At 66.7% G+C, this 57,671-nt stretch carries 49 protein-coding genes (2 of these 49 only partly in view); 11 read left to right on the forward strand and 38 right to left on the reverse strand.

What is annotated here, in order from left to right:
- The 7 genes from ELEN_RS11575 to ELEN_RS11600 form a co-directional block, all read right to left on the reverse strand.
- Window positions 1–357, reverse strand: partial view of an ABC transporter ATP-binding protein gene (locus ELEN_RS11575; protein WP_015761077.1) — the 5' portion only. 1,176 nt of this gene lie to the left of the window's left edge; the window shows 357 of its 1,533 coding nt (coding positions 1–357); it begins with the start codon at window positions 355–357; the stop codon falls past the left edge of the window.
- The gene (locus ELEN_RS11580) at window positions 351–1,124 is read right to left on the reverse strand and encodes an energy-coupling factor transporter transmembrane component T (RefSeq protein ID WP_015761078.1); all 774 of its coding nucleotides are present in this window, start codon (window positions 1,122–1,124) and stop codon (window positions 351–353) included. Before ELEN_RS11580 ends, ELEN_RS11575 begins: the two co-directional genes overlap by 7 nt.
- A complete protein-coding gene (locus tag ELEN_RS11585; protein ID WP_015761079.1) occupies window positions 1,124–1,762 on the reverse strand; it encodes an MptD family putative ECF transporter S component in 639 nt (212 codons plus the stop codon). The genes ELEN_RS11580 and ELEN_RS11585 overlap by 1 nt, the downstream gene beginning before the upstream one ends.
- 81 nt (window positions 1,763–1,843) lie before the next feature.
- Entirely contained in the window at window positions 1,844–3,583 is a 1,740-nt protein-coding gene (locus tag ELEN_RS11590) for an ABC transporter ATP-binding protein (protein ID WP_015761080.1), read from the reverse strand.
- On the reverse strand, window positions 3,580–5,409 hold the full coding sequence (locus tag ELEN_RS11595; RefSeq protein ID WP_015761081.1) for an ABC transporter ATP-binding protein: 1,830 nt from the start codon (window positions 5,407–5,409) through the stop codon (window positions 3,580–3,582). Before ELEN_RS11595 ends, ELEN_RS11590 begins: the two co-directional genes overlap by 4 nt.
- A gap of 132 nt (window positions 5,410–5,541) precedes the next feature.
- On the reverse strand, window positions 5,542–5,733 hold the full coding sequence (locus ELEN_RS15955) for a cysteine-rich KTR domain-containing protein (RefSeq protein ID WP_057385171.1): 192 nt from the start codon (window positions 5,731–5,733) through the stop codon (window positions 5,542–5,544).
- Window positions 5,730–6,437, reverse strand: coding sequence for a TetR/AcrR family transcriptional regulator (locus ELEN_RS11600; protein ID WP_015761082.1), 708 nt, complete (start codon window positions 6,435–6,437; stop codon window positions 5,730–5,732). Before ELEN_RS11600 ends, ELEN_RS15955 begins: the two co-directional genes overlap by 4 nt.
- 404 nt (window positions 6,438–6,841) lie before the next feature.
- On the opposite strand from ELEN_RS11600, the gene ELEN_RS11605 reads away from it, so the two are divergent.
- On the forward strand, window positions 6,842–7,948 hold the full coding sequence (locus ELEN_RS11605) for a 2-aminoethylphosphonate--pyruvate transaminase (protein ID WP_015761083.1): 1,107 nt from the start codon (window positions 6,842–6,844) through the stop codon (window positions 7,946–7,948).
- 1 nt (window position 7,949) lies between these two features.
- Window positions 7,950–8,723 carry a phosphonoacetaldehyde hydrolase gene (gene phnX / locus ELEN_RS11610; RefSeq protein WP_015761084.1) on the forward strand — a complete coding sequence of 258 codons (774 nt, stop codon included), beginning with the start codon at window positions 7,950–7,952 and terminating at the stop codon, window positions 8,721–8,723.
- Here phnX and ELEN_RS11615 read toward each other — a convergent pair.
- From ELEN_RS11615 to ELEN_RS11630, 4 genes are all read right to left on the reverse strand, one after another.
- Complete coding sequence (locus tag ELEN_RS11615; protein ID WP_015761085.1) at window positions 8,707–10,470, reverse strand: ABC transporter ATP-binding protein; 1,764 nt, start codon at window positions 10,468–10,470, stop codon at window positions 8,707–8,709. The genes phnX and ELEN_RS11615 overlap by 17 nt on opposite strands.
- Window positions 10,471–10,479: 9 nt before the next feature.
- On the reverse strand, window positions 10,480–12,306 hold the full coding sequence (locus ELEN_RS11620; RefSeq protein WP_015761086.1) for an ABC transporter ATP-binding protein: 1,827 nt from the start codon (window positions 12,304–12,306) through the stop codon (window positions 10,480–10,482).
- A gap of 281 nt (window positions 12,307–12,587) precedes the next feature.
- The gene (locus ELEN_RS11625; RefSeq protein WP_081434204.1) at window positions 12,588–13,286 is read right to left on the reverse strand and encodes a TetR/AcrR family transcriptional regulator; all 699 of its coding nucleotides are present in this window, start codon (window positions 13,284–13,286) and stop codon (window positions 12,588–12,590) included.
- Between the two features lie 67 nt (window positions 13,287–13,353).
- The gene (locus tag ELEN_RS11630) at window positions 13,354–13,575 is read right to left on the reverse strand and encodes a hypothetical protein (RefSeq protein ID WP_015761088.1); all 222 of its coding nucleotides are present in this window, start codon (window positions 13,573–13,575) and stop codon (window positions 13,354–13,356) included.
- Window positions 13,576–13,986: 411 nt separating this feature from the next.
- Here ELEN_RS11630 and ELEN_RS11635 point away from each other — a divergent pair, with 411 nt between their 5' ends.
- The 4 genes from ELEN_RS11635 to ELEN_RS11650 are packed head-to-tail and all read left to right on the forward strand — an operon-like array spanning window position 13,987 to window position 17,849.
- Window positions 13,987–14,616 carry an MptD family putative ECF transporter S component gene (locus ELEN_RS11635; RefSeq protein WP_015761089.1) on the forward strand — a complete coding sequence of 210 codons (630 nt, stop codon included), beginning with the start codon at window positions 13,987–13,989 and terminating at the stop codon, window positions 14,614–14,616.
- Between the two features lie 3 nt (window positions 14,617–14,619).
- Window positions 14,620–15,363 carry an energy-coupling factor transporter transmembrane component T gene (locus tag ELEN_RS11640; RefSeq protein WP_035586505.1) on the forward strand — a complete coding sequence of 248 codons (744 nt, stop codon included), beginning with the start codon at window positions 14,620–14,622 and terminating at the stop codon, window positions 15,361–15,363.
- Between the two features lies 1 nt (window position 15,364).
- Window positions 15,365–16,909 (forward strand): ABC transporter ATP-binding protein, encoded by a 1,545-nt coding sequence (locus ELEN_RS11645; protein ID WP_015761091.1) that lies wholly within the window; start codon window positions 15,365–15,367, stop codon window positions 16,907–16,909.
- The gene (locus ELEN_RS11650; protein ID WP_015761092.1) at window positions 16,896–17,849 is read left to right on the forward strand and encodes a helix-turn-helix domain-containing protein; all 954 of its coding nucleotides are present in this window, start codon (window positions 16,896–16,898) and stop codon (window positions 17,847–17,849) included. Before ELEN_RS11645 ends, ELEN_RS11650 begins: the two co-directional genes overlap by 14 nt.
- Window positions 17,850–17,892: 43 nt before the next feature.
- Here the strand turns inward: ELEN_RS11650 and ELEN_RS11655 are convergent, their stop codons facing one another.
- Complete coding sequence (locus tag ELEN_RS11655) at window positions 17,893–18,486, reverse strand: TetR/AcrR family transcriptional regulator (RefSeq protein ID WP_015761093.1); 594 nt, start codon at window positions 18,484–18,486, stop codon at window positions 17,893–17,895.
- Window positions 18,487–18,714: 228 nt separating this feature from the next.
- Here ELEN_RS11655 and ELEN_RS11660 point away from each other — a divergent pair, with 228 nt between their 5' ends.
- Both ELEN_RS11660 and ELEN_RS11665 read left to right on the forward strand, forming a co-directional pair.
- Window positions 18,715–20,748, forward strand: coding sequence for an ABC transporter ATP-binding protein (locus ELEN_RS11660; protein WP_015761094.1), 2,034 nt, complete (start codon window positions 18,715–18,717; stop codon window positions 20,746–20,748).
- A gap of 1 nt (window position 20,749) precedes the next feature.
- Window positions 20,750–22,531 (forward strand): ABC transporter ATP-binding protein, encoded by a 1,782-nt coding sequence (locus ELEN_RS11665; protein ID WP_015761095.1) that lies wholly within the window; start codon window positions 20,750–20,752, stop codon window positions 22,529–22,531.
- Between the two features lie 62 nt (window positions 22,532–22,593).
- On the opposite strand, the gene feoB is transcribed toward ELEN_RS11665, so the two are convergent.
- From feoB to ELEN_RS11780, 23 genes are all read right to left on the reverse strand, one after another.
- Window positions 22,594–25,140, reverse strand: coding sequence for a ferrous iron transport protein B (feoB, locus tag ELEN_RS11670; RefSeq protein ID WP_015761096.1), 2,547 nt, complete (start codon window positions 25,138–25,140; stop codon window positions 22,594–22,596).
- Between the two features lie 605 nt (window positions 25,141–25,745).
- Entirely contained in the window at window positions 25,746–26,120 is a 375-nt protein-coding gene (locus ELEN_RS11675; RefSeq protein ID WP_015761097.1) for a VOC family protein, read from the reverse strand.
- Between the two features lie 15 nt (window positions 26,121–26,135).
- Window positions 26,136–27,542 carry a uracil-xanthine permease family protein gene (locus ELEN_RS11680; RefSeq protein ID WP_015761098.1) on the reverse strand — a complete coding sequence of 469 codons (1,407 nt, stop codon included), beginning with the start codon at window positions 27,540–27,542 and terminating at the stop codon, window positions 26,136–26,138.
- Between the two features lie 103 nt (window positions 27,543–27,645).
- Window positions 27,646–29,646, reverse strand: a complete 2,001-nt coding sequence (locus ELEN_RS11685) for a YgiQ family radical SAM protein (protein WP_015761099.1) — start codon at window positions 29,644–29,646, stop codon at window positions 27,646–27,648.
- A 102-nt stretch (window positions 29,647–29,748) separates the two neighbouring features.
- Window positions 29,749–30,681: a DUF4013 domain-containing protein gene (locus tag ELEN_RS11690; protein ID WP_015761100.1), complete on the reverse strand. Its 933-nt coding sequence runs from the start codon at window positions 30,679–30,681 to the stop codon at window positions 29,749–29,751.
- 238 nt (window positions 30,682–30,919) lie between these two features.
- A complete protein-coding gene (gene rplL / locus ELEN_RS11695) occupies window positions 30,920–31,297 on the reverse strand; it encodes a 50S ribosomal protein L7/L12 (RefSeq protein ID WP_015761101.1) in 378 nt (125 codons plus the stop codon).
- A gap of 90 nt (window positions 31,298–31,387) precedes the next feature.
- On the reverse strand, window positions 31,388–31,909 hold the full coding sequence (gene rplJ / locus ELEN_RS11700) for a 50S ribosomal protein L10 (RefSeq protein WP_015761102.1): 522 nt from the start codon (window positions 31,907–31,909) through the stop codon (window positions 31,388–31,390).
- A gap of 280 nt (window positions 31,910–32,189) precedes the next feature.
- Window positions 32,190–34,115, reverse strand: a complete 1,926-nt coding sequence (locus ELEN_RS11705; protein WP_015761103.1) for a hypothetical protein — start codon at window positions 34,113–34,115, stop codon at window positions 32,190–32,192.
- Window positions 34,116–34,211: 96 nt separating this feature from the next.
- Complete coding sequence (gene acnA / locus ELEN_RS11710) at window positions 34,212–36,875, reverse strand: aconitate hydratase AcnA (RefSeq protein WP_015761104.1); 2,664 nt, start codon at window positions 36,873–36,875, stop codon at window positions 34,212–34,214.
- A 22-nt stretch (window positions 36,876–36,897) separates the two neighbouring features.
- Window positions 36,898–37,983 carry an isocitrate/isopropylmalate dehydrogenase family protein gene (locus ELEN_RS11715; RefSeq protein WP_015761105.1) on the reverse strand — a complete coding sequence of 362 codons (1,086 nt, stop codon included), beginning with the start codon at window positions 37,981–37,983 and terminating at the stop codon, window positions 36,898–36,900.
- 99 nt (window positions 37,984–38,082) lie between these two features.
- Entirely contained in the window at window positions 38,083–38,688 is a 606-nt protein-coding gene (locus ELEN_RS11720) for a hypothetical protein (protein WP_009305035.1), read from the reverse strand.
- A 225-nt stretch (window positions 38,689–38,913) separates the two neighbouring features.
- Window positions 38,914–39,420: a hypothetical protein gene (locus tag ELEN_RS11725; protein ID WP_015761106.1), complete on the reverse strand. Its 507-nt coding sequence runs from the start codon at window positions 39,418–39,420 to the stop codon at window positions 38,914–38,916.
- Window positions 39,421–39,531: 111 nt separating this feature from the next.
- Complete coding sequence (locus tag ELEN_RS11730; RefSeq protein WP_015761107.1) at window positions 39,532–41,784, reverse strand: transglycosylase domain-containing protein; 2,253 nt, start codon at window positions 41,782–41,784, stop codon at window positions 39,532–39,534.
- A 282-nt stretch (window positions 41,785–42,066) separates the two neighbouring features.
- Window positions 42,067–43,461 carry an argininosuccinate lyase gene (argH, locus tag ELEN_RS11735; RefSeq protein ID WP_015761108.1) on the reverse strand — a complete coding sequence of 465 codons (1,395 nt, stop codon included), beginning with the start codon at window positions 43,459–43,461 and terminating at the stop codon, window positions 42,067–42,069.
- A gap of 10 nt (window positions 43,462–43,471) precedes the next feature.
- On the reverse strand, window positions 43,472–44,866 hold the full coding sequence (locus ELEN_RS11740) for an argininosuccinate synthase (protein ID WP_009608767.1): 1,395 nt from the start codon (window positions 44,864–44,866) through the stop codon (window positions 43,472–43,474).
- Between the two features lie 265 nt (window positions 44,867–45,131).
- Window positions 45,132–45,560 (reverse strand): arginine repressor, encoded by a 429-nt coding sequence (locus tag ELEN_RS11745; protein WP_009305040.1) that lies wholly within the window; start codon window positions 45,558–45,560, stop codon window positions 45,132–45,134.
- Between the two features lie 360 nt (window positions 45,561–45,920).
- Complete coding sequence (locus ELEN_RS11750; RefSeq protein WP_015761109.1) at window positions 45,921–47,192, reverse strand: aminotransferase class III-fold pyridoxal phosphate-dependent enzyme; 1,272 nt, start codon at window positions 47,190–47,192, stop codon at window positions 45,921–45,923.
- 21 nt (window positions 47,193–47,213) lie between these two features.
- Window positions 47,214–48,200, reverse strand: coding sequence for an acetylglutamate kinase (gene argB / locus ELEN_RS11755; RefSeq protein ID WP_009305043.1), 987 nt, complete (start codon window positions 48,198–48,200; stop codon window positions 47,214–47,216).
- A complete protein-coding gene (gene argJ / locus ELEN_RS11760) occupies window positions 48,197–49,474 on the reverse strand; it encodes a bifunctional glutamate N-acetyltransferase/amino-acid acetyltransferase ArgJ (RefSeq protein ID WP_015761110.1) in 1,278 nt (425 codons plus the stop codon). Before argJ ends, argB begins: the two co-directional genes overlap by 4 nt.
- A gap of 54 nt (window positions 49,475–49,528) precedes the next feature.
- Window positions 49,529–50,593 (reverse strand): N-acetyl-gamma-glutamyl-phosphate reductase, encoded by a 1,065-nt coding sequence (gene argC / locus ELEN_RS11765; protein ID WP_015761111.1) that lies wholly within the window; start codon window positions 50,591–50,593, stop codon window positions 49,529–49,531.
- Window positions 50,594–50,864: 271 nt separating this feature from the next.
- Window positions 50,865–51,188 (reverse strand): type II toxin-antitoxin system RelE/ParE family toxin, encoded by a 324-nt coding sequence (locus ELEN_RS11770; RefSeq protein WP_009305046.1) that lies wholly within the window; start codon window positions 51,186–51,188, stop codon window positions 50,865–50,867.
- A complete protein-coding gene (locus tag ELEN_RS11775) occupies window positions 51,163–51,438 on the reverse strand; it encodes a type II toxin-antitoxin system prevent-host-death family antitoxin (protein WP_009305047.1) in 276 nt (91 codons plus the stop codon). The genes ELEN_RS11770 and ELEN_RS11775 overlap by 26 nt, the downstream gene beginning before the upstream one ends.
- 183 nt (window positions 51,439–51,621) lie before the next feature.
- Window positions 51,622–53,472: a polysaccharide biosynthesis protein gene (locus tag ELEN_RS11780; protein ID WP_009305048.1), complete on the reverse strand. Its 1,851-nt coding sequence runs from the start codon at window positions 53,470–53,472 to the stop codon at window positions 51,622–51,624.
- A 137-nt stretch (window positions 53,473–53,609) separates the two neighbouring features.
- On the opposite strand from ELEN_RS11780, the gene ELEN_RS11785 reads away from it, so the two are divergent.
- The 3 genes from ELEN_RS11785 (at window position 53,610) to ELEN_RS11795 (ending at window position 55,958) form a co-directional block, all read left to right on the forward strand.
- Window positions 53,610–54,893, forward strand: a complete 1,284-nt coding sequence (locus ELEN_RS11785; protein WP_009305049.1) for a glutamate-cysteine ligase family protein — start codon at window positions 53,610–53,612, stop codon at window positions 54,891–54,893.
- Window positions 54,890–55,324 carry an FKBP-type peptidyl-prolyl cis-trans isomerase gene (locus ELEN_RS11790; protein WP_009305050.1) on the forward strand — a complete coding sequence of 145 codons (435 nt, stop codon included), beginning with the start codon at window positions 54,890–54,892 and terminating at the stop codon, window positions 55,322–55,324. The genes ELEN_RS11785 and ELEN_RS11790 overlap by 4 nt, the downstream gene beginning before the upstream one ends.
- A gap of 205 nt (window positions 55,325–55,529) precedes the next feature.
- The gene (locus ELEN_RS11795) at window positions 55,530–55,958 is read left to right on the forward strand and encodes an FKBP-type peptidyl-prolyl cis-trans isomerase (RefSeq protein ID WP_009305051.1); all 429 of its coding nucleotides are present in this window, start codon (window positions 55,530–55,532) and stop codon (window positions 55,956–55,958) included.
- 109 nt (window positions 55,959–56,067) lie between these two features.
- Here the strand turns inward: ELEN_RS11795 and ELEN_RS11800 are convergent, their stop codons facing one another.
- From ELEN_RS11800 to ELEN_RS11810, 3 genes are all read right to left on the reverse strand, one after another.
- Window positions 56,068–56,877: a hypothetical protein gene (locus ELEN_RS11800; protein ID WP_009305052.1), complete on the reverse strand. Its 810-nt coding sequence runs from the start codon at window positions 56,875–56,877 to the stop codon at window positions 56,068–56,070.
- Window positions 56,864–57,109: a hypothetical protein gene (locus ELEN_RS11805; protein ID WP_015761113.1), complete on the reverse strand. Its 246-nt coding sequence runs from the start codon at window positions 57,107–57,109 to the stop codon at window positions 56,864–56,866. Before ELEN_RS11805 ends, ELEN_RS11800 begins: the two co-directional genes overlap by 14 nt.
- Before the next feature lie 192 nt (window positions 57,110–57,301).
- Window positions 57,302–57,671, reverse strand: the final stretch of a protein-coding gene (locus ELEN_RS11810; protein WP_009305054.1) for a helix-turn-helix transcriptional regulator. The gene runs 1,181 nt beyond the window's last position; 370 of the gene's 1,551 nt are visible here — the last part of the coding sequence; its start codon lies beyond the right edge, outside the window — the gene reads right to left on this strand; it ends in the stop codon at window positions 57,302–57,304.

The raw sequence follows: 57,671 nt of genomic DNA on the forward strand, positions 1-57,671 counted from the left end.
GTTCTCGCACCCGAAGGCCAGCTCGCTCGTGGTGTCCACGTTGAAGAACTGGCTGCGCGGGTTCTGGAACACGCTGCCCACGAGGGTTGCCAGGCGCGTGATGGGCTCGACGGACGGATCGACGCCCAGCACGTCCGCGCGCCCCCACAGATCGCCCTCGTAGAATTGCGGGATCAGCCCGTTCAGCAGGCGCGTGACCGTGGTCTTGCCGCAGCCCGAGCGCCCGCACAACACCACCACCTCGCCCGCCGGAACCTCGAGCTCCAGGTCGTCGAGCGCATAACCCGCAGACGCACCCTTGTGCCGAAACGACACGTGCGTCGCCGAAACGGCCGCGGCCGATCCGTTCGCTACCATCCCATCAGCCCCTTCGCCGCCGTCGCCGCCGCGCACGCCAAGAACACGGTCGCCAGCGCCGCATCCGCCGCCGCGAACCCGATGCGGCAGCGGCTCGTCCGCACGGCCTCGCCTCCCAGGCCGCGCGTGACCGAGGCCGCCGACAGCTCGTCCCCTATCTTCACCATGCCCGCCACCAGCGGCACGAGCCGATACTCCACGAGGGCCACCGGCCCGCTCCTCCAACCCACGCCGCGCAGGCGCATGGCATCGCGAATGGAGCGGTATTCCTCCAGCACCGTGGGAAAGAACCGGAACACCACCGCGAACGGGATGATCACGCGCTGCGGCAGGCGCACCCGTTCCATCGCCGCCACGAACTCGCTCACCTTCGTCGTGGCGAACAGGTAGTAGGCGAACATGGTGCCCGGCATGAGCTGCAGCACGAGCGCCGACAGGAACCGCAGCGTCACGGCGGCGGCGCTCGTGGACCCGAGGGCGTCCAGCAGGCCGCGTTCGTTCATCTGCTCCAGCAGGGCCGCAGCCGCGAAGACCGCCGCGAACCCGATACCCGCCGCGCGACGCCCCGCCGCGATCAGCAGGGCCACCACGATGCCCGCCACGAGGAACTTGAGCACGAAGCCGGCCGCATCGAACCCCGAACACAGGAGCGTCACGTTCGCGCACACGAGCATGAGCACCTTCGTGCGCGGGTCGAGCCGCAAGGCCCTGCGCGCCTCCGATGCGCGCGCAGAGCCCTCCGAAGCGACGAGCGCGACGGCCTTCATCACGCGATCCCCGCGCGCTCGAAGTGCTTCTTCAGCACCGCGCGGCCGACGAGCGCGCCCACGACGGCGCAGGCCACGATGCCGATCACCACCACAGCCAGCATGCCGCCCGAAAGCAGGCCCAGCATCTCGTTCACGTACGCGTCGCCCTGCGAGGAGCGGAACGGCTCGAAGTACGCCTGCCCCAAGATCCACATGGGCAGCATGGTGCCCACCACCCACAGGCTGAACGCAGCGTGCGCGGCCACGGCGCACCGGGTGCTCTTGTACGCCCCGGCGCGCAGGATCAAGTCGGCGATCAGCCCGAACACGATGCCGAAGCCCAGCCCGATGGGCCCGTAGCCCATCAGGAACGCCAGCAGGCCCAGCAGCGCCCCCATGATGGTGACCATGCCGAACGAACGCACCTTCGTGTAGAACAGCATCTGCGGGATGCCCGACACCAGCGCGAGCGGCAGCGGGAACAGAAACGCCATGACGGGCACGAACCCCAAGCACCCGCACGCGAAGAAGATGATGAAATAGATGACCGAGAACACCGCCACCGTCACGAGGTCGCGCACCCCGATGCCCGCTTTCTGCTCGATCTCGCGCTTCGCGCCCCGAGGTGCGCCCTTCGTCGTTTGAACCTGCGCCATACAAAACCTTCTTTCTCCGATGGTTCCAACAAGGGCAGGGCCCATCGCCCCGCCCGCCTTCCGGCCCGTCCCGCCAGCTGGCTAGGCCGCGCCCACCTTCCAGCCGAGGGCTTTCTCGCGCATGCGCACGAAGTCCTCGTAGATGCCGCCTTCGGCCATGAGCTCGTCGTGCGTGCCGCGCTGCACGATGCGCCCGCCGTCGAGCACGAGGATCTGGTCGGCATGCCGCACGGTCTTCAACCGGTGCGCGATCATCACCACGGTCTTGCGCCGGGTCAGCTCCTCGATGGCGGCCTGCAGCTCGTCCTCGTTCTCCGGGTCCACGTTCGCCGTAGCCTCGTCCAACAGCACGATGGGCGCGTCCTTCAGCAGCGCTCGCGCGATGGAGATGCGCTGCTTCTCGCCGCCCGACACCGTCGCCCCGCCCTCGCCCAGCATCGTGGCGTAGCCCTCCGGCAGCGCCTCGACGAAGTCGTGGCAGCGCGCGGCCCGCGCCGCGGCCACCACCTGCTCGTGCGTGGCATCGGGACGGCCGAACTTGATGTTGTTCTCAATGGTGTCGTTGAACAGGTAGACGTCCTGGAACACCATGGCGAAGTGCGCCATGAGCTCGTCGAGCTTCCAGTCGCGCACGTCCTCGCCGCCCAGCGACACCGTGCCCGCGTCCACGTCCCAGAAGCGGGCCATAAGGTTCACGAGCGTGGTCTTGCCCGACCCGGACGGCCCCACGATGGCGCAGCTGGTGCGCTCGGGGATGCTCAGCGACACGTCGTCGATCACCGTGCGCTCGCCGTAGGAGAAGCTGGCGTGCGCGAACTCTATCGCATGCCCCGGCGCGCTGCGCACCGTGCCGCGCTCGTCCATGTACGGCGCGGAATCGGCTTCCTCCACGCGATCGATGGACGCCTCCACCATGGGGAGCATGAACGACAGGGAGCCCGCCCCCTCCAGCTGCCCGTACACGAGGAAGCCGCCGATCACCATCAGCAGGCACACGAACAGCGACATCGTCCCGCCCAGGAAGAACACGATGGACGCCGCGATGGCCGCCACCGCGAACAGGCGCAGCACCACCTGCTGGGCGATGGTGTAGGGAATGCTCTTCTTCTCCAGCTTGAAGTTCTGACGCTCCGTCTCGTCGATGGTGTCCTCGATGGACGTGCCCGCGCGCCCCGACAAGCTGAACGCCTTGATTACGCTCATGCCCTGGATGTACTCGAGCACCGCGTCCACCAGCCTCATCTGGGCCGCCAGACGCTCGGGCGAGTACTTCCGCGACATGGCCAGCATGCGCGAGTTCACCAGCAGCATGGCAACCACGCCCGCCAGGAAGATGAGGCCGATCCTCCAATCGATGATCATGAAGCCGAGCGAGAACACGAGCGCATGCAGGACGCCCGCCAGGATGCGCACGACGATGGCGCCGGCCATGGACTCGAGATCCTCCATGGTGGACGTGCAGATGGCGGTCAGGTTGCCCAGGCTGCGGTCGTTGAAGTAGCCCATGGGCATGTACTTCATGCGCTCGCCGATGGAGATGCGCTTGTCGTCCAGCATGAGGTAGCACGCGCGCATCTCCAGCTTGTGGCTGAAGTAGTGCAGGACGGCCTGCAGCGCCACCGAAAGCGCCACCAACCCCAGCGCCGTCCACGCCACAGCGGGCGTCATCGTGCCGTCCACGAGGTGCAGCAGCACGAGGAACAGCGGAAAGAACTGGATGGCCTCGGCGATGCAGCGCAAGAACTCCAGCACGACGGACAGGTACCAGGCGCGCCGATGCTCGCCCGAGAATCGGAAGAACTTCTTGAATATCTTGATCATGCGACGTCCCTCACAGACTCGTGCGCGGCCCACATGCTCGCGTACAGCGGACAGGTTTCCAGCAAGTTCTCGTGCGTGTCGCAGGCCACCACGCGCCCGTCGTCCATCACGGCGATGGCGTCGGCATGCGTGACGGTGGAAAGCCGGTGCGCGATGACGACGAGCGTCTTGTTGCGCGCCAAGCGCGCCACGGCGTCCTGGACGACCGCCTCGTTCTCGGGGTCGGTGTACGCCGTGGCCTCATCGAGGATGACGATGGGCGCGTCCTTCATCATGGCGCGCGCGATGGCGATGCGCTGGCGCTCGCCGCCCGACAGATGCCCGCCGGCACCGCCCACCACGGTCTGGTAGCCGTGCTCCAAAGCCGTGATGAACTCGTGGCAGCCGCTCGCCTTCGCGCAGGCTGTCACCTCCTCGTCGGTGGCGTCGGGACGCCCCATGCGGATGTTCTCCATCACCGTGTCGTCGAACAGGTAGTTGTCCTGGGCCACGTAGGCTATCGCGTCGGCCACCTGCGAAAGCGGCATGTCGCGCACATCGGAGCCGCCGATGCGCACGGCCCCGCCCGCAGCCTCCCACTGCGAGGCGATGAGCTTCGCGACGGTGGACTTGCCCGAACCCGACGGCCCCACGAGCGCGACCATGGATCCGGGGGCGATCGAAAGCGTCACGCCCTTGAGCACGGGCACGTCGCCGTAGGAGAACGTCACGTCGTCAAGCTCGATGCGCGAGCCTCGCACCGGGCACGGGCGCGTCGGACGGTTCATCTCGGGCTGGTCGAGCACCGTGCCGATCTCGCCCACGATGGTGGATATCTTGGCGATGTCGTCGGTGAACATGATGGCCGAGAACAAAGGCCCGATGATGCCCAGCGACAGCACGATCACGGTGATGAACGTGGCAGCCGAGAGCGACCCGTCCATGAACAGGAAGCAGCCCACGGGCAGCACGCCCAGCAGCACGCTGGGCCACACGCTCATCATGATGGCCGTCCACGGCAGCGTGGTGCGCGACCAGTCCATCATGAGCCCGGAGTTCGCCTTCACCGCATCGGTGAACTTGGCGTAGGACGAGGCGCTGCGTCCGAACGCCTTGATTACCTCGATGCCGCCGATGTACTCCACGATGGTGGCGCCCATGTGGTTCTTCGCGGCCACCACGCGCCCGTACTTCTCGGCGTAGTCGCGCATCTCCACCGCATAGCACAGCATGCCGATGGGAATGGTGACGAGCGACGCCAGCCCCATGCGCCAATCCAGCGCGAAGATGACGGCGATGATGCCCAGCGGCACCAGCAGGTTCGCCGTCATCTCGGGCACCACGTGGGCCAGCGGCACCTCCAGCTGTTCGGCGCGCTCCACGAACGGCGCCTTCAGCTTGCCCGAGGGGGTTTCCAGCACGTAGCCCAGCGGCATGCGGTCGAGCTTGGCGGCCAGCGCGCGGCGCACTTCCGACAGCACGGCGAACGTGGCACGGTGCGAGGTGGTGGTGGAGGCGCCCGACAGGAACGCCTTCGCCACCTGCCCGGCCGCGGCGAGCGCGCACCAGCCCAGGTAGAATGCGAGGTCGGTGGTTCCGGCTATGAGCGCTGTGGCGATGTTGGCCACGGCGACGTAGGGCAGGAAGCCGCACGCCACGCCCGCCACGGCCAGCAGGATGGACTTGAAGTAGAGCCCCCGATGGGGCGCTGCCAGCGATCGCAAGCGCGCGAAGGGCTTCGTCGCGGCAGGTTCCGCGGACGCGGCGCGCGGGTTCGGGAGCGGGGCCTTCTCGGCGGGCACGGCAACCGCATCGGCTGCCGCGACCCCGCCTGCACTATCCGTCATGAGGACGTCTCCTTCTCTTCGAAGCAGGCCGGGCGCATGAAAAGAGCCGCACCGCAGGCTCCTTCCGGAAGTCCCTGCGGTGCGGCTCTGCGTCGAATGCGTCTGGCTCTGCGCGGGTCGTTCTATGTCGTTCTATGTCGTTGTACGCGCGTCCGATCGACGCGCCTCCCCCTCCGGCCGCCGATCCACCACCGTTTCGCGATGGCATTTCGGGCAGTACAGGGGGAACCGGACCAGGTGCGTGTCGGCACGCACCTTCGTCCTCGTCTTGGCGCCGCACACCGGGCAGCGAACCCAGCCTTCGGCGTCGACGAGGCACCTCATGGCGCACCCCCGCGCGCTTCGACGAGGCGAGCGGCCACGTCCTGCACGGGCGCATCGGGCATCTGCGCGGCCAGGTCGACCAACGCCGCGAACTGCGGGTCGAAGATGGCCTGCCAGCCCGCGCGGAAGAACAGGCACAGGCGCTCGACGTAGGCCTTCGCCTCGTCGCGCCCCATGTCGTGCGCAACGGCCTCGAAGATGCCCGAGAAGCAGGCGCTCGATATCATGTGCATGAGCTCGGGCGTCAGCCGCCCCGCCGTCACGGCGTCGCTGCCGACGGCTTCGATGTAGCGGTAGGTCGTCGCGCTGTTCAACTCCACCACGCGGTGCATGAACTCGTCGTAGCGCTCGCCGCCGTTGGTCACGAGGATCTTGAACTCGGCCAAGTGGTCGTAGATGTAGTCCATCATGAGCCCTATGCCCTGGTCGGCATAGTCGTTCATCGTAGACTGCTGCACGTCAGCGGGCAGCTTGCCGAAGCCGTCGAACTCCTCGGTGAAGAACAGGCACAGCTCTTCGATCACCGGGTCGACCACGGCCGCATACAGCGCCTCCTTGTCGGCGTAGCGCACGTAGATGGCCCCTTTGCTCGACCCGGCACGTTCGGCGATGGCGCGCAGCGACGCGGCTTCGTAGCCCTTCTCCAGGAACTCCTCGCGCGCAGCCGCCAGCAACCGCTCGGTCACGCCCTCGATCCGCTTCACGCCTTCGCACCTCCTCGAGCTTCCGCCTCGGGCACCTCCTCGCAGGGCGCACCCGCCGCCATCAAAACCAACGGTCTCAAACCGACGGTTCGAATTATAGTGAGCACCTCTTCTTATGTCAACTGTGGCTAACTTATTTTCCCGGAGGCTTCGCACGACGCGTCGGGAGGGGGCGGATCGCACCGCAGCGGCTTCGCGCCGAGCGGCGACGCATCACCCGCCTCGGCGCCCGGCGCGGCAACCGCCCTGCGCGACCTCGAGCCGGACGCGGAAGCGGCCTAGCGCCCCGTCCCGCCTCTCCTGCGAATTTGCGCGATCTTTACCCGCGGTTGACGAGGGCCAAACGTTCCAAACGCAGAATACGGTGCGAAGAAAACCCGCTTTCGCCATCGGAGGAGATCGCTTTGGAGCTTACCTACAAGCTGCTGACGCCCGGCCCGCTCACCACCACGCGCTCGGTGAAGGAGCAGATGCTGTTCGACCACTGCACCTGGGACGACGACTACAAACGCATCACGCAGGACATCCGCGCCCACCTGCTGCGCCTCGCCCACGTCGCGCCCGAGCGCTACACGGCCGTGCTCATGCAGGGCAGCGGCACGTTCGGCAACGAATCCGTGCTGACGAGCGTGGTCGGCGACGACGAGCGCGTGCTCGTCTGCGCGAACGGCGCCTACGGCGACCGCCTCGCCGAGATCTGCCGCCAGGCGGGCGTGCCCGTCACCGTGTACGCCGAGCCCTACGACACCCCCGTCGACGCGCAGCGCATCGCCGCGCACCTGGCCGCCGACCCCTCCATCACGCACGTGGCCATGGTGCACAACGAAACGACGTCGGGCCTGGTCAACGACATCGAGGCCGCAGGCGCCGTGGCCAAGCGCGCAGGGGCGGCGTTCATCGTCGACGCCATGTCCAGCTTCGGCGGCATCGACATCCCCGTGGAGGACTGGGGCATCGACTTCATCGTGAGCAGCGCGAACAAGTGCATCCAGGGGGTGCCCGGCTTCTCCTTCGCCATCTGCCGTCGCGACCTGCTGGAAGGCAGCCGCGGCAAGGCGCGCAGCCTGTCGCTCGACCTGTACGCCCAGTGGCAGACCATGGAGCGCGACGGCGGGAAGTGGCGCTTCACCTCGCCCACCAACGCGGTGCTCGCCTTCGCCCAGGCCCTGCGCGAGCTGGAGGAGGAGGGCGGCGTGAGCGCGCGGGCGGCGCGGTACGCCGAGAACAACCGGCTGCTCATCGAGCGCATGCGCGCGCTGGGCTTCGAGCCCTACCTCACCGAGAACCAGGGGCCCATCATCACCACCTTCGCGCACCCGGCCGACGCGGCGTTCACCTTCCGCGAGATGTACGACTACGTCAAGGCGCGCGGGTACGTCATCTACCCGGGGAAGCTCACGGACGGCGACACCTTCCGCATCGGCACCATCGGCGAGATCTACCCGGCGGACATCCTCAACGTGACGAGCATCCTCGGCGAGTTCGTCGCAACGAAGCGCAAGGAGGCGTAGCATGGTTGAAGCGGTCATCTTCGACTGGGCGGGCACGACGGTCGATTACGGGTGCTTCGCGCCCGTGCAGGCGTTCGCCGACGTGTTCGAGCACCACGGCGTGAAGCCCACGATGGAGGAAACGCGCGCGCCCATGGGCATGCTGAAAATCGACCACATCAGGGAGATGCTGCGCATGGAGCGCATCGCCTCCGCATGGGAGCGCGTGCACGGCAAGCGGCCCGACGAGGACGACGCGCAGGCCCTGTACGCCCTGTTCGAGGGCAAGCTGCTGTCCATCCTCCCCCGCTTCGCCGAGCCGAAGCCCCACGTGCTGGACACGGTGGCCGAGCTGCGCGCCGCGGGCGTGCGCATCGGCGCCACCACCGGCTACACCGACAAGATGATGGCCATCGTGGCGCCCGCCGCCCGCGAGCGCGGCTACGCGCCCGACTTCTCCATCACCCCCGACGCCACGCACGGCAAGGGCCGCCCGTGGCCCTACATGGTGTTCCGCAACCTGGAGGCCCTCGGCGTGAGCTCGGTGCAGGCGGCCGCCAAGGTGGGCGACACCGCCTCGGACATGCGCGAGGGCAAGGCGGCGGGCGTGTTCACCATCGGCGTGATCGAGGGCAGCTCCGAGCTGGGGCTTGCGCAGGAGGAGTACGAGGCCCTGAGCCCGGCCGAGCGCGACCGGGCGCGCGACCGGGTGGAGGCCCGCTTCCGCGCAGCCGGGGCCGACGCCGTGGTGCGCACCCTGGCCGAGCTCCCGCAGCTGCTCAGGCAGGAGCGTTAGCGCAGGTCGCAGCCCCGCCCAGCTTCCAGCCGATCGCACGCTCGCGCATGCCCACGAAATCGGCGTAGAGACCTCCTTCGGCCATGAGCGCATCGTGCGTGCCGCGCTGCACGATGCGCCCGCCGTCGAGCACGACGATCTGGTCGGCATCGCGCACGGTCTTCAGGCGATGCGCGATCATGATGACCGTCTTGCTGCGCGTCAGCTCGGCGATGGCGCGCTGCAGGTCGCGCTCGTTCTCCGGGTCGACGTTGGCGGTGGCCTCGTCGAGGATGACGATGGGCGCGTCCTTCAGGATGGCGCGCGCGATGGAGAGGCGCTGGCGCTCGCCGCCCGACAGCGTGGCGCCGCCCTCCCCCAGACGCGTGGCGTAGCCCTCGGGCAGCCCCTCCACGAACTCGTGGCAGCACGCGCGGCGCGCGGCCTCCACCACCTCTTCGTGCGTGGCGTCGGGCCGGCCGAACTTGATGTTGTTCTCGATGGTGTCCTCGAAGAGGTACACGCCCTGGAACACCATGGAGAAGTTGCCCAGCAGCTCGTCCACCTTCCAGTCGCGCACGTCGACGCCCCCCAGCGTGATGCGCCCGGCGTCGACGTCCCAGAACCGTGCGATGAGCTGCGTCAGCGTGGTCTTCCCCGAGCCGCTCGGCCCCACGATGGCGCACGTGGTGCGCGCGGGGATGGCCAGCGACACGCGGTCGATCACCGTGCGGTTCTCGTAGCCGAACGACACGTCGCGCAGCTCGATGTCGAGGCCGTCGGCCCGCTCGACCCCGGCCCCCTCGTCCATGGCCGGCGTGGCGATCATGGCGTTCACCTTGTCCATGCAGATGTCGATCTGGCGCAGCAGGCTGGCGAACGTGCCGGACATCTCCAGCTTCCCGTACACCATGAACGACGCCACGATGGCCACGAGGCACACGCCCGCGTCCATCGTGCCCGCGATCCAGCACCACACGCACACGAGGCACATGAGCACGCTCGACGTCTTGGTCAGCACGGTTTGCAGCACGGCGAAGCGGATGAACTTGAACTCGAACGACACGTTCATGCGCTCGCATTCGGCGATGGCGCCCGACAGCTTCCGCTCGGCGTCGCCCGTCATCGAGAACGCGCGCACCACGCCCATGCCCTGCACGTATTCCAGCACCGCGCCCACGATGGCGCTCTGCGCGGCCATGCGCTGGCCCGACAACGCGCGCGCGCTCCGCTGCATCGCGCTGTTGATCAGCAGGAACAGCGCGATGGTCGCGATCACCACGGCGCCGAGCCGCCAATCGAAGACCAGCAGCATGAGCGCCATGAGCCCCGAGAACACGAACCCCGAGATGACGTTCGAGTACACCTGGCCCCCGGCGTTCTGCACGTCGTCCAGCGTGTTGGTCATCGTGCCCGAGATGGCGCCCAGGCTGTTCTCGTTGAAGTAGCCCATGGGAAGGTAGCGCATCCGGTCGCCGATCTGCAGGCGCTTCTCGCCCGTCATGGAGAAGTTCCCCTTGCAGAAGTTCTCGCTCTTGAAGTGCGAGGTGACGAAGCAGCCCGCGATGCTGCCCAGCATGATGGCGAGTGCCGTCCACATCGTGGCCTCGGAAAGCGTCCCGTCCGCCAGCGCGAACAGCACGACGGCGAACGCCATCATCTGCCACGCCTCGAAGAACGAGTTCAGCACCGACCACGCCATGCCGCGCTTGAGGTGTCCGGCGAAGCTGCCTCCGAACGCGAAGTACTTCTTGATGGTATCGAGCATGCGAGCCTCCTATGCCGCGTCTTTGGCGTCGATGTGGGCGCGGTACATGCCCGCGTACAGCGGGCAACCGGCCATGAGCTCGTCGTGCGTGCCCTGGGCCTCGATGCGCCCGTCGCGCACGACGACGATCTTGTCGGCATCGACGATGGTGGACAGGCGGTGCGCGATGACGACGAGCGTCTTGCCCGCCACCAGCTTGCCCACGGCCTGCTCGATGATCGCCTCGTTCTCGGGGTCGGTGTACGCCGTGGCCTCGTCGAGCATGACCACGGGCGCGTCCTTGAGCATGGCGCGCGCGATGGCGATGCGCTGGCGCTCGCCGCCCGAGAGGTGGCCGCCCGCGCCGCCCACCACCGTCCGGTAGCCGTGCTCGAGCGCCTCGATGAACTCGTGGCAGCCGCTCGCCTTCGCCACGGCCACCACCTCCTCGTCGGAAGCGCCCGGCCTGCCCATGCGGATGTTCTCCATCACCGTGTCGTCGAACAGGTAGTTGTCCTGCTCGACGTACGAGATGCAGCCCGCAAGCTGCTCGGCCGAGAGCTCGCCCACCGGCACGCCGCCAAGGCGCACCGTGCCGGCGTCCGCGTCCCAGAACCCGGCGATCAGGCGCGCGAGCGTCGACTTGCCCGACCCGGACGGCCCGACGAGCGCCGTCACCTGCCCCGGCTCGATGGCCAGGTCCACGCCGTGGACGACCTCCTCGCGCCCGTAGGAGAAGCGCACGCCCTCGAGCTCGATGCGCGTGCCGCGCGGCTGCGCCAGGGCCTCGGCGCCGACCGACGCCGAGGCGCGGCGCTGCTCCGGCTCGTCGAGGATGGCGGTGATCTGCTCCACCACCGTGCCGATCTGCGCGAGCGAGTCGATGAAGCTCATGGCCGCGTACAGCGGCGGGAAGATGGACAGCGACAGCACGGCGACCATCACGAGCGTGGCCGGCTCGAGCGTGCCCTGCAGGATGAACAGGCATCCCACCGGCAGCACCGTCACCAGCGTGGCCGGCCAGATGGCCAGGCCCAGGTCCTGGAAGATCTGCACGTGGTGCATCCAGTCGATGAACGAGCGCGCGTAGCGGCCCACCGTCTCCGAGAACTTCTCGTAGGAGCTGGCCGACCGGCCGAACGCCTTGATCACCTCGATGCCGTTCACGTACTCGACCGCCGTGGTGCTCATGTCCTCGCCGGCCTGCACCGTTTTCGCGTACCACCGGTCGTAGTCCTTCATCATGCCCATGTAGGCCACGAACCCGATGGGCAGCGTGACGAGCGCCACGAGCGCCATGCGCCAGTCGAGCGCGAACATGAACGCCACCACGGCAACGGGCACCAGCAGGTTCGACGTCATCTCGGGCACCACGTGCGCCAGCGTCGTCTCGATGCTGTCCACCTTCTCCACCATGATGTTCTTGAGCTTGCCCGAAGGCGTGTCCAGCACGTAGCCCAGTGGCACGCGCGTGAGCTTGTCGGCGATGCGCCGGCGCACCTTGCTGATGGTGGAGAAGGTGGCCTTGTGCGACACGGCGGTCGAGGCGTGGTGGCACACGATGTAGCCGGCGTAGCCCGCCGCCGCCACGCCGCACCACATGAGGTAGAAGCCGAAGTCGCGCACCCCGCCCAGCACGCCCACGATCATCTGCCCCGCCGCCACGTACGGCACGATGCTGCCCGCCACGCCGATCACGGCCAGCAGCACCGACAGCGCGTAGCGGCCCCTGTTCTCCTCCGACCACGCCAGCAGCAGCGCCACCGGGTTCGGCTCCCGCTTCTCCGCGGACGCCGGGCCCCGCTCGGGCGCGCCGACGCAGGCATCGTCCGCAACAACCGCGTTTCCCGCATCCATACGCATTCCTTTCCGAAAGTTACCTCAGGCTTACATTCGGAAGTATAACACCGTTATATAACATTGTTACAACTTTTTCGCCCCGATATGGACCGTGCAGGGACGGACGGGCGCGCGATGTAGCGATTCGGCGAGGATCACAGCGGAAGGAAGGGCGAACGAGCGCGCGCGCCGTTGCGCGAGCACGTCCCGTTGCGCACGCGCGTCCCGTTGCGCGAGCGCGCATCCGCCGTCGTGAAGGGAACAGATGTTTCACGTGAAACATCGGGGCGACCCGAGGATCACGACGGCTGGGGGCTCATGATCGTCTCGTAGCCGGCGTGGAAGAAGCGCTCGAAATCGGCGACGAACGCGTGGGCCGCCTCGCGCGACAGGCCCAGCAGCAGCGGCTCGAAGTAGCCGCGGAAGAACATGCCGGCCAGGATGCGCGACATCTCGGGCGTGGGCTCGACGACCCCGATACCGTGCTCGCGCATCTCGCGCACGTAGCGGGCGGTGCTCCGCACTTCAAGCTCGATGAAGCGGTCGAGGTAGCGCTCCCACGCGGTGCCGGCCGATCTCGCGAACACGAGGACGAACGCGTCGCGGTTGTCGTAGACGAAGTCGAGCAGATCGTGCATCATGCGCTCTTCGTAGACCCTCATCCGCTCGAACGTCTGGGCCTCGAGAGGCTGCTCGTAGAACCGGTCCTGGGCGCCCTCGTAGCGGGCGTACAGCTCGTCGGCGGCCGGGGCCACGACGGCGTCGAACAGGGCCTCCTTGCCGGAGAAGTACCCGTAGATGGCGCCCGTGGTCATATCGGCAGCCGCGGCTATCGAGCGCAGCGAAGCTCCGGCGAACCCCTTCTCCATGAACTCCGCGACGGCGCACGACATGAGCCGGCCGCGCGCATCGCGCCGCTCGCTTCCCGCCGTTTCGCCTGCAGGCGTCTTGTGGTTGCGCATGGTCCCCCGCCCGGTCTCGTCCGTCGCTGCAGCCATGATACCCCAAAGCGGCTGCGCGGCGCGACGGCGATGCCGGAAGCGCGGCCTATCGGCACGAGCGCGCTCACGCCTCCCAGCGCAGATGGCTCTCGCGCGTGGCGCAGACGAGCGACGCGCGCCCCGCCTGCTGCACGCGGCGGAAGAGCACCGGCTTCAGCCGCCCGCGCTCCACGAGACGATCGAGCACTCGCTCCAGGTCCGGGCCTGCGAGGCCGAACCGGTCGCGCAGCTCGGCGTAGGAATACGTCCGACCCTCTTCAAGCGACTTGTGCACGCCGACAACCATAGGTACCGCCTTCCATCTTCGATGACGACGCCCATGATACCACATTGTTAGCCAATGCTAACTTTAAAGGAGTGAGCTCCTCAAGGTAACGCGAATCCTCCGCATCCCGCCTCCTCGCGACCCGACCTCGCCGCGCACTCCCTCCTCGACCCCCTCTCGCCCCCTCCTGCTCCGAACGGTCGGCTGCTCGGGCTTGCGACGGCTTTTCGGAGCTGCACAACCCCTATGCAATGCCGTATCATGCCAATGGTTCGCTTAGGTTAACTTTTACTCCGGAGATCGTGAGCCGGCGAACCGGACGCCGGGTCCGTGCAAGCGCACGTCCGCACGTCCCGTATCCCCATCTCCATCGACCCTCGACATCGGCCGGGCACGCACCTGCGCGCTTCGGCAAGAAAGGCTGGACCAACCATGAAGACGACCTCGTCCGGAGCCGCGCTGGGCTCCTCGCCCGCCTCCGCAGGCGGAAGGCTGAACGGCAAGGACTTCATCAACATCGGCATATTCACCGCCATCTACTTCGTCATCGTGTTCGCGGTGGCGTGCCTGGGCTTCATTCCCATCTTTATGGTGCTCATCTGCGGCATCATCCCACTCGTCGCGGGCATCCCCTACATGCTGTACCTCACCCGCGTGAAGAAGTTCGGCATGATCACCATCATGGGGCTGCTCGTGGGCATCATCATGTTCGTCACGGGCATGGGCTACTTCAGCATCGTCACCGGATTGGTATGCGGCCTGATCGCCGACCTCATCGTGCGCGCTGGGGGCTACGCCAACGCGAAGATGAGCGTGTTGTCGCACGGCGTGTTCAGCTGCTGGATGATCGGCAACTTCCTGCCCATGCTGCTCACGGCCGACAGCTACTACGCCACCATGCGCGGGCAATTCGGCGACGCCTACGTCAACGAGCTCATGGGCTACCTGCAGCCGTGGGCGTACCCGGCCATGTTGATCGCGTGCTTCGTCACCGGCATCGTCGGCGGGTTCATCGGCCTCAAGGTGCTGGGGAAGCACTTCAAGCGTGCGGGCATCGCGTAGGGCATGGCCGTGGAACTGCTGCAGACCGGGGCCGTGGAGCGCACCGTGCGCCTGGATCCTCGCACCAAGCTCGTGCTGCTCGTTTCAGTGTCGACCGCGCTGTTGGTAGGCGGGAGCGGTCCGGTCATGGACGCGGCGCGCGTGCTCATGCTGCTGGCTCCCTTCGCGCTGCTGGCCGTGTCGGGCCGCATCGGCGCGGCGGCGGGGCTGTTGGTCGCCTACGCGGCATCGTGGAGCCTCACCGCGCTCGCGGTGCCCCTGGTCGAAGGGCCCTTGAACTTCGCTATCGTGGCCTCGTGCATGATCGCCTCGCGCTTTCTGCCCACCATCGCCACGGCGTACTTCGTGTTCGCCACCACCACGGTGTCGGAGTTCATGGCCGCAGCCGAGCGCGTACATGCGCCGCAATGGCTGGTCATCCCGCTGTCGGTGCTGTTCCGCTTCTTCCCCACCCTCGGCGAGGAGGCGCGCGCCGTGGGCTCCGCCATGCGCATGCGCAACCTGAGGCTGGGCAAGGCTGGTCCGGTATCGCTCGTGGAGTACCGCCTGGTGCCGCTCATCTCGTGCGCCGTGCAGATAGGCGAGGACCTGTCGGCCGCGTCGCTGACGCGCGGGCTGGGCGCGCCCGTCAGGCGGACGAACATCTGCGACATCGGCTTCGGCGCGGCGGACGTCGTCGTGTGGGCGGCGTGCGCCGTGTCGGTAGGGCTGCTCGTGGCGAGCAGCCTCGGTTGGATAGGGGCTTGAGATGGACGTCGAGGGAAACCGAAGCGCGGGCTCGACCAGCGAGCCCACACTCGTCATGGAAGACGTTTCGTTCTCCTACGCGAACGGGCGGGAGGGTGCCGGCGTGCGCCGCGTCGACCTGCAAGCGGCGTCCGGCGAGGTGGTGCTGCTGTGCGGCCCGTCGGGCTGCGGCAAGACCACGCTCACCCGCCTGGCCAACGGCCTCGCGCCCCACTACTACGAGGGCCGCGTGGAAGGACGAGTGCGCGTGGGCGGGCTGGACGCGGCCGACGCACCGCTGCACGACACGGCACGCCTCGTAGGCTCGGTGTTCCAGAACCCGAAGTCCCAGTTCTTCAACGTCGACGTGCGCGGCGAGCTGGCCTTCGGCTGCGAGAACCAGGGCATGGAGCGCGCCGAGATCGAACGGCGCATCGACACCGCATCCACGGCGTTCGAGCTGGAGCCGCTCATGGGGCGGAGCCTTTTCGACCTGTCCGGCGGGCAGAAGCAGCGCATCGCCTGCGCCAGCGCCACCGCCGCCGGGCCACGGCTGGTGGTGCTGGACGAGCCGTCTTCGAACCTGGATTTCCCCTCGATGGCGCACCTGCGCGCCGCCGTCGAGCGCTGGAAGCGCGAGGGCTGCGCGGTGCTGGTGGCGGAGCACCGGCTGCACTACCTGACCGACCTCGTCGACCGGGCCTACTACCTGCGCGACGGGGCGGTCGAGCGCCAGTGGAGCGGAACCGAGCTGCGCTCGCTCGACGACCGGGAGCTGGAAGAGCTCGGGCTGCGAACGCTGCGGCTCTCCGCGGCGTTCGTGCAGCCCCCGGCAGCGGCCGAGCCCGCAGAGCCTGCCGGAACGTTCGCGCTCGACGGCTTCTCTTTCTCCTACCGCCGCGGCGCGCGCTCGCGCTGCGCGCTCGACATCCCGCACGCGCAGCTGCCGCGACGCGCCGTCGTGGCCGTGATCGGCGCGAACGGCGCCGGCAAGTCCACGTTCGCCAACGCGCTGTGCGGCCTCAACCGCTGCAAGGGAACCCTCACCGTCGACGGACGCGCCCGCTCGCGCCGTACGCGCGCAGGCAGCTGCTTCCAGGTGATGCAGGACGCAAACCATCAGCTATTCGCCGAGAGCGTGCTGGACGAGGTGCTGCTGAGCATGGCGAAGCCCGACGAGGAAGCAGCGCATCGCCTGTTGGCCGCGCTCGACCTCGACGAGCGCGCGGCCGACCACCCGCTCTCGCTGTCGGGAGGGCAGAAGCAGCGGACGTGCATCGCGTCCGCCCTGGCCAGCGAACGCGAGGTGATCGTATACGACGAGCCCACGAGCGGGCTCGACCTCCACCGCATGAGGCAGGTCGCCCGGCTGATCCACGACGTGCGGCGTCGCGGGGCGGCGCAGCTCGTGATCACCCACGATCCCGAGTTCATCATGGCCTGCTGTTCGTGGGTGGTGCGCCTCGAGGACGGGGGTATCATGGAATCCTATCCGCTCGACGCGGCGGGAACGCGTCGGCTGAGCGGGTTCTTCATGCACGAAGGAGCTTTGGATGAAAAGCCTTGAGTACCTGGCCACGCGCAACGCCGGCCGCTTCGATATCGTCGAGAAGGACGGCCCGCGCACCGTGTTCCGGCTCGCGCTGGACAACGGAGCGTCCGGCATCGTAGAGGACTGGGAGCTGTTCGAGGGCGTGAACCTCACGTTCAACGACATCCCGCATGGCTCGCTGACCTGGAAGAGCAGCGAGCCTCGTTCGCTTCATATCGAATGGTGCCAGCAGGGCCGCGGCGAGATAGCCAGCGCCAACGGCAAAAGCTACTTCATCCACGAAAGAGAATGCGCGGTGCACGACCAGCGCATCATCAAGCGGCAAATGCGCTACCCCATGCCCCGTTACGTGGGGCTGACGCTCAGCATCGAGTACGAGACCGGCAGCTCCACGCTCAGGGCGCACGACGCGACGGGCGGCGTCGACTTCAACGCGCTGCGCGAGCGCTATGCTGGCGGGGACGGATGCCGCATCTTCCTGCCCGACGACACTCTGGCATCCCTGCTGGCCTCGTTCTACCGCATCGACGATCGGGCGCGCATCGAGCGCATGCGCCTGAAGGCCCTCGAGCTGGTCGCGCTGCTCGACGCCACCGAGCGCCCCGTGTGGAAGACGTTTCCCTATTGCACCCACGATCATGCGCTCGCCCTCGAACGCGCGCTCGACCTGCTCGGCAGCAACCTGGACGAAGACCTCGCGCTCGAAGATGCGGCGCGCTGCGCGAACATGGGCCTCTCCACGTTCAAGCAGCGCTTCCTGCACGCCTATGGGCTGTCGCCCATGGCGTACCGCCGCCAATGCCGCGTCGAGGAAGGCGCGCGTCTGCTTGCGGGGAGCCGCGAGAGCGTCGCCAGCGTCGCGGCGCGCGTGGGCTACCGCAACCCCAGCAAGTTCGCCGCCGCCTTCGTCGAGCGCTTCGGCGCGACCCCCTCGGCCTGGCGCGCCCGCGGCTGACGTTCGGACGCCCGCCGCACCATGCAGGGCTGCGGCGGGCGGCTTAGCCCTTCCGGCCGAACAGCTCGTCGCAGATGGCTTCGATGACGGCGTCGACGGCGGCGTCGAGGGCCTCCGCGTGCATGAGGCTCCGGTCGAGCAGCATGAGCGCGATGCCCTTCTGGAGGTTCGCCACCACGCGCCAGTCCGCATCGGGACGCACGCCCTCGAGGCGCTCCATGATCCGGCCCATCGTGACGCGATCGACCTCGGGATCGAAGCTGTGCTCGTCGGGCCAACGCCGGGAGAGGTAGGCGAAGTCCTCGGCGGTGGCGTAGCGGTAGATGTTGCGATCGCTGTACCACAGCGATCGCAGCCACGTGCGCATGGCGTCGCGGCCCAGGCGGCCGCCCTCCTGCTCGCACAGCTCCTCGAACAGGTCCATGACCGCGCGGCGATTCGCCTTCACGATGGAGTACGCGAACTCCTCCTTCGAGGGGAAGAAGCTGTAGAACGTGCCTTTGGCGATGCCGACCCGGCTCGCCACGTCCTCCACGCGCAAGCTGCGGACGCCCTTCTCGACGATGAGGTCCCACCCGGCGTCGAACATGCGGCGGCGGAGCTCCTCGCGGTCGGCCTCGGTGAATATCGCGGGCATGGCCCCTCCTTTCGCGCAGGCGCGCCCTGCGACGCCCGGGCGCGCTTGGATCCTCCCCGTCATTCTACCGCGAACCGCATACGCGAACCGCACACAAAATGACCGCTGTTGATAATTTGGTCATTTTCTTCTTGCCGGAATAGTTATCCTACGCTAACATCTAAATGACCGAATTCTCAATTCCGGTCATTTTATCGGAGCGGACAAGCGGAAGCAGGAGGAAGGCCCATGGCGACGCCCGCGTGCAAACCAGCGCTCAGAACCGTGTTCTCAAGCGCCCAACGGGAGTTCTACGAATCGCTGGCGGCGGGAGGGGGCGCGCGGGCAAGCACGGGCGCCGCAGACGAGGGCGCACCGCCGCCCGCCGCAGCGCCCGAGGGGTCGCAGGCCCCTGCGGCCGTCCCCTCCCCTGCCGCCCCCGCCGCGGGCCCAGCCGCACCCGGTGCCCGGCCTGCCGCCGAGCCCCCGGCCAAGAACGCCCGCCCCAAGCAGGGCCTCGCACGGCTCATGGAGCTTGCGGGCAGCCGGGCGCGCCCGCTCGCAGGCGCCTGCGCGCTGGCCGTGCTCTCGGCGGCGGCGCGGCTCGCGCCGTACTTCACCATCTACCTCATGGTGCGCGCCATCATCCTGAACTGGAACGACCTGGGCGCGCTCGACCTGCCCTTCCTCTGGGGCCTCGCGTTTGCCACGGTGGGCGCGGCCGTCCTGCACGGCGCAACGGGCTACCTCTCCATGATGCTCGCCCACCGGGCCGCCTTCGACGTGCTGTACGAAGTGCGCCTGCAGCTCATGGACAAGCTCGCCCGCATCCCGTCAGGCTATTTCAACCAGGTGCGCCAAGGGGAGATCAAGAAGGTGCTCAACGACGACGTGGAGAAGATCGAGGGGTTCATCGCCCACAACCTCTCCGACACGGTGTGCGCCGTCGCCCTGCCGCTGCTGACCATCGCCGCCCTCGCGTTCGTCGATTGGCGGCTGGCGTTGCTGCTGGTGGTTCCCATCGTCGTTTCGTTCCTCCTGCTGGGCAGCGCGCTGGGAAGCCCCGAGGGCGCGGCATGCCAGCGGGCCATGGCGCAAAGCCGGGAGAAGCTCAACGGCACCACGGTCGAGTTCGTGCACGGCATGCCGGTGGTCAAGGTGTTCAACCGCAGCTTGGCCGCATTCGGGCGCTTCGAGGCGGACGCACGCGAGTTCGTGGGCAACATCAAGTGGGCCACCTGGTTCAACGCCCGCGGCATGGGCAAGCTGTACGCCGCCGCGGGGACGCAGATGCTCCTGCTGCTGCCCGCCGTGCTCATCATCCTGCCCACGGCGGCGTCCTACGCCGACTTCCTTTCGACGGCGTTGCTGTTCTTCCTGGTGGGAGGCGGCATGAAGGAGCCGGTCATGCAGATGATCACGCAGGCCCTCGGCGTGAACGGCATCAACGCCTCCGTCGCGCGCATCGACGAGGTGCTGGCCGAGCCCGAGCTCTCGCAACCCGAGCACCCGGTCGAGCCCACGGCGTTCGATCTGGCGTTCGAACACGTCACGTTCTCCTACGACGGGAAGAAGAACGCCGTGGAAGACGTCACCTTCCGCGTTCCCGCGGGCTCCGTCGTGGGCCTCGTGGGCCCGTCGGGCGGCGGGAAGTCCACCCTCGCGGCGCTCGGCCTGCGCTTCTTCGACCCGCAGGAGGGCCGCATCGCGCTCGGCGGCGTCGACCTGCGGGACATCGCGCCCGAGCGCCTGACCGAGCTGGCCTCCTCGGTGTTCCAGGATTCGTTCGTCCTCGACGACACCGTGGAGAACAACATCCTCATGGGCTCGTCCGCGCCGCACGAGCGCGTGGTCGCCGCCGCCGAAGCCGCCAGCATCGCCGACGTGATCGACGCGCTGCCCCAGGGATACCGAACCGTCGTCGGCGCAGACGGCACGCGGCTCTCAGGAGGCGAGGCCCAGCGCCTCGCCATCGCCCGCGCCATGCTGCGCGACACGCCCCTCATCATCCTCGACGAGGCCACGGCCTACGCCGACGCCGAGAACGAGGCGAAGATACAAGATGCGTTCGCCCAGTTGGCCGCCAGGAAAACCGTGCTAGTCATCGCCCACCGCATGAAAACCGTGCGCACCGCCGACCTCATCGTCGTCGTGGACGAGGGGCGCGTGGTCGGCACGGGCACGCACGACGACCTCATGGACGCCTGCCCGCTCTACCGCTCGATGGTGGACGCGGACGAGCGCAAGGACGCGTGGACGCTCACCGTCGGAAAGGAAGGATGACATGGGACGCCTGAAAGAAAGCATCGACCGGCTCACCTTCGGCAACCCGCGACGCTGCGTGCGCTTCGTGCTGTGGCGCTTCCTCGACTCGCTCGTGACGTCCGTGCCGTCCGTGGTCATGGTGGTGGCCACCTGGCTGCTCGTGCAGCCGATCGTCCATCCGGGCGCCGCGCTCGACTTCGTCGCGCTGTGGGCCTGCGTCGCGGTGCTGGCGGCGCAGGTGCTGGCCTCCTACGCCACGTCGCACAAGGTCTACGTGCTGTCGTGCGCCGGCACGGCCGACGCCGTGCTCGACGCGCGGCTGGCCATGGGCGAGAAGCTGCGCCGGCTGCCGCTCGGGTTCTACCAGCGCCACGACGCGGGGGACATCGACAGCGTGCTGCTGCGCGATTACGAGACGGTGGAGAACTACGGCGCCGAGGTGCTGTCGCAAGCGGGCATGATCGCGGCGAAGACCACGCTGTCGGCCGTGGTGCTGGCCTTCTTCGACTGGCGCCTGGCCCTGGCCACCTTCGCGGTGGTGCCCTGCGCGCTGCCCTTCCTCTGGAAGGGGTTCAACGCGATGGCGCAGAGCAGCGGGCGCTTGACGAAAGCCTCCCAGGAATGCTCGTCGCGCACCATCGAGTACGTGGCAGGCATCCGCACGCTCAAAGCGTTCAACCTCGCAGGCACCCGCTTCGACTCGCTGCGCGCCAGCTTCGAAGAGCTGAGGAAGGCATCGCTCGGCAAGGAGGAGGCCAGCCGACCGGTGGGCGTGTTCGGCCGCGCGCTGCTGCTCGCCGGCGCCGGCGTGGTCATGCTGGCCGGATGCGCGCTGCTCCAAGCGCAGGCGGTGCATCCGTTCGTGCTGCTCATGTTCCTGCTCTTGGCGCTCGGCATCTACGAGCCCATCGTGACCCTGTTCTACTTCCTGTCCGATTTCGGCAACGCGGACGCCGCGGGAAAGCGCATCGAGCGCCTGCTCGCCGAGCCCGAGCTTCCCGAGCCGCCCGCGGAGGCGCCGGCCGCGCCACACGGGCACGGCATCGCGTTCGACGACGTGAGCTTCTCCTACGGCGGCGACGAACGCGCGCTGGAACACGTGAGCCTGACCATCCCCGAGGGAGGCCTCACGGCGCTCGTGGGACCCTCGGGTTCGGGCAAGTCGACGGTGGCGAAGCTGGCCGCGCGCTTTTGGGACCCGCAGGCGGGGACGGTGACGCTCGGCGGGGCGGACCTCGCGCGCAGGGCCGCCGACGACGTGCTGGCCGGCACGAGCGTGGTGTTCCAGGACGTGTACCTGTTCCACGACACCGTGGCCGAGAACATCCGCATGGGCCGCGCCGACGCCACCGACGAGGACGTGCGCGAGGCGGCGCGCCTGGCCGCCTGCCTCGATTTCATCGAGGCGCTGCCCGACGGCTTCGACACCGTGGTGGGCGAAGGCGGCTGCACGCTGTCGGGCGGCGAGAAACAGCGCATCTCCATCGCCCGCGCGCTGCTGAAGGACGCGCCGGTCGTGCTCCTGGACGAGGCCACCAGCTCGCTCGATCCCGCCAACGAGGTGGCCGTCCAGCAGGCGATCGCCGAGCTGGTGAAGCGCAAGACCGTGATGGCCATCGCGCACCGCCTGCAATCCGTGCGCGATGCCGACAACATCGTGGTGCTCGACAGCGGCCGCGTGGAAAGCCAGGGAACCCACGACGAGCTGCTCGCACGCAGCCCCCTGTACGCCGCCCTCTGGGCGGAGCAGCAACGGGCCAACGGCTGGAAGATCAAGCCCGAGGCAAGCCCGCGACCCTAGGCCCCCGCCGCCGCGCCGCGCGCGAAAGGCTCCACCGGCGCCCCCGGTGGAGCCGACCCGGCCTACCGCGCCCGCGCGTCGGCCTCCTCCTCGACCTCGACCGCGCCCGCTTGCGTGCAGCCGTCGCAACCGTCGCATGACGCGCCGCAGCCCAGCACGGCGCCCGGCGCGCGCCGCTTGCGCGCCAGGCGCCGCGCCGCGAGCACCGCCAGCACGGCGACGGCCGCGCCCAACGCGAGCGTCAGCACCCCCGCCGGGCCCTCCTCCAGCGACAATCCCACGCCGCGCACCGCGAACGCCGCAACCCACGCCACGCCCAGCTGCCCGAACGCCATCCCGAGCGCCCATCGGCCGCCCAGCTCGCGCTTCACCGACGCGATGGCCGCGATGCAGGGCGTGTACAGCAGGCAGAACACCAGCAGGCCGAGCGCCGCGAGCGGCGTGATGGCCGCCACGAGCGTGGCCGTGCTGCCGAACAGCACCGACAGCGTGGACACGACGCTCTCCTTCGCCATGACGCCCGTGACGAGCGCCGTCGAGATGCGCCAGTCGTCGAAGCCGAGCGGCGCGAACACCGGCGCGATCCAGCCGGCCACCACGGCCAGCATGCTGTCCTGCGAGTCCGCCACCACGTTCAGCCCGAAGTCGAACGTCTGCAAGAACCAGATGACGATCGTGGCCAGGAAGATGATGGTGAACGCGCGCTCGAGGAAGTCCTTCGCCTTCTCCCACAGCATCTGCGCCACGTTGCGCGCGCTGGGCATGCGGTAGTTCGGCAGCTCCATGACGAACGGCACCGCCTCGCCCGAGAACATCGACGAGCGCATGAGCAGCGCCACGAGCACGCCCACCGCGATGCCGCCGAAGTACAGGCCCACCATCACCGCCGCCCCGTTCGCCGGGAAGAACGCCGCCGTGAAGAACGCGTAGATGGGCAGCTTGGCCGAGCAGCTCATGAACGGCGTCAGCAGGATGGTCATCTTGCGGTCGCGCTCGGACGGCAGCGTGCGGCTGGCCATGACCGCCGGCACCGTGCAGCCGAAGCCCACGAGCATGGGCACGATGCTGCGCCCCGACAGCCCGATGCGCCGCAGCAGCTTGTCCATGACGAACGCCACGCGCGCCATGTAGCCGGAATCCTCCAGCAGCGACAGGAAGAAGAACAGCGTGACGATGGTAGGCAGGAAGCTCAGCACGCTGCCCACACCGTTGAACACGCCGTCGATGATGAGCGATTGCAGCACCTCGTTCACGTGCGCCGCCGCAAGCCCCGACGCCACCACGTCGGTGAGCGCCGTGATCCCGCCGTCGAGCAGCTCGGACAGCCACGCCCCCACCACGTTGAACGTGAGCCAGAACACGAGCGCCATGATGGCGACGAACGCGGGGATGGCCGTGAAGGGGCCGGTCAGCAGCTTGTCGATGCGCGTGCTGCGCGCGTGCTCGCGACTCTCGGTCGGCTTCACCACCGTTTGCTCGCACACGCGGCCGATGAAGCTGAACCGCATGTCGGCGATGGCCGCCGCGCGGTCGAGGCCGCGTTCGGCCTCCATCTGGCAGATGATGTGCTCGAGCGCGTCCTTCTCGTTCTGGTCGAGGTCGAGCCGATCGAGCACCAGCTGGTCGCCTTCGGCCAGCTTGCTCGCGGCGAACCGCGGCGGGATGCCCGCGCGCTCGGCATGGTCCTCGATGAGCGCCATGATGCTGTGCAGGCAGCGATGGACGGCCCCGTCGTGCTCGTCGGGCGCGCAGAAGTCCTGGCGCACGGGCGGCTCCTGGAACCGCGCCACATGCAGGGCGTGGTCCACCAGCTCGGCCGTGCCCTCGTTCTTGGACGCCGAGATGGGGATGACGGGGATGCCCAGCAGCTTCTCCATCTCGTTCACGTGGATGGTGCCGCCGTTGCCCTCCACCTCGTCCATCATGTTGAGGGCCAGCACCATGGGCATGCCCAGCTCCATGAGCTGCATCGTCAGGTACAGGTTGCGCTCGACGTTCGTGGCGTCCACGATGTTGACGATGCCGCGCGGGCGCTCGTCCAGCAGGAAACGGCGCGTGACCACCTCCTCGCTCGAGTACGGCGACATGGAGTAGATGCCCGGCAGGTCGGTGACGAGCGCCTCGGGATGGCCCTTGATGCAGCCGTCCTTGCGATCCACCGTCACGCCGGGAAAGTTGCCCACGTGCTGGTTCGAGCCGGTCAGCTGGTTGAACAGCGTGGTCTTGCCGCAGTTCTGGTTGCCCACGAGCGCGAAGGTGAGCGGCGTGCCCTCCGGCAGCGGGTTCTCGCCCGCCCGGTCGTGGAACTTGCCGCCCTCGCCCAGGCCCGGATGCGGGACGGGCTTGCCCGACGCGCGGCTCTCCCGCACGTCGGCGCCGTCGCGCACGTCGTCGATCTCGATGTTGCGCGCGTCGTCGCGCCGCAACGTCAGCTCGTAGCTGTGGATGCGCACCTCGATCGGGTCGCCCATGGGCGCATGCTTCACCATGGTCACGTCGACCAGCGGGATGATGCCCATGTCCAGAAAATGCTGTCGAAGCGACCCCTCGCCGCCCACCGCGGCCACGGTTGCGGTTTTCCCGATAGGAAGATCGTTCAGAGTTGTCAACGCGTGTCTCCTCGCGTCGGCGGGACGACCCCCTCGTCCTGCCGGCTTGCTCGTCTTTTGTCCGCACCCATGGTACCGCGAAACCCCGCGCGAAGCACGGGAAAGTTGCCCATGGCGAACGCGGGCGCGCGCCGGCCGCGGCGCAACGCGAGACGCCCGCGTCGTGCGCAGGCGCAGCCGAATGTTTCACGTGAAACATTCGTTCGTATGAGGGGTGCGGGACAAAAGGAAAAGCGGAGGGAAAGGGGGGTTCCCTCCGCTTGCAAGCGCGACGGATAGCCAGACGAGAGGAGCTTCCGCCGCCGGGTCAGCAGACTGTTTCGAAGGCTTCGCGAGAATCGAACCGCTGTGGCATCGCCACCCGAGTTTCAGTTCCTTCGATCGCTTCGCTTTCGATGAAAGTTATATTAGGCTAACAACTCATCGTGCGCAATATAAGTTAACCTAGGCATACAATTTCTTCACAATCGCCGGGAAGGGGCCCTCCCCCTACGACAAGGGCCCGCGTCCTTGCGGACGCGGGCCCCCGGTCGCACCGGCGCCGTCGAACACGGCGGAGCCGGCGCGACGTGCGGCGTGCGGCGCAGCCGCGCGCGTGCGAGCGCCTACTCGGACCAGTCGTGGATGACGGCCTCGATGTTGTTGCCCTCGGGATCGTACACGAACGCGGCGTAGTAACCCGGATGGTAGTCGCGCGGGCCGGGTGCGCCGTTGTCCGTGCCGCCGGCGGCCAGCGCCGCCTCGTAGAACGCGGCCACCGCGGCGGCATCGGCCGCGCGCAGCGCGAGGTGCGTCGGGACGGCCTCGGCGCCCTCGGGCAGCGGGGCCACCCACACGTCGCCGGGCTCGCCCTCCACCAGCAGCTGCATGCCGCCGGGGTATTCGATGCCCTTCACGTACCCCAGCGGGGCAAGCGCGGCCTCGTAGAACGCCTTGGCCTGCTCGACGTCCTTCACCTTGATGCTCACATGGTCGATCATTGCGTGCTCCTTTCGTCAGCCGTTCTGCGTGCTCAACTCTTCGAGATTACCTTCCAACGGCAGCGGGCCGTCCATCTCCTCGTCTTCCGCGTCGCTCGCGCCGGCCACGTCCTCGTGCCCGGGGAGGATCATGTTCAACACGATGCCCACGATCGATCCCACGGCCAGGCCCGACAGCGAGATGGTGATCTCGCCCACCGGCACCACGATGGCGCCGGCCGTGCTGTACGCGATGCCCAGCGACAGCACGAGGATGAGCGCCGTGATCAGCACGTTGCGGCTCTTCATGAAGTCGACGTGGTTCTCCACGAGGTTGCGGATGCCCACCGCCGAGATCATGCCGTACAGCACGAGCGACACGCCGCCGATGACGCAGGCCGGCATGGCCGCGATGACGGCAGCGAACTTCGGGCAGAACGAGAACGCGATGGCGAACAGCGCCGCCAGGCGGATGACGCGCGGGTCGAACACCTTCGTCAGCGCCAGCACGCCCGTGTTCTCGCCGTACGTCGTGTTCGCCGGCGCGCCGAACAGCGACGCGAGGATGGTGGCCAGGCCATCGCCCAGCAGCGTGCGATGCAGGCCGGGCTCGGCGATGTAGTTGCGGTTGCAGGTGGAGCTGATGGCCGACACGTCGCCGATGTGCTCGATCATCGTGGCGAACGCCAGCGGCATGATGGTGATGATGGCCGTGATGGCCAGACCCGCGTCGAACTGCGCACCGAAGATGGAGAACACCGTATCGTTCCAGGTGAACGGCATGCCGATCCACGCCGCCTCAGCAACGCCCGTGAAGTCCACGACGCCCGCGGCGGACGCCACGACGTACGACCCCACCACGCCCAACAGGATGGGGATGATCTTGATCATGCCCTTGCCCCAGATGTTCGCGATGACGATGATGGCGATGGCCACGAGCGCGATGGGCCAGTTCGTCGACGCGTTCGTGATGGCCGAGCTGGCCAGGATGAGGCCGATGGAGATCACGATGGGGCCGGTGACCACGGGCGGGAAGAAGCGCATGACGCGCGTGGGCCCGAACACCTTGAACAGCGCCGACAGCACGAGGTACAGCAGACCCGCGCACGCCACGCCCAGGCAGGCGTACGGCAGCAGGTCGGCCTCGCCGTTCGGCGCGATGGCCGCGTAGCCCGCGATGAACGCGAACGACGAGCCGAGGAACGCGGGCACCTTGCCCTTCGAGATGAAGTGGAACAGCAGCGTGCCCACGCCCGCGAACAGCAGCGTCGCGGAAACGGACAGGCCGGTCAGCGTCGGCACCAGGATGGTGGCGCCGAACATGGCGAACATGTGCTGCAGCCCGAACACCGCCATCTTCGGCTTGCCGAGCTTCCGTGCGTCGTAGATTGCCTCGGGACTGTCTTGAGCCCCCATCGTCGGCGTCGCTTTGCCCTCGCTCACGTGGTACCCCTTGTCTGTCGAGCCTTCGCCTACCGGCCGCCCGACCCAGGAGCACCCGGGCTGACCAGTAGTATTTTGCCACAACATGGGGCGCCGTGCAGCATCAATGCCGACGGGGCGCCTTACTTTTTCCGCGACGGCCGTCGGAAGCGCCAGCGCCCGAGCGCCCGCCCTGGGGCTTCGTCGGGGACGAGGGCCGGGGCTTCGCACCAGCTTGGGGCTTCGCACCGGTTTTCGGCTTCGCACCGGCCCGGGGCTTCGCGCCAGCCTCGCCCTTGCCCTTGTCCCTGCCGCCGCCCTGCCCCTGGGGTCGCAGCAGGCACGTCGGCCCGAACCCCACCAGGTCCATGCGTCCGGCGCGGCGCAGCGCCTCCAGCACGAGCTCGCGGTTCTTCGGATCGCGGTACTGGATGAGCGCGCGCTGCAGCGCCTTCTCGTGCGGGCTCTTCGGCACGTACACCGGCTGCATGGTGCGCGGGTCCACGCCGGTGAAGTACATGGCCGTGGACATCGTGGAGGGCGTGGGATAGAAGTCCTGCACCTGCTCGGGCATGTAGCCGAGGTCGCGGCAGTACTCCGCCAGCTCGATGGCCTCGTCGAGCGTGGAGCCGGGATGCGACGACATGAGGTACGGCACGAGGTACTGCTTCTTGTCCAGCTGCTCGTTGACGCGCGTGAAGCGCTCGGAGAAGCGCTGGTACACGAGGTTGCGCGGCTTGCCCATCACCGACAGCACCGCGTCCGACACGTGCTCGGGCGCCACCCGCAGCTGGCCGCTCACGTGGTAGGCGCACAGCTCGCGGAGGAACGCGTCGCCGTGCTCCTCGTCGGCCAGCGCGAAGTCGAACCGGATGCCCGAGCGCACGAACACCTTCTTCACGCCCGGCAGCTTGCGCAGGCGGCGCAGCAGGCCCAGGTAGTCGCCGTGGTCGGCGTTCAGCTGCTTGCAGGGCTCGGGATACAGGCAGCGTTTGTTCGGACACGCGCCCGCTTTCAGCTGCTTGGCGCACGCCGGGGCGCGGAAGTTCGCCGTCGGGCCGCCCACATCGTGGATGTAGCCCTTGAAGTCCGGCTCCTCGATGATGGCCTGAGCCTCCTCCACGAGCGAGTCGTGGCTGCGCACCTGCACGATGCGCCCCTGGTGGAACGTGAGCGCGCAGAACGAGCACTCGCCGAAGCAGCCGCGGTTGCTGGTCAGGCTGAACTTCACCTCGCTGATGGCCGGCACGCCCCCGGCCTGCTCGTACATCGGGTGGTACGTGCGCGCGTACGGCAGCCGGTACACGGCGTCCATCTCGCTTTCCGTGAGCGGCGCGGCCGGCGGGTTCTGCACGACGAACTCGTGGTCGGAATAGGGTTCCACGAGGCGCTTGCCGGTGAACGGGTCGCTGTTTCGGTACTGCACGGCGAAGCTGCGCGCGTAGTCCAGCTTGTCGGCCTGCAGGGCGGGAAACGACGGCAGCGTCTCGGCGTCGTACACATGCTCGAGCGAGGAGGCGCGGAACACCGTGCCGTCGATGAACGTGAGGTCCTCGATGGCGAGGCCCGCGTTCAGCGCGTCGGCGATCTCGATGACGGAGTGCTCGCCCATGCCGTACGACACGAGGTCGGCGCCGGAGTCCAGCAGGATGGAGCGCTTGAGCTTGTCCGACCAGTAGTCGTAGTGCGCGAGCCGCCGCAAGCTGGCCTCGATGCCGCCGAGGATGAGAGGGGTCTTCTTGTACGTGCGCCTGATCAGGTTGCCGTACACCACGGCCGCGTGGTTCGGGCGCTTGCCCGCCTCGCCGCCCGGAGAGTACGCATCGCTGCGGCGGCGCTTCTTCGCCACCGTGTAATGGTTCACCATCGAGTCCATGTTGCCGCTCGACACGAAGAACCCCAGCCGCGGCTCGCCGAACACGGCGATGCTTTGGGGGTCGTTCCAATCGGGCTGGGCGATGACGCCCACCTTGTAGCCGTTCGCCTCCAGCAGCCGGGTGATGATGGCCATGCCGAACGAGGGATGGTCGACGTACGCGTCTCCCGACACGAACGCAAAATCGACCCGATCCCAGCCGCGCTCCAGCATCTCCTCGCGCGTCACCGGCAGAAACGCCGTTTCCATGGCCCATCCTCCCATCTTGTTTGCGCTTCGAGTCTACCCTATACGCAAAGAACCACCGAGGCACAATGCCCCGGTGGTTCAAAATCGCACAACAACGAAAGGCTAGCCCTGCGCGGGCGGCTGCCCGGTGGGCGGCACGTGCGGCGGCTGCTGCACGGGCGGATAGCCCGCCGCGCCGGCAAGCTCGAAGGGCATGGGGTCGTCCTGGCCGCGCCATGCGGGCACGTCGAACTGGCGCGTCCAATAGCCCAGCGCGCGCACGATCATCATCTCGACGAACACGTACATGCCCGTGCTCAGGATGCCGCACAGCACCGCGAACACGAGGATGATGCCGCCCGTGGCGAACACGATGGCCCAGACGGCGGCGCCGGGATGCGACGACTGGATGTTCAGGTTGCCGCCCGTCATCGCGAAGCCGATGAACAGCCCGATGAGCACGAGGACGAATATGAGGATGGACACGACGATGCCGATGACGACGGCCAGCACGATGGCCATGCCGAGGATGCGCAGCAGGCCGCTGAAATCGTGGCGGATCATGGCCCAGACCTTGCCGAACTGGAAGCCGGCGCCCAGACGGCCGTACACGCTCATGCGCATGGAGCCCACCCACGAGAACAGCGTCGCGAAGAACGAAGCTGCGATGATGAGCAGGGAGAATATCATCGTGGACAGACCGACGAACATGAACAGGCCGCCGTGCCCCCGTCCCGACCAGGCGGTGCCCATGCCGGTGATGGCACCCCACACCGCTTCGAGGATCCACGGCGCCAGCATGCACACGAAGCCGATGACCATCGCGAAGAAGCCGCGGCTGTACAGCTTGCCGTCCTCGTTGCCGAAGATGCGCTTCGGCAGGGGTCCGTGCACGTTCCAGGCGATGTCGCGCGCCCACCCGTACAGGTAGCCCAGCACGACGAGCCAGCCGAAGATGGGAATGAGGCTGAGCAGCGACAACAGCACGAGCTTGCCGAACCAGCCCGGGGAGTTCTTGATATCCTGCCAAGCGGCGTTGAAGTAACCGGTTTGCATAGTGACCTTCTTTTCCTTAGCGTTTGGCACCCACTATAAGCGCGCACCCCCGCCAGCGTCCGTTTCGTTGCCATTCCGTCAGTAAGGTGAAGCGCCTGCCGCAGCGGCGCGGAGCACCGTCCGGGGCCAGGGCGTTTCCGCGCCAAAGCTCGGGCACCCAGACAGCGAGCGACCCCCAGAATCTGGGGGTCGCTCAGCGTCAGGCACGTTCGACGGTCGTCAGACCAGCGAACGGAAGTTACTTGATGGTGACGGCAGCGCCGGCTTCCTCGAGCTTGGCCTTGATCTCCTCGGCCTTCTCCTTGTTCACGCCCTCCTGGATCGGCTTCGGGGCGCCCTCGACCAGCTCCTTGGCCTCCTTCAGGCCCAGGCTCGTGATCTCACGGACAACCTTGATGACGGCGATCTTGTTGTCGCCGAAGCCCTCGAGCACGACGTCGAACTCGGTCTTCTCCTCGGCGGCAGCGCCACCCTCGGCAGGAGCGGCGGCGGCCACGGCCACGGGGGCGGCGGCGGAAACGCCAAAGGTCTCCTCGATGTCCTTCACCAGTTCGGACGCCTCGAGCAGGGACATCTCCTTGAGGGCCTCAATGATCTCTTCGCGAGTAACAGCCATGTTAGTTCCTTTCAAAGTGGTCGGATCTCATCCGACCGGTACGTTTCAGCTTTCGGTTAGGCAGCGCTCATCACGCTGCCAGCGCTGCGTTTAAGCAGCTTCTTTCTGGTCGGCCACAGCCTTCGTGACCTGAGCAAGACCGCTCGGCACGCCGTTGAGGGCAACAGCGAGGCCGCGAGCGACACCGGAAATGGCGCCGGCGATCTGAGCCAGGAGCTCTTCGCGAGACGGGAGAGAAGCGATGGCCTCCACCTGTGCGGCGGACACCTGCGCGCCTTCCATCAAGCCACCCTTGATCTCCAGGTTCTTGTTGGTCTTGGCGAACGTCTTCACGGCCTTGGCAGCCGCAGCCACATCGTCGCCGGCGAACACGAACGCGCTCGGACCCGCAAGCATGTCGTCGAGCGTGGGCAGGTTCGACTCCTCCAGGGCGATGTGCATGAGCGTGTTCTTGTACACCTTCAAGCTCGCACCGGATTCGCGGATCGCCGTACGCAGCGCCTGGATGTCCTTCACCGTCAGACCGCAGTAGTCGACCACCCACACGGCGGAAACGCCGTCCAGGTCGCCTTTGATCTTCGTGAGCATCTCTTGATTCTTTGCGTTGGGCATGTAGTACACCTCCTTCTTCTCAAACTCGGGTTCCGCCCCTCGCGGGTGGGAATCGTCGCTTGAAAACAAGAAACGACCCCCCGCCGTCTCGTGACAGCAGGGGGTCGTCAAAGCGCGAAACTTATCAGAACCACCTCGGCGGGCCGCATTCCTGCGATTAAACCTCATCGGTACCAGCTGTCTTGGGCAGCGGAACAAACTAAACAACTCGCTTATTCTACCCTACCCAAAACGAATGTCAAGCGTTTTCCACGCGCCACGCCAACACCGTGACGCCGTCCTACGCCGCGTCTCCCTTGGCGTCGGCCGTCGCGTCGGCTTCCTTCGCGGTTTGCTCGGCAGCCTTCTCGCTCGTACCCGCCTTCGAGCTATCGAGGATCTCCTCGACGGGGTTCGTCGGCTCGGCTTCCACGTACGTGAACGAGATGGTGTCGCCTTCCTTGTACCCGACGATCTCGATGAGGCCGGGCAGCGCGAAGTCGTAGATGCCCTCGCCCTCGTCAAGCGTCACGTAGAAGTGCGAGTTGCCCTCCATCACCGCCTGGGCGATGGTGGAGATGGTGCCCTGCATCTCAAGCGATCCGGTGTCGACGCCCTCCTCGGTCAGCACGCCGTTCGTGGCGAGCAGCGCCTGGTAGGCCTTCTGGCACTCGGCCACCGTGTTGCCCACGGCCACGTTCTGGTAGCGCTGGATGTCGAGCATGGCGAACTGCTTCACGAGGCCCGCGTCGTCCTTGAGCGCCATGAAGTACGTCGGCTGCCCCGACACGTTGATCAGCAGCGGGAACGTTGCCTGGTAGCGCAGGTTCTGCACCTGGCCCTCGGCCGACTGCATGGCCGAATCCTCGGTCGCGCCCGACACCGAGTAGAAGTGCGACTCGGCCGTGCGCTGGTTGATCAGCACGAAGCCCACGATGGAGTTGTCCGCCGTGGCCGAGGTGACGCCCGTGTACACCCACACGTCGTCGTCCTTGGCGATGTAGTTGTACCCCAAGTTGCCGTCGGTTCCCGGCGTGGTCTGCACGACGTTGCGCTGGCCCAGCACCGAGTTCAGCCAACCGTCCTTGTACTTGCCCGACCAGTTGTACTGCTCCAGCAGCAGGTCGGTGGGATAGGCGTGATCCACCCACTGCGGCACGTCTTCGATGGCCAGGTCCTGCGTCTCGCCCGTGGTGGCGTCCACCATGACCACGCGGCTGATGGTGGTGCCTCCGAACAGGCCGATGGTACGCGACTGCACCGGGCAGATCCACCACGGGTGGCCGTCGTCGTCGATCTCGAACGACTTCTGGTCGAACATGTAGAACGGGTAGCTCAGCTGCACGTGGCGGTCGATGTTGCGCGCGAGCGGCTCAGACTCCGAGTAGTAGATGGGGCTGTCGTCGAGCCGCACGATCTCGGCGTCCTGCGTCGTCATGTTCACGAGCGCATACGCCGGGATGCCGCCGTCGCGGTTCGTGAACCACTTGAACAGGTCGGCGTACGCAAGCGGGCTCACGCGCACCGGGGCGTTCTGGTAGTTGATCTGGCTGTACAGCGGCGAGATCTCGAACTGGCTGACGAAGTCGGGGATGGAGCCCATCTCGCGGTTGCCCAGCAGGATGGCCGAGCTGCGGTCGATGACCGGGATCTCGGAGTAGTTGACTTCCTTGATGTCGTCGGCGAACGTCTCCGTCTCCGTCTGCAGCACGTTGGCGTACTTCGCCGCGTTGCCCGGGAAGATCGACAGCGACGCCACGGCGCCGATCACGCCGATCACGGCCACGAGCACCGGCAGGTACGATGCCCACTTGAACGCCTTGGCCTTGCCCGCGTTCGACTCCACCTTGCTCGTGCCGTTCTTGTAGCTGTACGACCGGCTCCAGAACAGCAGGAACAGCGGCAGCAGGATGAACACGGCCACGAACATCCACGTATCGGTCGAGTGGATGTTGATGGGCGGATGGAACCACCAGTAGGCCCCGAGGCCGACGAGGATGATGACGATGGCGGCCACGATGAGGGCGCGTTTGCCCCACGAGGCCATGCGGTCGGCGAACGGGATCTCCACGTTCACGTGCGGAGGCTGAGCGCCGCCGCCCCCGCCTCCGGCGCGTCCTGCCCCGCCCGACGGCGCTTCATGGTCGGCATCGAACCGACCGTCCACGTTTACCCCTGATTGTTTGAGCGCTTCGATCAGCGCATCGAATCCGGATGTCTGTTTCACGGCATCCCTTCCCAAGCGTACCGATAGTTAAAGTATCCAGTATACGACAAAGCGCCCGACCGCTCTTCGCAATCGGGCGCCGACGTTACCTCTTCTTTACAAAAGGCTGCGCAGCACGAACGGCAGGATGCCGCCGTGCTGGTAGTAGCGGCCCTCGGTGGGCGTGTCCACGCGGACGGTCGCCCGGAACGTCGTCGTCTGGCCGTCCGCGCGCTCGGCGGTCACGTCCACCACGCGCGGCTCGGGCAGCCCCTGCGAGAAGTCGATGGGCGCCACCGTGTACAGCTCCGAACCGTCCAGTCCCAGGCTCTCGGCGCTCTCTCCCTCTTGGAACTGCAGCGGCAGGATGCCCATGCCGATGAGGTTCGACCGATGGATACGCTCGAAGCTCTCGGCGAACGCGGCGCGGATGCCCAGAAGCGCCGGGCCCTTCGCCGCCCAGTCGCGCGACGAGCCGCTGCCGTACATCTTGCCGGCCACCACCACGAGCGGCGTTTCCGCAGCCTCATAGTCCATAGCCGCGTCGAACAGCGGGCGCACCTCGCCGGTGGCGAAGTCGCGCGTCCAGCCGCCCTTCTTCCCCTCGGCCAGCTTGTTCTGCAGCTTCACGTTGGCGAAGGTGCCGCGCATCATCACCTCGTGGTTGCCGCGGCGCGCGCCGTAGGTGTTGAAGTCGGCCGGAGCCACGCCGCGCTCCTCCAGGTAGCGGGCCGCGGGCGAGTCGGCGGCAATGGAACCCGCCGGCGAGATGTGGTCGGTGGTGATGAAGTCGCCCAGCAGCGCCAGCGCGCGAGCGGCCTCAACGGGCTTCGGCGCGGAGGGCTCGCGCTCCATGCCGTCGAAGTACGGGGCGCGGCGCACGTAGGTGGACGCGTCGTCCCAGCTGAACGTGTCGCTGGGTTCGCTGCCCAGCGCGGCCCAGGCCGCATCGCCGTCGTACAGGCCGCGCGTGCCCTCCTCGTACAGGGAGCAGTCCACATGCTGGGCCACCAGCGCGGCGATCTCCTCGTCGCTGGGCCAGATGTCGGCCAAGAGCACCGGGGTGCCGTCGGGGCGCGTTCCCAGCGCGTCGTGCTCGAGGTCCGCGTCCATGGTGCCCGCCAGCGCGTAGGCGATGACCGCGGCGGGAGCCGCCAGGTAGTTCTGAGACACATCGGGCGAGATGCGACCCTCGAAGTTGCGGTTGCCCGACAGCACGCTGGCCAGCTCGATGTCCTCGGCCACCTCGTGCAGCTCGTCCAGGATGGGACCCGAGTTGCCGATGCAGCTCATGCAGCCGAAGCCGCACGTGTAGAAGCCCAGCGCCCGCAGCCCGTCCAGCAGCCCGGCGCGCTCCAGCAGAAGCTCGGTGGCCTTGCTGCCCGGAGCCAGCACGCACTTCACCCAAGGCTGGGGCTTGAGGCCGGCGTCGGCGGCCTTCTTCGCGACGAGGCCCGCGGCCAGCATCATCGAGGGGTCGGTGGCCGTCGTGCAGCTGGTCACCGCCGCGATGGCCAGCGCGCCGTGGGTCAGCTCGCACGCTTCGCCGTCGAGATCGACCGCCACGCGCTTGGACAGGTCGAGGCCGCGCTCGTCGCACACGGCGCGGAAGCGCTCCTGCACCGCCGACAGCGGGATGCGGTCGTGCGGGCGCGACGGGCCGGCCAGCGAGCGCTCCACGGCGCCCAGGTCGAACTCGATCACCTCGGCGTACGTGCGCGCGGGCGCGTCCGCGTCGTTCCAGAAGCCCTGCGCCTTGGCGTAAGCTTCCACGAGCGCCACCTGCTGCTCGCTGCGGCCGGTCAGGCGCAGATACGTCAGCGTCTGCTCGTCCACCGGAAACAGCGTGCAGGTGCTGCCGTACTCGGGCGTCATGTTGGAGATGCACGTGCGCTGCGTGGCGCTGAGCGCGTCGAGGCCCGGGCCGAAGCACTCCACGAAGCAGCCCACCACGCCCTTCGCGCGCAGCATCTGCGCGAACGACAGCGCCACGTCCATGGCTGCCACGCCCTCGCCCAGCTCGCCGCTCAGGCGCACGCCCACCACCTTCGGCACGAGCGTGGTGATAGGCTGGCCCAGCGCGGCCGCTTCGGCCTCGATGCCGCCCACGCCCCAGCCCAGCACGCCGATGCCGTTGGCCGTGGGCGTGTGGCTGTCGGTGCCCACGAGCGTGTCGAAGTACGCCGTCGGCGGCTCGCCGGGCGCGCCGTCGGCGGTCATGGTCACGTGGGCGAACTGCTCGATGTTCAGCTGGTGGCAGATGCCCGCTCCGGGGGGCACGATGCGCACGTTCTCGAACGATTCCTGCGACCACTTCAAGAAGTCGTAGCGCTCCTTGTTGCGCGAGAACTCCAGCTCCATGTTCTGCGCGAGCGCGCCCGCGCAGCCGGCGACGTCGGCGATGACCGAATGGTCGATCACGAGGTCGCAGGGAATCTGCGGGTTGATCTTCGTCGGGTCACCGCCCAGCTGAGCGCAGGCCTCGCGCATCACGGCGAAGTCCACGAACACGGGCACGCCCGTGAAATCCTGGAACAGCACGCGCGCCGGTGAGAACTCGATCTCGCTGCCCACGACGCCCGCACGCCCCGCTTCCACGATGCGCGCGGCCAGCTCCTCGGCCGCCTCCGGCGTTTCGGCGTTGCGCAGCACGTTCTCCAGCAGCACCGTCAGCGAATACGGCAGCTGCTCCGAGCCGGCGACGGCCGAGACCGGATAGTAGGCGTACGTCGTGCCGTTCACGTTCAGCGTCGAAGCGAATCGGCTGTTCTCTTGGCTCATAGGTTCTCCTTACTCCAACGTTTTAGAATGCCGCGATCAGGGCATCGGTGAATTCCGTGCAGCTTGCCGCCGGCTTGGACGAGCCGGTGGCCTTGCGAATGTCGGCGGTCAGGTGCGCGCCCTCCGCGTACACGGCGCGCACCGCGCGGCGGATGCGCTCGGCCGCCTCCGCTTCGCCCAGATGGTCGAGCATCATGGCCGCCGACAGTATCTGGGCGGTGGGGTTGGCCTTGTCTTGCCCCGCGATGTCGGGCGCCGAGCCGTGCACCGCTTCGAACACAGCGTACTCGTCGCCGATGTTCGCGCCCGGCGCGATGCCGAGGCCTCCCACGAGACCTGCGGCCAGGTCGCTGGCGATATCTCCGTAGAGGTTCGGGAACACGACCACGTCGAACTGCGCAGGATCCATAACCATGTTCATGCAGAACGCGTCGACGATGCGCTCTTCGAACGCCGCATCTTCGGCGCGCTCTGCGGCAACCTCGCGCGCCGCGCGCAAAAACAAGCCGTCGGTATGCTTCATGATGTTCGCCTTGTGCACGGCGGTCACCTTGCGGCGTCCGTGCCTGCGCGCGTAGTCGAACGCGAAACGCACGATCCGTTCGGACGCCGCCTTCGAGATCGGCTTGACGGAGATGCCGGAATCGGGACGGATAGCGCCCGCGCCCTCTTCCTCGCACAGCGCGATCAGCTTGCGGGCGCCCTCGGAGCCCTCTTCGAACTCGACGCCCGCGTACAGGTCTTCGGAGTTCTCGCGCACGATGACGATATCCACGCCGTCGTAGCGGCCGCCCGCCCCCGGAATGGACAGGACGGGGCGCAGGCACGCGTACAGACCGAGTTCCCGGCGCAACGCCACGTTCACGCTGCGGAATCCCGTGCCCACCGGCGTGGCGACGGGTCCCTTGATGGCCACCTTGTTCCGCTTGACCGCTTCGATGGTAGAAGCAGGCAGCGGCGTGCCGTGCTCCTCCACGAGATGCGCCCCCGCCTCGGCCACATCCCAAACGATATCGGCGCCGCTGGCCTCCACCACCCGTTGCATGGCGGCCGACGTCTCCGGGCCGATGCCGTCACCGGGTACGAGGGCCACGGTATGCGATGCCATGTTCTCTCCTTCTGCAATTGTTCGAACGATGCCCCTTTGCGCCGCCTTCTGGGCCGACGCGACGAAACGAGCCCGGAAGGCTCGTCGGAATGCCGTGCGCTAGTTCTGCACGTTGTCGATGATTTGCTGCGCACGGCGCTTGAGCGGCCCTTTGCCGTTGGAGGCGTCGAAGGCCATGCGCGCGCCCAGCTCTTTCTTCACGGAAGGTGCCAGCTTGCCCGCCGAGAAGTCGATAACCGACACCAGCATATCCTGGAACTCCAGGTCGCCATGGTAGCACTGGATAGCCTCGTCGATGAGAGGCCACACACGCTCAGAACGGTTCTCCGTCGTAGCGCCCAGCTTGCAGAGGAACCGCATGGCCGCCAAACGCACCGGCCCGCTCTCCTCGTCGAACAACGCGGTTTCGGCTCCGGGAACCGCTTTGTCGCACGTGCGGGAATCGTGGTCGACCATCGTGGTGAGGATATCGAGGCACTCCCAGCGCGTCTGGGCTTCGGGGCGATTCAGCGCGTCGATGACGGCAGCGCCGAACGGGATCATCAAATCGGGATGATCCTTGGCAAAGAAGGAGAGCGCCGCTGCTGCGTTCTGGCGCTCGCGCCTCGACGGACCCGACAGCGCACCCACCAGCTGCTTGAACTTGCGTTCGTTTCCGAATGCCTCTTCGGCGATGTTCCTGGCTCCCTGTGTCTTTTCGCTCACCGCTCGCTCCTCGTCCTCATGTGGGAAAATGTATAGTATTCTCCCTTTCCATTATACCCTCGGCCACCAAGCGCCCCCGCAGCAAGCGCAGAATTAACATGAGCGAAACCGATAGGCGGCAGCCGAAAACCCGGCAATACGACTGAGCGGACGCAAGCGTGGTCGAATGCGAAAGCGGCAGCCCGAAAGGGCCGCCGCTCAAAGCAGTGTGCGTGTCAGTCGAGATTATTCCGGCAGCTCGCTGGCCTTGTTGTCGCCCGACTGGAGCTTGCCGATGCCCTCGTCGTACTTCGACTTGATATCCTGGATGCGCTGATCGTACGTGGAATAGTCGAAGGGTTGTTCCTCGGTGGCGCTGTCGATTTCCGTATACAGGTCGATATAGGAGTTCAGCGCGTCCTTGAGATCGGCCGTGCCGTCGACGTACTCCTTCTGGATATCCTTGAGGGCGTCGGGGACGTTGAGGTTGTTCAGGTCGTCGATAGCCTTGAACGCGTTGTCGGCCTGCGTGCGCATGCCCACCACGTCGCCGCGCGATACCGCATCGGTAAAGCTCTCCAGACGGCTCTTCAGGTCGTCCATAGTTTGGTTGACCTGAGTCATGTACTGACGGTTCTCGGATTGCTGTTGCGCGGTCGCCGTATCCTGCTGCGCACATCCGCCCAGAGCCGCCACCATCAAGACGCCTGCGAACATGGCGACCAGCACCTTGGCGAATCTCGTATGTTTCATGTCGTACCTGCTCTCTTGCATCGAATCATCGTTGAACTATCGTAGCGGTTCGCCCGCCGTCGCGCCGGGGATGCGACGCGTTCGTATCGGAACGGTTTCCGGGTCCGCAACCTAGCTTGCCGGCTTGTCCGTCGTGCCTCCGGGGTCGGGCGTCGGCGTGGGAGTGGGCGTCGGATCGGGATCCGGCTTCGGCGTCGGATCGGGGGTTGGAGTAGGAGTCGGATCGGGCGTGGGCGTCGGCGTGGGAGTGGGCGTCGGCGTCGGCGTCGGCGCAGGATCGTCCTTGCCCTTGTCGGCGTCCTTGTCCTCGGCGTCCTTCTTCTTCTCGTCATCCTTCTCGTCGTCGGTGTTCGACGAGCTAGCGAACCCTCCCACATGGTAGGTCGGATCGGAGAAGTTCTTGTACGTGGGATCGGCCGCCTGCGGGAACTGCTCGGTCGGCTGGCCGTCGAGCACCGCGCTCATGAAGCGGCTGAAGACGTCGTCCGCGCCCGTGCTGGTAGGAATGGTCACCTGGTTGCTGGGATCGCCGAACCAAATGGCGGTGGCCAGCTGCGGCGTGATGCCGCAGAACGTGATGTCCTTGTAGCTTTCGCTCGTACCCGTCTTCGCGGCGACCACCTGGCCGTTCGGCAGAGCGGCCTTCTGTCCGGTGCCCTCGGAGGTGTTCACCACGCTCTTCATGACCTCGGTGGCCGCGTGGGCGACTTCAGGCGATATGACCTGTTCGCGATGCGTCTTCGAAAGCGAGGTGTCGGGCGTAGTGTTGTCGACGATCACCTCGCCCTTCGAGTTGGTGATGGTGAGGACGGGCGTTGGATCAATGCGCACGCCGCCGTTCGCAATGACAGCGTAGGCGCTGGCCATGTCGAGCATCGTGACGTTCGACTGGCCCAGCGTGAGCGACGGGTTCGCGCTGAGCGCGGAGGTGATGCCCATGTCCTTGGCGACCTTGATCACCTTGTCGATGCCCACGGCCATCTCAAGGCGAACGAAGCCCGTGTTGGACGACACGGCGAACGCGCGCTGAATGGAACGGGTGCCGTAGTTGTAGTTGTTGATGTTCTCCAGCGGAGGGATGGTGGAGCCGTACTCGGTATTGGGAATAGTGGCCGGCGACGAGCAGTCCACCATCGTCTGCGGGCTGATGCCCGCTTCGAGCGCTGCGATGAGCGTGAACACCTTGAACGAGGAGCCGGACGGACGGCCCGGATTGGGAACGCCGCGCTCGCCCGTGGCCAGGTTCAGCTTCTGAGTAGCCCACTCGTCGTCCTCGCCGCCCACCATGGCCTTGATGTAGCCCGTTTCGGGCTCGATGGCCACAAGCGCGCCGTAGATCGCCGGATCGAGACTCTCCCGCTTCTCCTTGATGGCGGCCTCAGCGGCCTCCTGGGAGTCGACGTCCAGCGTGGTCTGGATGGTCAGGCCGCCTTTGAACAGCTCATCGTCGGAATAACGATAGTCGCCGTCGGGATCCATGAGCAGGTCGCGCACGTAGCTGCTGAAGTAAGGATACTTCTCCAGGCCATCCACCGTGGTCTCGGTCGTGTTGAGCACGATGCCCTCCGCCTGGGCAGCATCGTGCTCTTCCTGGGTGATGTAGCCGTTCGTCAGCATGCGATCCAGCACGAGGTTGCGACGCGCGAGGCAGTTGTCCTCATGGTCGATGGGATTGTTGTACGTCGGCGACTGCGGAATGCCGATGAGCGCGGCCGCTTCGGCCAGCGTAAGCTCGCTTGCATGCTTCGAGAAGTAGCGCTGCGACGCGGCTTCGATGCCGTAGGCGCCGGAACCGTAGTTGATGGTATTGAGGTACATGAGCAGGATCTCGTCTTTGGAGTACTGTTCCTCCAACTTGACGGAGAGATACATCTCGCGCACCTTGCGCTTGAACGAGATATCGTTCATCTCGTCGGCCAGGATAGTGTTGCGCACGAGCTGCTGCGTGATGGTGGACGCGCCCTCCTTGCCGGAACCGGTGAGGTTCACGTACACCGCGCGCGCGATGCCCGCGAGGTCGAAACCGCCGTGTTCGTAGAAGCGCTCGTCCTCGGTAGCCACGGTGCCCTCGCGCACGTACTCGCTGATCTGGTCGAGCTCGACGGGGTCGCGGTACTCGACCTGGAAGCGGGCGAGCTCCGTACCGTCCGACGCCAGCATGATCGACGGCAGCGACGAGTTGAGCTGGCCGGCATCGGACACGTCGTAGTCCTCAAGGTCGCCGATCCACGACGAACCGAGGGCGTAGACGCCTGAGAAGCCGGCGACGATCACGGCCAAAAAGACCGTGAACACCGCAAGGAAGCCGATGGAAGGATGCTTTTTCTTGATCCCCGGCCTATTCTTTATAGAACGTGAAGCCACGTGTCACCTCCAAAAAAACTCCGCCCATTGTAACATCGGGGCACAGGCCCCCATGAATCAACACAAGTTCGTTGGAAAAAGGTCACACGGGAAAACGCCCGGTCGGGAGCTCAAAACGTGGTTGATGCAAGCAGGGTGCAGCGCTTTTTTCTCGGGCGCGGGAGCCCGCTTGCGGTCCGTTGCGCGTGTGCCGCGCCGATTCGAGACGCTCGCAGCGTGCGATCGGCGCGGCGAAGGACGCTCGGACCTCAGGCGGTGCCCCCGCGCCAAAAGGCGCTGCGCTTATCCCGCAAGCACCGCCTCGTCGGCCGCAAGGGCGTCTTTCGCAAGCGCCAGCTGCGCGCGCACGGCCGCGTGCCCGGTGCCGCCCTCGGTGGTGCGGGCCGCCACGATGCTCTCCAGATCGAGCGAGGCCGTGATGTCCTCCTCGAACAGGTCGCTTTCGGCTTTGAAGTCGGCCAGCGTCAAGTCGTCCAAGTCGCAGCCGCGCTGCTCGCATACCAGCACGAGGTGCCCCACCACCTCGTGGGCGCGCCTGAACGGCATCCCCTTCTTAGCCAGGTAGTCGGCCACGTCGGTGGCCGCCAGGTAGCCCTTCTTCGCCTGCGCCGTCATGGCCTCGGGCACCACGCGCATCGTCTCGATCATGCCGGCCGCGCACACGAGGCAATCCTCCAGCGTCTTGGCCGCGTCGATGGCACCTTCCTTGTCCTCTTGCAAATCCTTGTTGTAAGCCAGCGGCAGCGCTTTCATGGTGATCAGCAGCGCCACGAGGTCGCCTACCACGCGGCCCGTCTTGCCGCGGATAAGTTCGGCGAAATCGGGGTTCTTCTTCTGCGGCATGATGGACGATCCCGTGGAGAACGCGTCGGACAGCTCGATGAACCCGAACTCCGAGCTGGACCACAGCACGATCTCCTCGCACAGGCGCGACAGATGCATGCACGACACGCTGCACGCGTACGACAGGTCCAGCAGGAAGTCGCGGTCGGACACGGCGTCCAGCGAGTTCGGGATCACCCGCGAGAAGCCCAGCTCGGCCGCCGTCATCTGCCGATCGAGCGGGTACGTGGTGCCCGCGAGCGCCGCCGAACCCAGCGGGCTCGCGTCGGCAGCCGTGCGCGCGGCCGCCAGGCGCTCGAAGTCGCGCGCGAGCATCCACACGTAGGCCAGCATATGGTGCGAGAACAGCACCGGCTGGGCGTGCTGCATGTGCGTGTAGCCGGGCAGGACGACGTCGAAGTGCGCCTCGGCCTGCCGGACGAGCGCCTGGCGCAGCGCCACGTTCGCCGCCATGAGGTCCTCGCAGCGCTGCTTGGCGAACAGGCGCGTGTCGGTGGCCACCTGGTCGTTGCGACTGCGGCCGGTGTGCAGGCGCGCTCCCGCGTCGCCGATGTCGGCGATGAGCGCGCGCTCCACCGACATGTGGATGTCCTCGTCGTTGATGTCGAACGCGAAGTCGCCCGCCTCGATGCGCGCCTTCACGCGGTCGAGCCCCTCGACGATGGCCTCCGCATCGGCGGGCTCGATGACGCCCGCCGACGCCAGCATGCGCGCGTGCGCCTGCGACCCGGCTATGTCCTGCGCATACAGCGCCTTGTCAACCGGCAGCGATGCGCCGAAGCGTTGGGTGAACTCGCTCACGTTCTCGGTGAATCTGCCCGACCACAAAGCCATAGCATCCCCCTTAAGCCTTCTCGGCAGCGCCCTGCAGGGCCGCTTCCGCTTCTTCGACGACCGCCGCGTTCTCAGCCTCGGCCACCTGCTTCCACACCGGCGTCACGTCCTCGTACGCACCCTTCGTCAACGGGCCGACCTTCTTCTGCGCGTCGAACAGCTCGGCCGGTGCGCCCTCCTGCCGACGGTTCGAGGCCCACGTCTTGGCCGACAGCGTCTGCAGCTGGATGAAGCCCTTGGCCGCCGCGTGGTCGAACGAGTCGTCCTTGTCGTAGGTGGCCAGCGCGTAATCGTACAGCGAGTAGGCGCTCTTGCGGCCCACCACGGTGCAGGATCCCTTGTAGAACTTGAGCTTCACGGTGCCGGCCACGCAGCGCTGCGTGGAGGCGAGGAACGCGTCGACGGCTTCCTTGAGCGGCGAGAACCACTGGCCGTTGTACACGCACTTCGCCCACTCCTGCTCCATGCCCAGCTTGAAGTGCAGCACCTCGCGCTCCAGCACCAGGTCTTCCAGCGCCTTGTGAGCCTGAATGAGCGACAGCGCGCCCGGCACCTCGTAGCACTCGCGGCTCTTCACGCCCACCAGCCGGTTCTCGATCATGTCGATGCGGCCGTAGCCGTGCTTGCCGGCGATCTCGTTCAGCGCGTAGATGATACCGAGGAAGCTCTTCTGGCTCCCGTCGATGGCGTACGGCAGACCGCGCGCGAACTCGAGCTCCACGTACTGCGGCTCGTCGGGAGCTTCGGTGGGATCGACCGTCATCGTGTAGATGTCCGTCGGCGGCTCCATCCAGGGATCCTCCAGGACGCCGCACTCGATGGCCCGGCCCCACAGGTTATCGTCGATGGAGTACGGCGACTTCTTCGTGGTGGGAACCTCGATGCCGTGCGCCTGAGCCCATTCCATCTCCTCGGAGCGGGTGTGCAGATCCCATTCGCGCACCGGGGCGATAATCTCGATGTCCGGATCAAGCATGAGGATGCTCGCCTCGAAGCGCACCTGGTCGTTGCCCTTGCCCGTGCAGCCGTGCGCGATGTACTTCGCGCCGAACTTGTGCGCCGCGTCCACAAGGTGCTTGGAGATCAGCGGCCGGGACAGCGCGGACACGAGCGGGTACTTGTTCTCGTACAGGGCGTTGGCGGCCAGCGCCTTGGACAGGAAGTCCTGGGCGAACACGTCGCGCATGTCCACGACCAGGCATTCCACGGCGCCGGTTTTCAACGCCTTCTGCTTGATCTTCTCAAGGCCCTCATGCTCCTGTCCCACGTCGCCGACCACGGCGATAACGTCGAGGTTCTTCTCCTCCTGGAGCCACTTGATGCACACGGACGTATCCAGTCCGCCGGAATACGCCAGTACCGCTTTGTCCTTCTGCTGGGTTTGCTGAGTCTGCTGCTGAGCCATGGTAGGGTCCTTCCCCCGTGTTCGGTTGTCGTCGGGATGCCCGGTCATGGTGCGGCTGCGAAGGCGCCTCCCCCAGCGCTCGCCGGACGGTAGGGGTATGCGCGCGCCCATCGCGGTTCTCACCGCGCAAGGCTGTCGTCGTGCGCACCACGGCTTTTCGTGGTGACAGGCATCAGAGCCGGGCGGCTCGGACGCTGTTGCTTGTACTAAGCGTGGGGATGAGTGCAGGGAGAAAAGCGTCCCCGCCAAGAAATATAGTCGACGACTAGCGTCGTCGCAGTCGGTCGATGGCGCGCTCGACTTCGACGGCAGCCTCAGGGCTCTCCGCCGCGATCATGATCGTGTTGTCGCCGGCCACCGTGCCGAGTGCTCCGCGCAGGCTGGCCTTGTCGAGCGCAGCAGAGACGCCGGCTGCTCCGCCGGAGAACGTCTTCACTACGACCATGTTGCCTGCCACGTGCACCTCTTCAACCAATTCGGATACCATGCGCTGGAGCCGCATTTCCTCAGGGAGAACGTAATAGCCCTCACGAGACTTCACCAGGCCCATATCCATGATGTCGCGGGAGATCGTGGCTTGAGTGCATTCGTAGCCAGCGGCCTGCAGCTGATTGGCGAGATCGCGCTGCGTCTTGACATTATGTTCGCGAATGATGTCGCGAATGATGTCGTGCCGTTGTTGACGTTTTCTCATGCCCTCGATACTCTCTGTTCCCGTTCAAGAACGATCACATACGGTTCCGATCACAAGTACCTTCGCGGGGTATGCAGAATTGCGCAAGACCCGACGAAAATATGCATTAAATAGTACCCTATCCGTGAGCGTTCCGACCCCAGAATTTCAAAAAGTGCAGAAAGATTTTCGACGAACGTCCTTGCAGTCGTTATCCTAAACGAGCGCAGCGGCCCTGTCATCCTGAGCAAGTCGAAGGATCCGCAAGGTGCCAACCGTGAGACTTCCTGCTGTCGCCGCTCGGGATCCTTCGACTCCGCGCTTCGCGCCTCGCTCAGGATGACAGTCTATGGCGCCTCGCTCAGGATGACAGCTGCCCTTTCAGGACAACAGCGCCGCAAGCTTCTGCACCAGCACGTCCACGTCCTCCTTCGAACACACCAGCGGAGGCAGGAAGCGCAGCGTGCGCGGGCCGGTGAAGTTGAGCAGGAGGCCCTCGTCCAGGCCGGCCAGCACCACGTCGGGGGCGCTCACGCCCTCGGCGAGGTCGCAGGCCACCATGAGCCCTAGGCCGCGCACCTCTTCCACTTGCGGCAGCGCCGCCAGCTTCTCGCGCAGGTACGCGCCCGTGCGCTCGGCGTTGCCGGCGGCGTCCTCGGCCGCCAGCGCCCGCACGGTGGCCTCGGCCGCCGCGACGGCCAGGCAGCTGCCCCCGAAGGTGGAGCCGTGGTCGCCCGGATCGAACGACGCCGCCACCTGGGCGCGCGCAGCGCACATGCCCATGGGGAAGCCCGAGGCGATGCCCTTGGCAATGGTCACCACGTCAGGCGCGATGCCGAAGTGCTGGAACCCGAAGGGATACGTGCCGCAGCGGTACATGCCGCATTGGATCTCGTCGCACATGAACAGCGCGCCGCGCTCGGCGGTAAGGCGACGCACCGCGGCCAGGAACTCGGGCTCGCACGGATGCACGCCGCTCTCGCCCTGCACGCACTCCACCATGACGGCGCAGATGCCGTCGCCCTGGGAGGCGAACAGCGACTCGAGCGCCTTGATATCGTTGATGGGCGTGCGGACGAAGCCGTCGGGCAGGGGCTGGAACGCCTCCTGCTTGGCGGGCTGCGCCGTGGCGGCCAGCGTGGCCAGCGTGCGGCCGTGGAAGCTGGCGTCGAGCGTGACGATGAGGCGCGGCGCGGCGGCTGCGGCGGCGCGCACTCCGTCCTCGTCGGCGCCGGCGGCCTCGGCCGCAGCCATCGCGCGCTTCTTGGCGTGCAGTCGCGCCAGCTTGAAGGCGCATTCGTTCGCCTCGGCACCCGAGTTCGCGAAGAAGCTCTGCCACGGCTCGCGCTCGGCCTCGTCGACGCACTCGTTCAGCAAGTCGGATACGAGGTGCGCCACCTCGCCGCGATGCTCGATGTAGTAGTAGTTGCTCACATGGACCAGCGTGCTCGCCTGCTCCTCGATAGCCGACACGAGCGCCGGATGGCAGTGGCCCAGGCTCACGGCGCCCACGCCCGACACGAAGTCGAGGTACGTGCGGCCTTCCGCATCCTCCACCCGCATGCCGCGCCCGCGCACGAGCTCCACCGGCTTGCGGGCGTACGTGCCCATCACGTATGCGGATTCAAGCTGCTGTTCCTCGATAAAGCCCATGGTCGTCCTTCTTTCGCTCGCTTAGAAAATCTTGTTGTTCGGCGTCGCGCTGGCAGCATGCTGGCGATTCTCCAGCAACTTGGAGGCGAAGTTGCCCAAAGGATGGGTGTCGAACGTGCACGACTCCTCCGTGGAGTGCATCGTGGTGCCCACGCCGGTGCTGGTCAGAAGCTCCAGCAGCAGCGAGTGCGGGGTGATGCCGTTGATGATGTGCGCGCGGAACACGCCCGAATCCAGCGCGTGGATGCACGACTTCAGCTTCGGGATCATGCCGGTAGACACGATGTTGTTCTCCACCATGTACTGCGCCTCGAACAGCGTGAGGTTCGAGATGAGCGAGTCCTTGTTCTCGAAGTTCTCGTACAGGCCGTCCACGTCGGTGAGGAACACCACCTTGTGCGCGCCGATGGCGGCCGCGATGTGGCCCGCCACCATGTCGGCGTTCACGTTGTAGAAGCCGCCGTCCTCGCCCAGCGCCACCGAAGCCACGACGGGGATGTAGTCGCCGGCAACGAGGTCGTCCAGAAGCGGGCTGTTGATGCGCGTGATGCGGCCCACGCGTCCCAGCTCCGGGCTGGCCTGTTCGGCCACGATGACGCCCGCGTCGGCGCCGCTGACGCCCACGGCGAAGTTGCCGTGCTCGTTGAGAGCCTCCACCAGCTCCTGGTTCACTTTGCCCATCAGCACGGTGCGCACGAGGTCCATGGCCTCGGGCGTGGTGACGCGCTGACCGTCCTTGAACTCCACGGGAAGCTGCAGGAAATCCATGGCCTCGGTGATGGCCTTGCCGCCGCCATGCACGATGACGGGATTCACGCCGACGATCTTCAGCAGCACGATGTCGTTCATCACGTCGGCGCGCAGCTGCTCGTCCACCATGGCCGAGCCGCCGTACTTGATGACGACGGTCTTGCCGGTGATGTTCTTGATCCAGGGAAGCGCTTCGACCAGCACCTCCGCCGCTTTGTTCGCTACGCCCTTCGGGCGGGTGTCCTTCGCGTACTTCATGAGCGATAGTCTCCGTTGATCGTGATGTACTCGTGTGTGAAATCGCATGTCCAAACCGTGGTCCTCGCCTCGCCTGCGCCGAGGTCGACGTCGATGACGATCTCGGGCTGCTCGAAACGGCGCAGCGCCTCGTCCTCGTCGAACGCTTGCGCAAGCCCGCCGCGGCACACCGGCAGGCCCATGATGTCGATGGACGCATCCTCCTGGCGGAAGACCGCGCCCGACTTGCCGATGGCCGCCGCGATGCGGCCCCAGTTCGCGTCGCGGCCGCAGACGGCCGTCTTCACGAGCGGCGAGTTCGCCACGGTGCGCGCGGCCAGGTCGGCGTCGGTGTCGTTGGCAGCACCGGTCACATGCACGGTGACCAGGCGCGTGGCCCCTTCCCCGTCAGCCGCCATCATGCGGGCCAGCGTCTCGCACACCTCGACGAGCGCCGCCTGGAAGCGGGCGAAGGCCGGGCCGTCCGGATCGAACGCGCTTGCGCCCGCAGGTGCTGCGGCGCCGCTGGCGAAGAGGAAGCAGGAATCGTTCGTCGACGTGTCGGAATCCACCGTCACCTTGTTGAAGCTGCGATTCACGGCGTGCACGAGCGCCCTGTGCAAGGCGGGCGCGGACACCGGCGCGTCGGTGGTGAGGACGGCGATCATCGTGGCCATGTTCGGCATGATCATGCCCGAGCCCTTCGACATGCCGCCCACCGTGAACGTGCAGCCGTCGTAGCCGATTCCGTCGCCCGAGAACGTGACGGCGGCCTCCTTCGGACGCGTGTCGGTGGTCATGATGGCGCGCGCCGCATCCGCGCCGCCGCCGGCAGACAGCAGCGACGCCGCCGCAGGCAGGCCGATCCCGAACGGCGCCAGGGGCAGCTGCACGCCGATGACGCCCGTGGACGCCACCAGCACCTCGGATGCGGGGCAGCCCACGGCATCGCCCGCGATGCGCGCCGTCTCGCGCGCGGCCTCCAAGCCGGGCTCGCCCGTTGCCGCGTTCGCATTGCCCGAGTTCACCACCACGGCGCGCGCCGTGCCGTAGGCGGGCTCGCCCGGCTGGTCGGCGCCCAGCTGCGCGCGCGATACGATGACCGGCGCCGAGCAGAACACGTTCTTGGTGAACACGGCCGCGCACGCGCAGGGTTCGTCGGCGACCACGAGCGCGAGGTCGAGGCGCTCGGGATCCTTACGGAAGCCCGCGTGCACGCCGGACGCGCGGAACCCGCGCGCCGCCGTCACGCCGCCTTGGGCGGGATGCGTTGCAGCGATCGGTTGGTCGGTCATAGCGGCTTCTTTCTGTTGCGGCTTGCGGCTAGTGCGTGGCGCGCGCGGTTCGCGTCACACGGGAACGGAGATCGGTTCGAGCCCGCGGGTCTGGGGCAAGCCCAGCACCGCGTTCGCGCACTGCACGGCCTGGCTGGCCGCGCCCTTGCCCAGGTTGTCGATGGCGCCCACGGCCACCAGCATGCGCGCCGCCTGGTTGACAGCGAGCCCCACGTGCGCGTAGTTCGTGCCCGCCACCGAGGAGGTCTTCGGCATGGCGCCGGCGTCCAGCACGTGGACGAAGGGGTCGTCGGCGTAGAAGTTCCGGTACAGCTCCACGATCTCGCCCGCGTCGGCGGGCGCGTCGGGCGCGAGCGGCAGGTTCACGGTGGACAGCAGACCGCGATTGAGCGGCGCGAGATGCGGCGTGAACACGAGGCGGCCTTCCAAGCCCAGGATCTGCTCGATCTCGGGCGTGTGGCGGTGCGTGGCCACGCCGTACGCTTCGAGGTTCTCGTCGGCGAAGCAGAAATGAGTGCGCGCCGAGGCCTTCTTGCCCGCGCCCGTGACGCCGGAGATGGCGTCGACCACCACGACGGCGTCGGGCCGCACGAGCCCGGCGCGGACGGCGGGTGCCGCCGCGAGCGACGTGGCCGTGGGATAGCAGCCCGCGCAGGCCACGAGCACGCCCTCGCCCGCCGCATGGGCGGCCGCGACGCGCGCGAGATCGTCGGGGAATAGCTCGGGCAGGCCGAAGGCGGCGCGTTGCAGCAGGTCGGTCGCCGTGTGAGGCGTGGCGTACCAGCGCTCGTAGACGGCGGGGTCCTTCAGCCGGAAGTCGGCCGACAGGTCGACCACCGTCACGCCGCGCGCGACGAGTTGCGGCGCCATCTTGAGCGCCGCGGTGTGCGGCACGGCCAGGAACACGAGGTCGCACGCGTCGAGCGCTGGGTCGTCGTGCGTGGCGAAGGCGAGATCGGTGGCACCGGTGAAGCCGGGGTATTCCGCGGCCACGGGCGTGCCCGCCAACTCGTTGGACGTGACCACGCGCAGATCGAGGTCGGGATGACGCAACGCGAGCCTGGTCAACTCGATGCCGGCGAAGCCGGCCGCTCCAACGATGCCTGTCGTGATCGCCATGTCGATCCCCTTCGTACCCGTCGTCCGATGCGCGGACGCGACGCTCAAGCCGTTGCGTCGCCTGTAATTTGTGCGCATGCACAAAATTGAGGCGTTTCGAATGCTGTTGTCCATCCTATGAAAGAACGGCGCGTTTGACAAGATTCGGGCGCAAATTGACGGCTCCCCCATACACATTATCGGCCGAAAAACACGGATTTATGCGCAAAACCGTGTTTTTCGGCCGATAATGCGGCGGACGAGCTCGAGGCGCGGAAACGGCAACCGTGCCTCACGGAAGCATTTTCGTCAAATCGCGCGCGCCGTACAGGAACCGGCGTACCTCCATCACGTCGTCGAGCACGACGTAGAACACCATGTAGTTCCCCACCTCGAACCAGTAGTACGGAAGAGGTCTGGGCTTCGCCGTCTTGTACGTCGTCGCAAGCGTGGGATTTCGGGAATGAGCCAAGATGCCCGCTTCGGTTGCGTCGATCAAGCGCTCGGCAGCTTCCGGAGCCTTGAGCACATCGGCAATATAGGAGACGGCCTCGTTGAGGTCGTCCCAGAAAAGAGGTAGGTACTCAAGTCTATAGCGCCGCGGCTTCTCGTCCATTGCGAAGCCCTTCCCGAATGGAACCGAACACTTCTTCATGCGTGTAGCGCAGAGACGTCGTCGCAGCTTGCCGATCGGCCGCATCGAGAGCGAACTCGACACCGCCGTTGATATGCTCGAATTGCTCTACGCTCATGACCACCATCGAGCCGTACCCGTTCTTCGTCAGGAAAACGGGACCGCCCTCGATGACATCCCGCTCGACGTCCGCGTAGCGGTTTCTAAGATCCGATATCGGCCTGATGTTCATAGGCACCTCCTTCATGATAAAATTTTATCGTAATTATATCATGATCGCGTCTTGGCGCGAACCAACCGCTTATGCATTGTCGCCCGAAAAACACGCTTGGAGGCCGTTTTCCGTGTTTTTCGGGCGACAATGCAGCGGGCACGCGACGCGTCCATGTCCGAACGCGCCTCGAGGCGCGCCTCTTCAGGATACCTTGTTGGGGGTGTGGCGATAGGTGCAGACGGTTTTCTCCAGCACGTGGACGGCTTCCTCGTCGGTGAGGGTGAGTGCGGCTTCCAGCTCGTCCAGTTTCTCAGCCACTTCGGTGTAGCTGATCTCCTGGCCGGTGGAGATGAGGATGGAGTGGTTGTCGGTGGGCAGCGTGCTCTCTTCGTCCATGAGCAGCTCCTCGTACATCTTCTCGCCCTCGCGCAGGCCCGTGAACACGATTTTGACGTCCACGTCGGGCGTGAGGCCCTGCAGCTGGATGAGGCCCTTCGCCAAGTCGACGATCTTCACCGGCTCGCCCATGTCGAGAATGAAGATCTCGCCGCCCTTCGCCATGCCGCCTGCTTGGATGACCAGGCGCGACGCCTCGGGGATGGTCATGAAGAAGCGCTCGATGTCGGGATGGGTGACGGTGAGGGGGCCTCCCGCGGCGATCTGGCGCTGGAACACGGGGATGACGCTGCCGTTCGAGCCCAGCACGTTGCCGAAGCGCACGGCGGAGAAAATGGTCTTCGACGTGCGCGCGTAGTACTGCATGACCATCTCGCCCATGCGCTTCGTGGCGCCCATGACGCTGGTGGGGTTCACGGCCTTGTCGGTGGAGATGAAGATGAAGCGCGCGGCGCCGTAGGCGTCGGCGGCGCGCACGGCGTTGAGCGTGCCGAACACGTTGTTGTGCAGCGCCTCGCGCGGGCATTGCTCCATGAGGGGCACGTGCTTGTGGGCGGCCGCGTGGAACACGGCGCCGGGGCGGTACTTCGCGAACACCTCGTTCAGGCGCGCCTCGTCGCAGACGTTGCCGATCTCGATGACGAGGTCGATGTCGTCGTATTCGGCCAAAAGCTCGTTGCGCAGCATGTAGGCGTCGTTCTCGTACATGTCGAAGATGACGATGCGGGCGGGCGCCACCTTGCACAGCTGGCGGCACAGCTCGCTGCCGATGGAGCCGCCGCCGCCCGTGACCAGCACGGTCTCGCCGGCGATGTAGCCCGACACCGCGCGCGTGTTGAGGATGATCTCCTCGCGGCCCAGAAGGTCGGCCACGTCCACGTCGCGCAGGCGCACGTCGCCGATCTCGTCGAGCGACAGCTCGCGCACGTTCGGCAGGGTGCGCAGCTTGCAGTCGGTCTTCGTGCATTCGCCGTAGATGCGCTTGCGCTCCTCGGGCGTGGAGGACGGGATGGCCACGACGATCTGGTCGATGTTGTGCTTGTCCACGAGGTCGACGATGTCGTCCGTGGAACCGGCCACCCTTACGCCGTGGATGCGCGAGCCGCGCTTGGTGGGGTCGTCGTCGGTGGCCACGATGGGGATGCCCGGCATGAGCGGGTCCTTCGAGGCCATGCGCCCGATGGCCAGCGAGCCCGTCTCCCCCGCGCCCACCACCAGCGTGCGCGGCCGGTCGCACGCGCGCTGCGTGGAGACGAGCGCGCGCCTTTTCTGGCGCATGACGCGGAAGATCAGGCGGATACCGCCCATGAAGAATATGAGCATGAAACACGAGACGAAGAACACGCGGATGGGCAGCCGCACGTCGATGATCCAGAGGAACACGGCGCCCACCAGGGTTGACAGCACCACGGCCAGCACGATCTGGATGGCTTCGTCGACGCTGGCGTATTCCCAGAGGTTGTTGTACAGATGGAACAGCCCCAGCACGGCAACGTTGATGAGTGCGAGGATGCCCAGCATGAAGTAGATCTCGTTGTTGACGAACACTTCGCCCTCGACGTCGGTGAGCAGCGATGCGAGCCAGTACGCGGCGTACGTCGCGACGATATCCAGCAGCAGCAGGATCGCTGTGCGTTTTGTGATATGAGCGTCCAAACCGGGCCTCGTCTTCGAGTAGGGCAGCGAAACGATATGGATTTGCCGACATGTCGACATGCTCGGCGACCAAAGCGGTATTGTATACAAAGTAACGCACGATTGCATAGGACACGCGAAGTTCAGGAGCTTGCTACATGAATAAAACAGCCGCAACCGGGCAGGAGCAGCCCGCACGCGAAAGCAACATCAACGCCATCGTCAGCTACTTCGAAAGCGGCATCAAAGCCTTCGGCGGCCCGGGCGAGCTGGGCATCGAGCTAGAGCAGATCATCGTGCACGACGACCTGAGCCCCGTCTCGTACAGCGGCGAGCACGGCGTGGCGTGGGTGCTGCGCCAGCTCGCGGCCGACTACCCGCGCACCACCACCGACGAGCACGGCGACCTCTTGGGCGTCGCCCGCCCAAGCGAGGCGGTCACCATCGAGCCCGCGGCGCAGATCGAGCTGTCCGCCGGCCCCTTCGCCGATCTCGCGACCGCGCGAGACACGTTCGAAGGGTTCGCGCAGCGCCTTTCCGACGTGCTGGAGCCCGCGGGAGAGAAGGCGCTGGCGATCGGCTACCATCCCTCCGCCACGGCGCGCTCGCTGGAGCTCATCCCGAAGCGCCGTTACCAGTTCATGGACCTCTATCTGGGCGAACGCGACATCTACGGCCCCTGCATGATGCGCGGCAGCGCCTCGACGCAGGTGTCCATCGACTACACCAGCACGGCCGACTGCCTGCGCAAGCTGCGGCTGGCGTTCGCGCTGGTGCCGATGCTCTCGCTTATGTGCGACAACGCACCCGTGTTCGAAGGCAAGCCGCGCGAGCATCAGCTGGTGCGCACGGACATCTGGCAGCATGTGGACAACGATCGATGCGGCCTCGTGCCCGACGTGCTGGATCCCTCGTTCGACCTGCGCCGTTACGCTGAGTACATCCTGGACACCGTGGCCATCCTCATCCCCTGCCAGCAGCAGCGGTGGTGCTACTCCGACCGCACGTTCGGCGATATCTACGCCGCGCGCACGATGACGCGCGCCGAGGTGGAGCACGCGGTGTCCATGTTCTTCACCGACGTGCGCCTCAAGACCTACATCGAGATCCGCCCCGCCGACGCCATGCCCATCCCCTACGTCATCGCCTACGCGGCGCTGATCAAGGGGCTGTTCTACGCGCCGACGAGCCTCGACGCGATGGACGGGCTGTTCGCCGACGTGCGGCGCGACGACTACCTGGCGGCGCAGGACGCGCTCATGGAGCGCGGCTACGAAGCCGAGGTATACGGACGACCCGTCGCCGAGCTGTGCGACCGCATCGTGAAGATCGCGCGCGACGGCCTTGCCGACGAGGAGCAGGGCTTCCTGGAGCCGCTCGCCGACCTCGTCGCGCGCCGCGTGACGCTGGCCGACCTCGCGGAACGGAGCGAACGGGCGTGAGCAACGAGGATCGCATGGTGAAGGTGGCCTACCGCGGCTACTTCGACGACGGCGCCACCTTCATCGATCAGACGAGGCAGCCCATCGAGTTCCCCTGCGCAGACGGGTGGATGCCGCCCGCGTTCGTCGACGCGGTGCGCGACATGGCCGTGGGCGAAACGAAGCGCGTCCGCGTAGGAGCCGACGAGGCGTACGAGAAGCGCACCGAAGAGCGCGTCATCGAAGTGGAGCGCGCGAAGATCCCCGCCAATATCAAGCTCGCCGTGGGCGATGTGATGAGCCTCGAACGGCCGGACGGGCAGACGTATCCGGCACGACTCGTGGAGCTGGACGAGGAGCGCGCCGTGTTCGACCTCAACCACGACGCCATCGCCAAGGCGCTGAACTTCGAGATCACGCTGCTCGACGTGCGCGATCTCCCGAAACGGTAGCACCGCGGGAGACTGGAGCTGGGGCGAGTTGTCATCCTGAGCGCAGCGGCGAAGGGAGCAGGGGCCTCGCAACCTCCTTCCAGGAAGGCAGGAGGCTCGGTTACGGACTTGTGGCGACTTGGAGCAAGTTTCGCGCCGCGAACGGGAAAGCTCGAACGGCTCGGGTAGACTGATGGGCATTGCATTCTCTCGAAAGGAGCTCTTGATGAGCAACGAAGGCAAGAAGGTCAAGGTCCACTACACGGGCACCCTCGACGACGGCTCGAAGTTCGACTCCTCCGTCGATCGCGGCGAGCCCATCGAGTTCACCTGCATGGCCGGCCAGATGATCCCCGGGTTCGACTCCGCCGTGAAGGACATGGCGCAGGGCGACACGAAGAACGTGCACATCCCCGCCGCCGAGGCGTACGGCGAGCGCGACGAGGCCATGGTGCAGCAAGTTCCGGTCGATCAGATCCCGAACGGCGACCAGCTTCCCGTGGGCCAGACCGTGTACATGATGGGTCCGGGCGGCCAGCCCTTCCCCGTGTTCGTGCGCTCCATAGAAGACGGCATCGCCACCTTCGACATGAACCACGAGCTGGCGGGCAAGGACCTCAACTTCGAGATCACGCTTGTCGAGGTTGCCGACTAGCACGTCGACGGCATCAGCTTCGTTCGGGAACAGGCGCCTGCGGGCGCCTGTTCCCGTTCTCGCCCCGTTATCCTCCTCTCCGACGATCGCTTCAACGAGCCCCTGCCGCTCAGGCCTTGCCCAGACGGCGCGCCACGTCGAGCAGCAGCAGCCAAAGGGCTTTGCGGCTGTCGTCGTTGAGCTGCGCGACTCGCACGATCATGCTATCGCGGTAGTCGAGCTCGAAGCGGTCGGGTTCCACGAGCCCGAACCCCTCCGCCTGCCGGCGCCGCTCGTCGGACACGGTGCGCGGAGGCTCCGAGGGACGCTCGCCGGGCACGTCCTTCCCCACCAGACGGCGCGCCTTCTCCTCTGCACGGCGCGCGCAGACGCGCTCGTACTCGAACCCGAAGTACGTCATCTCCCAGAACGCTGCCGCCAGCACGAGGTAGCGCTCGCGGCAGCACCGAGAACCGCCCAGCCACACGCGGCTCGCAAGCGTCCGCTCCCACGGATCGAGCGTGTAGGGACGCGGCTGCGGCCCCTCGGCTTCTCCGGGCGGCGCGGCGTCGGAGCGCTGGACGGCCCTGCGCGCGAGCGGCACGTCGTCGAGCGAAAGCAGCGCCGCTGACACGTGGCGCTCGATCAAGCCGCTGCGCGCGTGCAGCACGAACGACTCATGCGGCAGCAGCAGGCTGCCCCGCGCGCCCTTCTTGTCGAGCGGCAGACCCCGCATCGTGGCCAACGTGGCTGCCAGCCGCTTCTCGGCCGCCCGCTTGCGCTTCGCCGGAAGCGCATCCCAATCGCCGGCCAGAACCGCATGCTCTTCGACGATAGCGCGGACGAGCAGCCGCTCGTCGCAGCAGCGCAGCAGGGCCTGCAGCGAAGGAACCTGCTTGATGGAAAGCGCCTCGCGTTCCCAGGCGCTACCATCCGACATGACCGACCTCTTCCAGAAGCGCGAATGCTTCGGCGCACGGCATGACCGCGGCGCATCGCAACGGGCGCGCGAGCATGCTTTCCGCTTCAACCTCCTCGTCGAACAGGGGAAACTCGGCCGGAACCTCCTCTCCCGGCCAATCAGACGCGAGGATGCGGCACAAAGGCAGCGCCTCGACGAGCACGAGCGTTTCAGGGTAGGAGCACGACGTTTGATTTCCGAATGCAGGCATAGTACGACACCTCGTTTACCGTGTTCCAGGTCGTGGGAGGATGCTCGATCCTGCAAGCGTGGTACGGATCGCGTGGAACACCGCGGTCATCAATGGGCTGCCCGTCCTTCGGGAGGCGTCGGGTTCAGCGCTTGCACTGGTTCTTTCGTTCGAGAACAGTATAGCATATGATACGAACATTTGTTTGTTAAATTATTCAAATAATCCCAGCAGATCGGACAGCTCGTCGCGCGAATGGATGTCGAGCTTGCGGTAGATATGGCGGATGTGCGTTTTGGCCGTGCCGTTCGCAATGAACAGCTCGCGCTCGATGGATCCCACGGTCTTGCGCTGCGCCAGCAACAGCAGCACCTCTTCCTCGCGCGGCGACAGGCCGTACGAACGCGCCAGCTCCTGGCATCGGTTCGCCAGCTCTTGCTTCTTGACGATGGCCCGGTCGCCCGCCGCGCCATCCTCGCCCAGAAACGACACGCCCCAGCGGCTGGACAGCTCCTTTTCCGAGAAGAGGATCATCGTGGCTGCCACCACGAGGATGACCACGAGCCCGCTGACAACGGCATCC

Source organism: Eggerthella lenta DSM 2243 (assembly GCF_000024265.1).
In the GTDB taxonomy this organism is placed as follows: Bacteria; Actinomycetota; Coriobacteriia; order Coriobacteriales; family Eggerthellaceae; genus Eggerthella; species Eggerthella lenta.

Bases quoted from the DNA above. Each gene is read 5' to 3' on its own strand.
- ELEN_RS11580 (WP_015761078.1), bottom strand. From the start codon at position 1,124: ATGAAGGCCGTCGCGCTCGTCGCTTCGGAGGGCTCTGCGCGCGCATCG.
- ELEN_RS11585 (WP_015761079.1), bottom strand. From the start codon at position 1,762: ATGGCGCAGGTTCAAACGACGAAGGGCGCACCTCGGGGCGCGAAGCGC.
- ELEN_RS11590 (WP_015761080.1), bottom strand. From the start codon at position 3,583: ATGATCAAGATATTCAAGAAGTTCTTCCGATTCTCGGGCGAGCATCGG.
- ELEN_RS11595 (WP_015761081.1), bottom strand. From the start codon at position 5,409: ATGACGGATAGTGCAGGCGGGGTCGCGGCAGCCGATGCGGTTGCCGTG.
- ELEN_RS15955 (WP_057385171.1), bottom strand. From the start codon at position 5,733: ATGAGGTGCCTCGTCGACGCCGAAGGCTGGGTTCGCTGCCCGGTGTGC.
- phnX (WP_015761084.1), top strand. From the start codon at position 7,950: ATGGTTGAAGCGGTCATCTTCGACTGGGCGGGCACGACGGTCGATTAC.
- ELEN_RS11615 (WP_015761085.1), bottom strand. From the start codon at position 10,470: ATGCTCGATACCATCAAGAAGTACTTCGCGTTCGGAGGCAGCTTCGCC.
- ELEN_RS11620 (WP_015761086.1), bottom strand. From the start codon at position 12,306: ATGGATGCGGGAAACGCGGTTGTTGCGGACGATGCCTGCGTCGGCGCG.
- ELEN_RS11625 (WP_081434204.1), bottom strand. From the start codon at position 13,286: ATGGCTGCAGCGACGGACGAGACCGGGCGGGGGACCATGCGCAACCAC.
- ELEN_RS11630 (WP_015761088.1), bottom strand. From the start codon at position 13,575: ATGGTTGTCGGCGTGCACAAGTCGCTTGAAGAGGGTCGGACGTATTCC.
- ELEN_RS11635 (WP_015761089.1), top strand. From the start codon at position 13,987: ATGAAGACGACCTCGTCCGGAGCCGCGCTGGGCTCCTCGCCCGCCTCC.
- ELEN_RS11640 (WP_035586505.1), top strand. From the start codon at position 14,620: ATGGCCGTGGAACTGCTGCAGACCGGGGCCGTGGAGCGCACCGTGCGC.
- ELEN_RS11645 (WP_015761091.1), top strand. From the start codon at position 15,365: ATGGACGTCGAGGGAAACCGAAGCGCGGGCTCGACCAGCGAGCCCACA.
- ELEN_RS11650 (WP_015761092.1), top strand. From the start codon at position 16,896: ATGAAAAGCCTTGAGTACCTGGCCACGCGCAACGCCGGCCGCTTCGAT.
- ELEN_RS11655 (WP_015761093.1), bottom strand. From the start codon at position 18,486: ATGCCCGCGATATTCACCGAGGCCGACCGCGAGGAGCTCCGCCGCCGC.
- ELEN_RS11660 (WP_015761094.1), top strand. From the start codon at position 18,715: ATGGCGACGCCCGCGTGCAAACCAGCGCTCAGAACCGTGTTCTCAAGC.
- ELEN_RS11665 (WP_015761095.1), top strand. From the start codon at position 20,750: ATGGGACGCCTGAAAGAAAGCATCGACCGGCTCACCTTCGGCAACCCG.
- ELEN_RS11675 (WP_015761097.1), bottom strand. From the start codon at position 26,120: ATGATCGACCATGTGAGCATCAAGGTGAAGGACGTCGAGCAGGCCAAG.
- ELEN_RS11685 (WP_015761099.1), bottom strand. From the start codon at position 29,646: ATGGAAACGGCGTTTCTGCCGGTGACGCGCGAGGAGATGCTGGAGCGC.
- ELEN_RS11690 (WP_015761100.1), bottom strand. From the start codon at position 30,681: ATGCAAACCGGTTACTTCAACGCCGCTTGGCAGGATATCAAGAACTCC.
- rplL (WP_015761101.1), bottom strand. From the start codon at position 31,297: ATGGCTGTTACTCGCGAAGAGATCATTGAGGCCCTCAAGGAGATGTCC.
- rplJ (WP_015761102.1), bottom strand. From the start codon at position 31,909: ATGCCCAACGCAAAGAATCAAGAGATGCTCACGAAGATCAAAGGCGAC.
- acnA (WP_015761104.1), bottom strand. From the start codon at position 36,875: ATGAGCCAAGAGAACAGCCGATTCGCTTCGACGCTGAACGTGAACGGC.
- ELEN_RS11715 (WP_015761105.1), bottom strand. From the start codon at position 37,983: ATGGCATCGCATACCGTGGCCCTCGTACCCGGTGACGGCATCGGCCCG.
- ELEN_RS11725 (WP_015761106.1), bottom strand. From the start codon at position 39,420: ATGAAACATACGAGATTCGCCAAGGTGCTGGTCGCCATGTTCGCAGGC.
- argH (WP_015761108.1), bottom strand. From the start codon at position 43,461: ATGGCTTTGTGGTCGGGCAGATTCACCGAGAACGTGAGCGAGTTCACC.
- ELEN_RS11740 (WP_009608767.1), bottom strand. From the start codon at position 44,866: ATGGCTCAGCAGCAGACTCAGCAAACCCAGCAGAAGGACAAAGCGGTA.
- ELEN_RS11745 (WP_009305040.1), bottom strand. From the start codon at position 45,560: ATGAGAAAACGTCAACAACGGCACGACATCATTCGCGACATCATTCGC.
- ELEN_RS11750 (WP_015761109.1), bottom strand. From the start codon at position 47,192: ATGGGCTTTATCGAGGAACAGCAGCTTGAATCCGCATACGTGATGGGC.
- argB (WP_009305043.1), bottom strand. From the start codon at position 48,200: ATGAAGTACGCGAAGGACACCCGCCCGAAGGGCGTAGCGAACAAAGCG.
- argJ (WP_015761110.1), bottom strand. From the start codon at position 49,474: ATGACCGACCAACCGATCGCTGCAACGCATCCCGCCCAAGGCGGCGTG.
- argC (WP_015761111.1), bottom strand. From the start codon at position 50,593: ATGGCGATCACGACAGGCATCGTTGGAGCGGCCGGCTTCGCCGGCATC.
- ELEN_RS11770 (WP_009305046.1), bottom strand. From the start codon at position 51,188: ATGGACGAGAAGCCGCGGCGCTATAGACTTGAGTACCTACCTCTTTTC.
- ELEN_RS11775 (WP_009305047.1), bottom strand. From the start codon at position 51,438: ATGAACATCAGGCCGATATCGGATCTTAGAAACCGCTACGCGGACGTC.
- ELEN_RS11785 (WP_009305049.1), top strand. From the start codon at position 53,610: ATGAATAAAACAGCCGCAACCGGGCAGGAGCAGCCCGCACGCGAAAGC.
- ELEN_RS11795 (WP_009305051.1), top strand. From the start codon at position 55,530: ATGAGCAACGAAGGCAAGAAGGTCAAGGTCCACTACACGGGCACCCTC.
- ELEN_RS11800 (WP_009305052.1), bottom strand. From the start codon at position 56,877: ATGTCGGATGGTAGCGCCTGGGAACGCGAGGCGCTTTCCATCAAGCAG.
- ELEN_RS11805 (WP_015761113.1), bottom strand. From the start codon at position 57,109: ATGCCTGCATTCGGAAATCAAACGTCGTGCTCCTACCCTGAAACGCTC.